Genomic DNA, 47,505 nt, shown 5'->3' with positions numbered 1-47,505 from the left:
TTAACGACATGTTATGCCCTACACACAAAATTCCTGACAGGCCCGGAGGCGGGGACGCTGAGCCAACAATTGTTTCCCCCTCTCCCACTGGTTTGCTCCCCTCTCCCACAAGTGGGAGAGGGGAGCAAGACCGGCGGCAGAGGGGAGCGACGCAGCGATCGGGATCGAAAGCTGATCGACTACCCCCGCCGCCGCGTCACGAAGCCCACGAACCCAATCCCCAGCAACACCATCGCACTCCACGGTGCGAATGCACCGCCACCACCTCCACCACCTCCACTGGTATCTCCGCTACCGGATGAGGTCGCCGTGCTTGCCGTAGCAGGCGGGTTCGGCGCCAGCACCAGCGCAGCGTCGGCGTCGAGCAAGCCGGCGCCGCATTTCCCGGAGTTCCCTGAAGCCGTGCAATACGTATTGGCGGGATGCGCGCGTGCCGAGGATTTCAGCACGGCGGTGACCTGGGCCGGGGTCAGGGCGGGATTGACGGCCAGCATCATCGCGGCGACGCCCGAGACCATCGGTGCGGCGAAGCTGGTGCCCGCCGAGGTGTAGGAGATCGCGTACGCACCCGGTGATGCCGCGCCGGCATTGGTCAGCGTGGTGATGTAGAGCGGCGTGGTGGAGGCGCAGGTGGTGGTGCCACCCGACGTGATGACCTTGGAGTTGCCGCAGCCGCCCCCCGGTGCGCTCAGTGCGACCTGCGGGCCCACGTTCGCATAGCTGGCGTTCTCGCCGTCGCTGGCGTGCGCGGTGACGGTGATGACACCGCTGCAGTCGCCCGGCGCCTCGACCGCGCCAGCTGAATTGCCTGCCGCCGCCACTACGACCACGCCGGCCGCGTTGAGATCGTTGACGGCCTGCTGTTCGATCGACGAGCAACTGCCGCCGCCAAGGCTGATGTTGACGATCTTGGCCGGTGTCGCGTTGGCCGGGACGCCGGGCACGGTCAGGCCGCCCGCCCAGCGCATGCCGTCGACGGTATCCGAGAGCAGGGCGCCGCAGCGCCCCGACACACGTACCGGCTGGATCCGGGCCGTCCAGTCCACCCCGGCAATGCCCAGGGCGTTATTGGTGGCCGCGCCCAGGACGCCGGCCACGCGTGTGCCGTGCCACGTGCTGTTGGCCGCGCCGCTGCCGTCCGAGCACGTGGTGCCGGTGGGCACGTAATCGCCCGGATCGGTCGGGTCGCTGTCGCGGCCGTCGCCGTCCACCGACACGGTCGTGCTGCTGATGAAGTCGTAGCCCGCCACGGTCCGGCCGGCCAGGTCGGGGTGGGGCAGGATGCCGGTATCCACCACGGCGATCACGATATTGCTGCTGCCGCGAGAGCGGTCCCAGGCGCGCGGCAGGTTGGCGGCGCCGGTCAGCACCGAGGGCGGGCCGAGGTAGCGCTGGTTGGTGGCGAATTCCGTATCGTTGGGGACGGTGTCGTGCAACTGCAGCCAGCGGTCGGGCACGGCATCGGCCACGCGCGGATCGTTGCGCAGGCGCCTGGCCACTGCCTCGGGCCCGTCGCCTCGCGTGTCCTTGACGGTCAGCAGTTGCAGCGTCCCGGCCATCGGCCGCTTGACCGAGAGGGCCAGCCCCGTATTGGATTCCACGCGCTTCATGCGGGTGGTGTCGGCCTGGGTGCCCACGGTCTGGCTGCCATCGCGCCAGCGCACGATGTAGTTGCCGGTAAATCGGGAAGCCGGTGGCGTGGGGCGAACCGTGGCGATGGAATCAGCCTGCGCGTGCACGGCGGAAGGGAGGCCCAGCATGGTGCCGAATGCCAGCAGCAGGGCCGGCAGCATGGACCTCGGAAGGAAATTGGACGGCTCGTACGGCATCAAGGCTCCTGGGGAGATCGCATGAAACGAACTGCTAAGGAATACCGGTACTGCACCTGCTCATTCTTTCCAGTGGCGGCGGACAGCCATCGTTGGCTACCCGTCGCTATCGGCAATCTGGCACCCCAACCTTAGGATGCAGATTAATTGGCCGGTATGTCGGATGGCATGTCTCGTCCGGTCGGACGTGCCCGGTGTGGCTTCAGCATGCGGTCCGGCGTGGCCGATTCGATACGGGGTGCTGCCTTCAGCGTCGCCACGGCCTGATCCATCGTCACATCGCCGGAGGTCGTGATGGCAGTGATCAGCCACACGCCACCCGACATGGGTCGCTTCACGACGTAACGTGCGGGACCTTCGATAGCCGCCAGCAGCTTGCCGGCATCTTCGGACAACATCACGTCAGGTGGCGTGAACTTGACGAGGATGTCGCCCAGCGCGCGGTCGTTGGTGAGGGCACCGCGCGGCGGTGCGAACGACTTCGACTCCGACGCGCAGCCCGAGATGGCGGTCATGGCCAGCGCGGCGAAGGCGGCCGTGGCCACCGTGCGCGAGAACTGGCGGGGAAACGATGGCAGCTTGCCATGGGTCATCGGTTTGAAACTCCTGTGTTCGGATTGCATGCCGCCGGACTCAGCCGGCCGCCCGGCGCGGCTTCTTGCCGCTGCCTTCGCGGGATGCGTTGGCGGCCTGGGCCGCAGCGCGCGCGCCCTGCGTCAACATTTCCTCTGCGTGCTGGAGGGTCGTCGCGGTCACGGTCGCACCGCCCAGCATGCGCGCGGTTTCCTGGATGCGGCCATCGGCGTCCAGCGCGCGGATCTTCGAGCGCGTGACCGCGCCTTCCTTGTCCTCGCGGCTTTCCTTGCTGACCAGCAGGTGGGCGCCGGCTTGCGCGGCCACCTGCGGCAGATGGGTCACGCAGAGCACCTGTCGAGCGCGGCCCAGTTCCTGCAGGCGCCGGCCCACGACTTCGGCCACGGCGCCGCCGATGCCGGTATCCACCTCGTCGAAAATCAGCGTTGGAGTGGGGGCCGCTTCGCTGGTGATCACCGAGATGGCCAGGCTGATCCGTGCGAGCTCGCCGCCCGACGCCACGCGTGCCAGCGGACGTGCGCTGACACCGGCATGGCCGGCGACGAGGAATTCCACCTGTTCCAGGCCGTGGCTCTGGCCTTCTTCCAGCGGATGCAGCGCCACGGCGAACGTGCCGCCCGCCATCGACAGGCCCTGCATCGCCTCGGTCACGGCCCTGGACAGCGCGTCGGCGGCCACCTTGCGCGCGGCGGACAGATGCTTGGCCAGCGTCAGGTAGGCAGCGCGTGCGGCAGCTTCGCGAGCCAGCACCTTGTTGATGTCCTGCGCGGCCTGCAGGTCGTCGAGCTGCTGCTTGCGCGCCAGCAGTTCGTCGGCCAACTGCTCGGGCGGTAGCCGGTACTTGCGCGCGGTGGTGTGCAGCGCCTGCATCCGTGCTTCCACGGCCTGCAGGCGTTCGGGATCGAGTTCGAGCCGGTCGACATACCGATTCAGCGAGTGCGCGGCTTCCTCCACCTGCACCAGCGCAGGTTCGAGTGCGGCCAGCACATCGCGCAGCGCGACATCGACATCCGCCAGTTGTTGCAACCGCTGGACCACGCCATTGAGCACCGAGGCTACGGCACCATCGGATTCGGAGAGCGCATCGAGCGCGGCGCGGCTGCCGTCGATCAGGCCGGCAGCGTGCGAAAGGCGGTTGTACTCGGACTGGATCTCGTCCCACTCGCCCGGCTGCGGCGCCAGCTTGTCGAGTTCGCCGACCTGCCATTCGAGCCGTTCGCGTTCCAGTTGCATCTCGCGCGACTGGTGCTCCACGGCCTCTCGCTGTTTCACGCAGACGCGCCAGGCGCGCCAGGATTCGGCCACGGCAGCGGCCTGCTCGCTCAGTCCGGCGTGGGCATCGAAGAGATGACGCTGGGCGTCCGGGCGCAGCAACTGCTGGTGGGCGTGCTGGCCGTGAATGTCCACGAGTTGATCGCCTACCTCGCGTAACTGGGCCAGCGTAGCGGCGGCGCCATTGATGAACGCCTTGCTGCGTCCGCTGGCATCGACCGTCCGGCGCAGCAACACAGAATCATCGTCGCCAGCCAGTTCGCGCTCGGCCAGCCAGGCGTCCAGCGCGGGATGCGTGCGGAAGGTGGCGCCGATACCCGCGCGGGTCGCGCCTTCCCGGACGATGCCAGCGTCGGCACGCTCGCCCAGCACCAGCGCCAGCGCATCGATCAGGATCGACTTGCCCGCGCCGGTCTCGCCCGTGAACACGGTGAAGCCGGTCGAGAAGTCGAGGTCGAGGGTGTCGACGATGACAAAATCGCGGATGGACAGGCTGCGCAGCATCTTGGGCGTCTATGAACTGGGTAGAGGATTCGGCGAGTTGGACGGGAGAGCCGGAGGCATCGGCTCAGAGCCGGTTGTCCTCGGTCGGGTATTCGTGCCAGTGCAGCTTCTTGCGCAGCGTGGCGTAGTAGTTGTACCCCACCGGGTGCAGCAGGCTCACGGTCTTGGCCGAGCGACGCACGACGATGCGGTCCCCAGGCAGCAGCGACGCCAGAGACTGCATGTCGAAGTTGACACTGACATCGCGCGCGCTGGCCACCTCGATGGTGACCTCGGCATCGTGCGGCAATACGATGGGGCGGTTGGACAGCGCGTGCGCGGCAATCGGCACCAGCACCATGCCGGACAGCGTGGGATGCAGGATCGGGCCGCCAGCGGCCAGCGCGTAGGCGGTGGAGCCGGTGGGCGTGGATACGATCAAGCCGTCCGAACGCTGGTTGTACATGAAGTTGCCATCGACCGAGACCGCCAGTTCCACCATCCCGGAGATACCCGAACGGTTCACCACCACGTCGTTGAACGCCAACGCGGAGAAAATCACCGTATCGTCGCGGATCACGCGCGATTCGAGCAGCATCCGCGACTCGGCCTCGTAGCGGCCGGACAGCATTTCAGGCAGGGCGGTGGTGACGTCCTCCAGAGGGATGTCGGTCATGAAGCCCAGCCGGCCGTGGTTCACGCCGATGACGGGCACATCGTGGCCGGCCAGCTGGCGCGCCAGGCCGAGCAACGTGCCGTCGCCACCAAGCACCACGGCGACGTCGGCCTCGCGGCCAATTTCCTCGGGCGTGAGCACGGGGTAGCCGGTCAGGCCGGTGGCCAGCGCGGTCTCGCGCTCGAACACCACATCCTGGCCATTGCGCAAAATACAGGACGCCAATTCCTCCAGGGGGCCTTCGATACCGGCGGTCGAATGCCGGCCCACCAGGGCGACGGTCTTGAACGGCGCGCGCGGGGCGCTGGTCTTTGAGGGGGCAGACATGGCGGGATTAGACCATACCGGCATGACCATTGTCAGCCTCGGGGCGTGGGCGCTCGCGACGCCGCCCGAACGGCGCAGTTTTGATTAGAATCGGGGCATCATGGACGAACGTTCTAAAACGCTTCTCAAGACCCTGATCGAGCGCTACATCGCCGAAGGGCAGCCGGTCGGTTCCCGCACCCTTTCGCGATACTCGGGGCTGGACCTGTCGCCGGCCACCATCCGCAATGTGATGTCGGACCTCGAGGAAATGGGTTTCATCGCCAGCCCGCACACGTCTGCGGGCCGCATTCCCACGCCGCGCGGCTATCGTCTGTTCGTCGATGCGATGCTGACCGCGCGCCCGCTGGACGGCGAAGTGGTGCTGCCCGCCGAACTGGCCGGCCTCAAGGACCAGATCCAGGGCCAGATGGCCAACCAGCAGCTTGGACCCCAGCGCATGATCACGGCGGCTGCGCACACCTTGTCGAACCTGTCGCAGTTCGCCGGCGTGGTGATGACGCCCCGGCGCGCACAATCGTTCCGGCAGGTCGAATTCATGCGGTTGTCGGATAAGCGCATCCTGCTGATCATCGTCAGCCCGGAAGGTGACGTCCAGAACCGGATCATCCAGACCGAGCTGTCCTATACCCCGGCCCAACTGATCGAGGCCGCCAATTTCTTCAACGCGCACTATGCGGGCATGAGCTTCGACTCGGTGCGCGATCACCTGCGCGTGGAGTTGCAGGCGTTGCGCCGTGACATGTCATCGCTGATGCAGGCCGCCGTGGAGGCGGGTAGCAGCGCGATGGCGGAGGATAACAACGAGCAGGTGTTCATCTCCGGCGAGCGCAAGCTGCTGGAGGTGGAGGACCTGTCGTCGAGCATGGACAAGCTGCGCCGGCTGTTCGATGTCTTCGAGCACAAGACCAGCCTGCTGCAATTGCTGGACGTCTCCAGCCACGCGCAGGGCGTGCAGATATTCATCGGCGGAGAAAGCCAGTTGGTGCCGATCGAGGACATGGCCGTGATCACTGCGCCGTACGAGGTGGACGGCCAGATCGTCGGCACGCTCGGCGTGATCGGCCCCACCCGCATGGCGTACGAACGTGTGATCCCCATCGTCGATATCACGGCGCGGCTGCTCTCCAGCGCGCTTAGCCAGAATCAGACTTGAGCCTTTCGCACGGCATCGCCCGGCGCTCCCGGAGTTGTAATCGGACACCCCATGACGTTTTCGCCTGAACCGGCATACCAGCACGGCCAGTCGCCGCGCACCGCAATCCTGCTGATCAACCTCGGCACCCCCGATGCGCCCACGCCCAAGGCGGTGGGGCGCTACCTGAAAGCCTTCCTGTCCGATCCCCGCGTGGTGGAAATCCCGCGGCTGGCGTGGCTGCCCATCCTGCACGGGGTGATCCTGCCGTTCCGTTCGCGCGCCTCGGCCATGAAATATGAGTCGATCTGGCTGCGCGAAGCCCATATGACCGGCTCCCCGTTGCTGGTCCACACCGAACGGCAGGCCCATGCGCTGCAACTGCTGATGCAGAAGCTGGGCCATGAGGTGACCGTGGCCTGCGCCATGCGCTACGGCAATCCGTCGATCGAATCGGTGATGGAGGCGCTGCGCCGGCAGGGCACGGAGCAGATCCTGCTGCTGCCGCTATATCCCCAGTATTCGGGCACCACCACGGCTACGGCGTTCGACGAAGTGTTCCGTGTCCTGGCGGGATGGCGCAATCAGCCCGAAATCCGGCTTGTGAAGCACTTTCACGATCATCCAGCCTATATTCGCGCGCTCAACGAGCAGGTGCGGGCCTACTGGCGCCAGCACGGCGTGCCCGATTTCGCGCAGGGTGACCGCCTGATCCTGTCCTTCCACGGCCTGCCCCGGCGACTGCTGGACCTCGGTGACCCCTATCACTGCGAATGCCTGAAGACCGGCCGCCTGCTGGGCGAGGCGCTGGGCTTGCAGCCGGGACAGTATCAGGTGACGTTCCAGTCGCGTTTCGGCAAGGCGGAGTGGCTGCAACCCTATACCGCGCCGACGCTGGCCGAACTAGGCAAAGTGGGTACGCAGCGGGTGGATGTGTTCTGCCCTGGGTTTCCGGCAGACTGCATCGAGACGCTGGAGGAGATCGCCATGGAGGGGCAGACCGAGTTCCGGGTAGCGGGCGGCAACGACTTCCATTTCATTCCATGCATGAATGATTCGGAGGTGTGGATTGCCGGTCTGGCGGATATTGCCCTGCAACATCTGCAGGGTTGGCCTCTGACGGCGTTGCATGCGCATGAACTCGAGGCGCGCCGTAGCCGGGCCCATGCGCGCGGCGCGGCGGGCTGAGCAGGAGGGAAGTCATGCAAGTGGATTTCGAAAGCAGTGCGCGGATGCGCATCGACAAATGGCTCTGGTGTGCGCGATTCTTCAAGACGCGCTCGCTGGCAGCCGAGGCGGTGGAGCGCGGCAAGGTCACGGTGAACGGCCAGCCCGTCAAGAATTCGCGCGAAATCAAGCCCGGCGATGCGGTCGTGCTGGAGGCGCACCAGCAGCGCTGGGAAGTGATGGTGAAGGGGATTCCGGCTTCGCGGGGCGCGGCACCGATTGCTCAGACCACCTACGAGGAAACGCCGGAAAGCCAGACCCGGCGCCAGAAAGAGGCCGAAACACGCCGGCTGCAGCCTGAGCCGGCCGCCCAGCTACAGGGCCGCCCAACCAAGCGCGACCGCCGTCGGATTGACGATTTTCGTCATTGAGCCAGCCCAGGTCGCCACGGTATTCCGGGAAAAATCAGCGCACGTAGTGGACGAGGTAGTGTTTGAACACGGCCTTGCCGCTGCCATACTCGGTGTCGCGAGGACCCACCGCTTCCGACAGGCAGATGAATACTGTCATCGCCGATAGCGCGGCGATCAGGCATACGGTCACGACTGGCAGCTTGTGCATGGTGAAGCGTCCCAAGGATGCATCGAATGGATCCACCTCCGGCTCCCGTTATTTTTGTCATTTTTACTGCATGAATCTTAGTCATTGCGATGCAGCAAGGCAATGAACACTCGATCTCATGAAACCGCTCTTTGTAACGGCGTATTTCGGCGTCTCTGAATGTCCACTCTTGAAAAACTGGAGTGGTGCCGCCAAGTGCGGCTAGACTTGCCTGTTGATCCCGAACCGGGCATCCGAACCCCCCTCGGCCTGTCGTTACCGCAGATGGGCCGCGTTTTTAGCTTTGATACGAATCGACATGGAAGAACAGAATCTGACGCCGAATCCGAACATGCAGCCGCCGGCCGACGAGGCCGCCCGCACGCAGGCGCCCGAAGCTGCCGCAGCCGGTGCCGATGATGTGGCACGCCTGGCCCAGCAGGTGGCCGACCTGGAGGCCAAGGCCAAGGAACACTACGACATGTTCCTGCGCGCCACGGCGGAAGGCGAGAACATCCGCCGCCGCTCCCAGGACGAAGTCTCGAAGGCACACAAGTACGCCATCGAGAGCTTTGCCGACAACCTCGTGCCCGTGATGGACAGCCTGCAGGCCGCGCTGGCCGACAACAGCGGCGATGTGGCCAAGCTGCGCGAAGGCGTGGAACTGACCGCCCGCCAACTGGCAGCGGCCTTCGAGCGCGGCAAGATCGTCGAGTTGAACCCGGTCGGTGAGCGCTTTGATCCGCATCGCCACCAGGCCATTTCGATGGTCCCGTCTGAGCAGGAACCGAACACCGTGGTCAGCGTGCTGCAACGTGGCTATACGATCTCGGATCGCGTGCTGCGCCCGGCGCTGGTGACCGTTTCGGCTCCGCGCTGAGTCCGAGTTTCCGCAGGATCATGTAGCAAACACACGCCCGGTGGCCGCAAGGTTGCCGGGCGTTGTCGTGTCTGGAGAATGTAGATGTCTGACGCACCGGCCCCCCATCTGGATCACCGCGCCTTCGAGGCGCTGGCCATGCAGGAAGTGGACCCGTCCACCATCGATGCGGAAATCGCCGCCAGCGGAGACGATCTCGTCTGCGTGTTCTTCTGGGGTGTGGATTGCTTTAACTGCGAAATGGCAAAGAAGGCGATCCTCGCCAATCCCGAGCCGATCCGCGCGCTGAACCTGCGCTGGCTGCACACCAACGTCTACGCGCACCCCGAACTGGGCCGCCGCTTCGGCCTGCACGGCATTCCAGTGTTCATGTTCTTCCACAAGGGCAAGAAACTGGGCCGCGCCACGGGCTGGCACGGTCATGGCCAGTTCGCGGCGGCGGTGGGCAATGCGCGGCTGAAGGCAGAAGGGAAACCGCTCGCCGGATAAACTCAGCGGGACAGTGCGTAGCCCAGGCGGAATTGCCAAGGGGTTTTCTGGTTGTAGTACAGCAGGCTCTCGCCATATCCATAGAAATAGCCTGCCATCAGGTAGCCGGCTGTACCCGGCAGCAGCCGCGACAGCGGATAGGTGAGCTGGGCGTCGACACTGCCGTAGCCCTTGCGCGTGCCCTTGCGCAGCGTGGTGGAGAGTTCCCACGAGTCTGGGCGGCCATAGGCGATGTTCAGGTCCATGTAGCCACGATAGTGGGCGATGTCCTCGTTGTCGCTCTTGCCCACATACCCGTACACCTTGGGCGTCACGCGCCAGTGCCAGTCGGTCTGGTCGCCGAAGTACATCGTCGGTTTGATGAACAGGGTGTTGACCGCGCGCGAGTCGTCGCCGTCGCGGCCATTGGATTCGTGCTCGAAGCCGGTGGCGATCGACAGGCGGCTGATCACGCTGTTCTTCACGCCGGTATCGGACAGGTAGTAATACAGGCTGGGCCGGTAGTTGGTGTCCTTGAACGGCTTGGATGCGGCGGCCAGGTCCCAAAGCGAGAACTGCGTGTATGCGAAGTACAGGTTGTCTAGTACCGACTTCGAATTCGGGTTCTCGCCTTCGAAAATCCGGTAGCGGAAGCTGATCTGGAACTTGGCGTTGGCACCGTCGTGCGCGCCGATCATCAGGTACATCGGCTCGTTGAACGCCAGACGCTGGGAGTCGCGAAGATCGGCCGGTACCGGACCGGTGGTAGCACCGTCGGCGGTGGATACCACAGGCGTGACGGGCGCTGTCGTTGGCGTGCCCTGGGCATTGGCCAGGTCCCGTTCCGCAGTGGTCGGCTCGGTATCGGGCGTGGCGGCCGGCTTGGCGACGACCAGAGGCGCGGTGGGAGTGGCCTCGCCCGGCAACGGCGCGCGGTTCAGCGTGATGGTGACGGGCGCGGCGTCGATGCCCGCCACGTCCAGCCTCACCATGCCGCGCATGCCTGCGGGCCAGTCGGCCGCGTAGCTGACTGTGCGGTTTTCACCGCGCCGCAGGTTCAGAATCTCCGGCCCCTTGCCCACACGCTTCAACTCCATCCGCACCGGGGCGGCCAGGTCGCCCACGGCAGTCACCTGTAGCGTATCGGGCACGGCATAGCGGCGCGTGTCGTCGTCGGCAGTGATGAGCAGCGTCAGTGTCAGGGGCTTCGTGCCATCGATGGCACGCGGCGGCTGCAGCAGTGCCACGGCGCTGTGGGCCGCCAGCGGCGAACAGAGCAGCAGGGCGCCGGCAATGGCCGATGCATAGCGCAGGGAGGGGAAAGCCGCGCGGCGCGAGCCGGCGCGGACAGCAGCGGAGCAGAGCATGGGCAGGGAGCGCCGCGCCGGCCACGCAAGGAATGCGCGCTTGCCGGTGATGCGGCGCAACAGGAACAAGATGCCGGCAAGCCTAGCACGTGCTGCCGAGCGCTCTTGTCAGGCGTTGTCTGGTATTGATGCCGCGCAGTGTCGATTACTGCACGGCGCCGTGTGTCAGACGCAGAATCAGCCCCGGGCGCGTCGCAGGATGTCGTCGACGTATGCCTGGCCGTCCGGAGGCATCCCATTGCGCTGGGCATTCCAGAGCATCTGGCCGAGGGCTTCCATGATCTGGTGCTGCGCCTCGTGCGGCGAGTCGAGCCTACGGCTCAACGCCTCGTAGGCGCCACGGATGCCCGGCGGCTGGTCGATCGACACCTGTTCGGAGATCGACAGGTGCATCGCCAGGTGCAGGAACGGATTGGTCTGGCCGCCTTCGGGCGTGTAATCGCGCGTCAGCGCGCCTTCGGTATCGGTCAGCAGCGCGTGGTAGTCGGGGTGCTGGTCGATCCAGTCGACGGCGATGGCCTCCAGGGGGGTGAGGACACTGCCCGCTACGCGCTTCTGCCAGGCATCGCAGAAGAAACGGCGGACTTCTTCTCTTGAGGGATTGAACATGATGGCCGCTATTGTAAGTCAGCGCCGGAATGTGCGTAGGGCATGCGCCGCGCGCCCCGCAGGGTCAGTAGAATGCAGCGTTCCGCGCTCTTTTTCCTCCACGATGACCGTTTCCGCCACCGGCCCTCTGGGCCAGGCCCGCGACAAGTTCGCCGGCGTGCTGCTGATTGCCCTGTCCGCCACCGCATTCGGTGCGATGGCGATCTTCGCGCGCTTTGCCTATGCAGCCGGTGCCGATGTCTACGGCCTGCTGGCGGTGCGATTCGTGGTGGCGGCGCTGGCGATGGCCGTGGTGATGCGCACGCGCGGCATTGCGCTGCCGCCGTGGCGCCGCGTGCTGGCGCTGGCGGCGATGGGCGGCATAGGCTATGTCGGCCAGTCCTATTGCTTCTTCACCGCGCTCAATCACGCGCAGGCCAGTCTCGTGGCGCTGCTGCTCTATCTCTATCCGCTGTTCGTCACGTTGCTGGCGGCGGTCTTCCTGAAAGAAAAGCTGACCACCACCTCGGTGATCGCGCTAGTGCTGTGCTCGGTGGGTGCCGGGCTGACGGTGGGCGGCGGGGAGGGCGCGCCATTGGGTATCGCACTGGGCGTGGCGGCGGCGGTAATTTACTCGATCTACATCGTGGTGGGCGCTCGCGTGACGGCCGGCGTCAATGCCATCGCCACGACCACGGTGATCTGTTCGGCGGCAGCGCTGGTCTATGTGACGATCGGCGTGATCCGCACGAGTGTAGGCGTGCCGCCGCAGTTTCCGTCCAGCGCAGGTGGATGGCTCGCCCTGCTGGCCATTGCGTTAGTTTCCACTGTGCTGGCCATCATGACGTTCTTCGCTGGACTGCAGAAACTGGGCGCGGCCAAGGCGTCGATGCTCTCCACGCTGGAGCCGGTAGTCACCGTGGTGCTTGCCGCAGCGCTGCTAGGCGAGCATATCGGCGTGACCCAGGCCGTGGGTGGGGCGCTGATCCTGCTGGGCGTGCTGTGGCTGACGCGTCGCGCCAGCGGCACGCCACAGGTGGACAGCGACGAGGGTTGAATGGAATTGAACGACTTCGACGAAGGCCTGCACGCACACCTGTAACGCCTTGGGTACAATCGCGCTTTCTTTCATCATAAAAACCGGAAAGCGCGCAATGAAACCCGTCGATCAGGCTGTGATTGCACAATTGTTCACTGAAGCACGCACCCACAACGTGTGGCAGGACAAGCACGTCGACGACGCCGTGCTCAAGCAGATCTACGAAGCCATGAAGTTCGGCCCCACCGCCGCCAATGGTTCGCCGGCCCGTATCGTGTTCGTGAAGTCGGCCGAGCAGAAGGCTCGCCTGGTGGAGTGCGTCTCGGCTGGCAACGTCGACAAGACGCGCTCGGCGCCCGTGACCGCGATCATCGCCTTCGACAACGCTTTCCACGACCAACTGCCGAAGCTGTTCCCGCATGCCGATGCCCGTGCCTGGTACGCCGGCAACGACGCCAAGATTGCGCGCGACGCGCTGATGAACAGCTCGCTGCAAGGCGGCTACTTCATCCTGGCCGCGCGTGCGCTGGGCCTGGATTGCGGCCCGATGGCCGGTTTCGATGCCGACAAGCTCAACGCGGCATTCTTCCCGGACGGCAAATGGTCGGTCAACTTCCTGATCAACCTGGGCTATGGCGAAGCCGACAAGCTGCATCCGCGCCTGCCGCGCCTGTCGTTCGACGAAGCCTGCAAGATCGTCTGAGCATTCGGCACCTGCCAGAAAGACAAAAACGGCCCTCGGGCCGTTTTTTCGTTGGTGACAGGCAACATGGCGATCAGGCTGACCATTCCTCCACGGGATGACAGGCCAGGTACTTCACCGGCTGGGCGATCCCCAGCCGTGCCCGGGCTGCGTCGATCGGCTCGTTCAGCAGCTTCTCGTAGTCCTCCCCCAGCAGCCAGCCTGCATTCCGGCCCAGCCGGTAGCCTTCCAGCACTGCGCGCGCAAACGCCAGGCTGCGCGTCAGGCGCCAGCTTTTCAGCGAGGCGGCCAGTGCGATAAATGCCCAGCCCTGTCCGCCCGTCTGCGCGTAGCTGAACGCGACCAGCGCCGCTTCGCCCAGGCTTTCATCGGCGCGGTAACCCGTCAGCACATGCCAGATATCGTGGATGTCGCGCGTGCGGCGCCCGAACCACATATAGGCATCCTCGACGATCGGTTCCTGATTCAGGTTCGAGACCTTCGCCAGTCCATCGGCGCTATAGCCAGTCTTCTCCAGAAAGGCGCGATACGCGGCGCCGACGGTGCCCGGTGCAAAGGCGGCGATATAGGCTGGGTCCGAGAGCTTCTCCGCCAGTTCGATCCGCTGGTACGCCATGCGACGGCCGTCGGGCGTGCTCAGCAGGCGGCTGTAATTGCGCGGCATCGATGGCCCGTTCAGCGCGCGCATGATGCGGAAGACCTGCTCGGTGTCGTTGCCGTCTGCCATCAGCTTGCGGATGGCCTGGAACGCGGTAGGCAGGTCACGCCTGTAGGGGTTGAAACCGGTGGAAGCAGCCATGGGCAGGTCCTCTCGTCAGGGTTTCAGACAGTGGCCGGTTCACGCAGACTGGCCGCTGCGGTACGCACGAAATCGACGCTGGTATCGACAGCGGTCACCGGGAGCATATGCCCGCCCGAGATCAATGTCAGCCGGGCAGCCGGGTGTTTGGCAACGAAGGCTTCGCCGTTCTCGCGGTAATCGAGGATGCGGTCCTCGCGGCCAAACAGGATGCTCACCGGTACGCGCAGGTCGCCATAGCGCGCCAGTAGCGGGGGCAGGCTGGGTGCCACGCCGAGCAGATCTTCCGACGCGCCCAGGAAATGGCCGGGCCGCAGCGCCAGCAAACCGCCGCCACGCGTTGGAAAATCCTCGGGCACGGCGTCCGGGCCGAAGACGATATCCATGACCTGTTCGCGATTGCGGATCGACATTGGAATCAACAGCGTCCAGGCGATCAGCTTGCGCGCGAAGGCGCTTTCCATCGCCATGGCCTTGAAGACCGGCGAGATGGCCTGCGGCGGATGGGTCAGCGGTGCAATCAGCGCCAGTCCGCCCACGCGCTCGGGGTGATAGGTGGCAAGTGCCAGTGAGATCGCACCGCCGAGCGAGTGACCGACGACCAGCGGACGCTCCAGCCCCAGCTTGTCGATCAGCGCGGCCAACGTATCGGCCTGCGCCTTGAGGTCGGCGGGCGCGCCGGCCGGGCGCGTGGACCAGCCCGCGCCGGGACGATCCACCGCAATCACGCGATGGTCCCGCGACAGCGGGGCGATCATGCCGTAGCCGAAATTCTCCAGTTGGCCCGACAACCCGTGTACCAGCAGGATCGGCGGGCCCTCGCCGCGCTCGACCACATGCAGCCGCGCGCCGGGCACATCGATAAAGCGGCCCGTGGGCGGGAACGCCGCCTCGATCTTGCGCGCGGTGCGCCAAGTGAACAGGAACAGCAGCGCTAGCAGGGCGGCGAGCAACACCGCCCCCACAATCACGATGACAAGCAGGATCTTCAAGATTGCGCCTCGGGGAGTGGATCGTGGTGGGGCAGCGGGGCGGCCTGCGCGGTATCGAAGCGCAGCACGCCATCGTCGATGCGGCCATGGCGGATCGTCAGCATATCCATCAGGTAGTTCTGATACACGCGCCACGGCTTGCGGTCGCCCTGCCGGGGCAGCACGGCGGCGGCACGCTGCACGTAGCCCGATGTGAAATCGAGGAACGGCGTCCGTTGCACATCGGGATCGACCTGCGGCATGGCGATGCGATGGCCGCGCCGGTCCATGAATTTCAGCAGCCGGCAGACGTACTCGGCAGTGAGGTCGGCCTTGAGCGTCCACGAAGCGTTGGTGTAGCCAAACGCCAGCACCATATTGGGCACGTTGCCGAGCATCATGCCCTTGTACGCCAGGCACTCCGATGGGCGGCGCGGCTGGCCGTCCACGGTCAGCGCAATGTCGCCGAGCATATTCAGCTTCAGGCCGGTGGCTACCACGACCACATCGGCCGGCAGTGTCTGGCCCGATTTCAGCACGATGCCGTCCGCATCGAATCGCTCGATATGGTCCGTGACGATCGACGCCCGCCCGTTGCGGATGGCCCGGAACAGGTCACCGTCGGGCACCAGACACACGCGCTGGTCCCAAGGGTTGTAGCGCGGCGTCAGGTGCGTATCGACATCGAAGCCGGGTGCGAGCTGGGCGGCGGCCATGCCGACCAGCCGCTCCTTGACCTTCGCAGGCCGCCTGCGAGCAAGCTGGAAGAAGAACATGCCGAGCAGCACGTTCTTCCAGCGCGTCAGGCCGTAAGCCACGCGCGCCGGCAGCAGCTTGCGCAGCCGGTTGGCGATGGCATCTTCGCCAGGGCGCGTCACGATGTAGGTGGGCGAGCGCTGCAGCATTGTTACCTGTGCCGCCGTCTCGGCCATGGCCGGCACCAGCGTGACCGCCGTGGCGCCACTGCCGATCACCACCACGCGCTTGCCGGCGTAATCGATCGACGGGTCCCAGAACTGCGGATGGACCAGCTTGCCACGGAAGTTTTCTTCGCCGGGGAAGTCGGGCCGGTGGCCTTCGGCGTAGCTGTAGTAGCCGGCGCAGACGTAGAGCAGCCGTGCCTTGAGCCGCTGGCGCGAACCGTCGGCGGTACGTTCGGCCTCCACGGTCCAGCATGCCTCGGCACTGTGCCAGGCGGCGCTCACGACCTTGTGGCCGAAACGGATCTTTCCGGTGATGTCGGCTTCGTCGGCGGTTTCGCGGATATAGGAGAGGATTGACGGGCCATCGGCAATCGCCTTGGCGCCACGCCACGGCTTGAAGCGGTAGCCGAGCGTGTACATGTCGGAATCGGAACGGATGCCCGGATAGCGGAACAGGTCCCATGTGCCGCCGATGGCGTCGCGGGCTTCGAGGATGGCGTAGCGTTTGCCGGGGCAGCGCTGCTGGAGCTGCCGCGCGGCGCCGATGCCGGACAGCCCGGCGCCGACAATCAGAACGTCGAGGATCTCGGCAATGTCGCCGGAAGTGTCAGAAGCGTCAGGAACTGCATCGTCTGCTGCATGGGCGGAGGGGGCGGTCATGACAGGTCCCGGACGGGTGCGATGACCGCATAGCGTAGCAGCGTTGCCAGATTCGGTGGGGCTGGCGGGCGGCGTTTGGAAGGTTCCGCCCAACCTCGCGCTTTCCCGGATTGCGGCCCAGTCCGAATGTCTAGACGTTTGGGGCTGGCGTTTTTGGCTTGAACTCGCAGAGCGGCTCGATCGCGCAGTGCCAGCATTCTGGCTTGCGCGCCTTGCAGACATAGCGGCCGTGCAGGATCAACCAGTGGTGGGCATCGTGCATGAACTCGGTCGGCGTGACCTTGAGCAGCTTCTGCTCCACGGCGTCGGGGTTCTTGCCCGGCGCCAGCCCGGTACGGTTGGCCACGCGGAAAATGTGCGTGTCCACGGCGATGGTGGGATGGCCGAACGCCACGTTCAGCACCACATTGGCGGTCTTGCGCCCCACGCCCGGCAGCGCTTCCAGCGCCTCGCGCACCGGTGGCACCTTGCCGCCGTGCTGTTCCACCAGGATGCGGCAGGTCTCCATCACATGCTTCGCCTTGGTCTTGTAGAGACCGATCGTCTTGATGTACTCGATCAGCCCGGCCTCGCCGAGATCCAGAATCTGCTGCGGAGTATGGGCCACTGGATAAAGCTTGCGCGTGGCCTTGTTCACGCCCACGTCCGTGGCTTGCGCGGACAGCAGCACGGCGATCAGCAACTCGAATGGCGAGCTGTATTCGAGTTCCGTCTCGGGTGTGGGATTGACTTCGCGCAGGGTTTCGAAGATGGCAAGGCGCTTGGCTGGGTTCATGCGCGGGACGGGTCGTTGTCGTTGTCGTGTGGGCCGGGCAAGGTATCCGATGCAGATGTCCCCAATCCAAGCCGCGCGCGGCGGGCCTCGGCGGCATCGATCTGGGCCTGCACGGCGGGCGATACGTTTTCGGTATTGCGCGGCTTCGCCGCAGCCGCGGCCGCAGCCTTCTCGCGCGCCCGGGCCATGGCGGCCTCGATGATGGCTTTCTTGCGTGCCTGCGCAGCCCGTTCGGCATCGGATTCTACCGGTTCGGCTTGCAAGGCTTCGAGCTTGGCCGCAGCCTTCGCGGCCAGGCGCGCATCGTTCTCCTCGCGCTCACGGACCAGCCGCACTCGCCGCGACTGATAGCGAGCCTGCGCGGCATCGGCCTGTTCCTGCGACCACGCATCCCATCCGGTATTCGCGCCGGTCACGGGGACCATCGCGATGCAGTCCACCGGGCAGGGCGCCACGCAGAGATCGCAGCCGGTACACCAGTCGGGCAGCACGGTATGCATCTGCTTGGCCGCGCCGACGATGGCGTCGACCGGGCATGCCTGGATGCAGAGCGTGCAGCCGATGCAGAGCGATTCATCGATTCGGGCCACAGCACGGGGCTGTTCGATGCCGCGTTCGGGGTCGAGCGGCTGCGGCGCCGTGCCCAGCAGCGCGGACAATCGTACGATGCCCGTGGCACCCCCGGGCGGGCAGCGGTTGCTGTCGGCCTGACCCGTGACCATGGCCTCGGCATAGGGGCGACAGCCATCGAACCCGCACTTGGTGCATTGGGTTTGCGGCAGCAGGGCTTCAAGACGGTCCGCCAGGCTGGCGGTGCCGGCTGCGGTGGGTTGGGAGTGGGTCACGACTGCGAAACTGCAAAAACGGATTCTGGGGGAGCGGCTGGCACATCGGCACGCGAGCGCATCGGCGCGTCTCTGCCGGACGCGTTGCGGCAAGGATTATCCCCGATTTCGCCACCATGCAGAAAAGGGGATCATGCGGCGTCACCCGTATGTGGGACAAGGGGAGGGGGTGACGGCTGTGCCATAATCCGCGCAATCGACAGACCGGAAATTCATGTCAAACGAGCCAAGAACCAAGCGGGATCCCGAGGGCACGCGTCGGCGTATCCTGGCGGCCGCCACCGAAGAGTTTGCCAAAGGCGGGCTGGCCGGTGCCCGCGTCGACCAGATCGCACGTCGGGCGGAAACCAACGAGCGGATGCTGTACTACTACTACGGCAGCAAGGAAGGTCTCTTCCTTACCGTGCTCGAAAAGCAGTACGCCGAATTCCGTGCGGCCGAGGAGCAGCTTCACATCACGGACGAAGACCCGGTGGCGGCGGTCCGCACGCTCGCCCGATTCGTCTGGGACTGGTACTACGCGCATCCCGAGTTCATCAGGCTGGTCAACAGCGAGAACCTGCACGAGGCGCGGCACCTGAAGAAATCTTCGCAACTTCACCAGTTGATCAACCCCGTGGTGGATGTGCTGGCCGACATCATCCGGCGAGGCCAGCAACAGGGCGTGTTCCGTGATGGCATCGACGTGCCGCAGTTCTACCTGACCATTTCGGCGCTCGGCTACTATGTGCTGTCGAACCGGTACACGATCAGCGCCGTGATTGGCCGCGACGTGGCCTCCGAAGAGGAACACGCCCGCTTTGCCGAGCTGCATACGGACATGCTGCTGTCCTACCTGACCAATCGCTGAAGGTTGCTGACATCCGCCGAAAGCAAAACGCCCGCAAGAAATTTGCGGGCGTTTTGCTTTGGCAGAAGACCTTCAGTGCTTCCGGATGAAGTCGCGCAGTTCCGGATAGATGTTCTCGCGCCAGCGGCGGCCCGAGAAAATCCCGTAGTGGCCGCACTTCGGCGCGGTGATATGTTGCTTGCGCGCTTTCGGGATACCTTCGCACAGGTCGTGTGCGGCAGCCGTCTGGCCAGCACCTGAAATATCGTCCAGCTCGCCCTCGATAGTCAGCAGGGCGGTGCGCTTGATGTCTTGCGGACGCACCGGCGCACCATCGATTTCCCACGTGCCGTTAGCCAGCCGGAATTCCTGGAACACCTCGCGGATCGTGTCGAGGTAGTAGTCGGCCGCCATGTCGAGCACGGCGTTGTACTCGTCGTAGAACTTCACGTGCGCGTCGGCATCGTCGGAATCGCCCTCGACCAGACTCAGGTAATAGTCATAGTGCGAGGAGAGATGGCGGTCCGGGTTCATCGCCACGAAGCCGGCATGCTGCAGGAAGCCGGGATAGACCTTGCGGCCATGACCCGGATAGTTGGCAGGCACCGTGTAGATGACGTTGTTCTCGAACCACTCGAACGATTTGTTCGTCGCCAGCGAGTTGACCGACGTCGGGCTCTTGCGGGCATCGATCGGGCCGCCCATCATCGTCATCGTGCGCGGCGTCTTCTCGCCGGCCGAAGCCATCAGCGAAATCGCCGCCAGCACCGGCACCGTCGGCTGGCACACCGAGACCACATGCAGGTTTTCCGCGCCGATATGGCGAATGAATTCCTGAATGTAGTAGATATAGTCCGAAAGGTGGAAGGCACCGTCTTCGGCCGGGACCATCCGGGCATCCACCCAGTCGGTCACATAGACCTTGTGATCCTGCAGCAACGTGCGCACCGTGTCGCGCAGCAGCGTGGCGTGGTGGCCGGACAGCGGCGCGGCCACCAGGACCACCGGCTCGTCCTTGAGCAGCTTGATGGTCTCGGGATCGTCGGCGTACCGCTTGAAGCGGATCAGCTTGCAAAACGGCTTTTCCAGCACCGTCTGTTCGACGATGGGAATGTCGCGCCCGTTGGAACGCACGGCCTTGATATCGAACGCCGGCTTCTCGTATTCCTTGCCGAGCCGGTATAGCAGCTCGTAGCCTGCCGCCAGCCGGGGCGCACCCGGCAGCAGCGAGAGGGGGCTGAGGGGATTGATAAACGTCTTGGCGGTCGCCTGCATCCACGCGGTAAGCGGGTTCAGCATCGAGCGCTGGAATTCATGCAATTGATAAAGCATGCCTGTCTAGCCTTTATTGTCGCGAGTGACTCGCACAACGATTATGCCCGCAATCGAACGATCGTGCTCTGCAGCATATCTCTCAAAGGTACGCCGCCAGCCGCGGAAGACAATAGGACATTGGCGCTATATCGGGATGACATCCGCCGACAAAACGGAAAAAGGCGACCGGAGTGGCTTCCAGGTCGCCTTTTTCGACTGGGTGTTGCATTTTGGTGCAACGCCCAGATGCAGCAAATCGCTTAGTAGACGGCGGCGATGGCTTTCACCACGGCGTCGATGTTGCGGCTGTTCAGTGCGGCCACGCAGATGCGGCCCGTGCCCACGGCGTAGATGCCGTGTTCGGTACGCAGGCGGTCCACCTGGGTCGAGGTCAGGCCCGAGTACGAGAACATGCCGCGCTGCGCCTTGACGAACGAGAAGTCGCCCGGCACGCCAGCGGCGGCCAGCTTGTACACCAGCGCATTGCGCATCAGCTTGATGCGGTCGCGCATCTCGCCCAGTTCCTGCTCCCACATGGCGCGCAGTTCCGGGCTGTTCAGGACGGTGGCGACTACGGTGCCACCGTGGGTCGGCGGGTTCGAGTAGTTCGTGCGAATGACACGCTTGATCTGCGACAGCACGCGCTGCGCTTCCTCCTTGCTGGTCGTCACGATCGAGATCGCGCCCACGCGCTCGCCGTAGAGCGAGAAGCTCTTCGAGAACGAGCTCGACACAAAGAAGGGCAGGCCCGACTCGGCGAACAGGCGCACAGCGGCGCCGTCCGGCTCGATGCCGTCGGCAAAGCCCTGGTAGGCCATGTCGAGGAACGGAATCAGGTTGCGTTCCTTGACCAGTTCCACCACCTGCTTCCACTGGGCTTCATTCAGATCCACGCCGGTGGGGTTGTGGCAGCACGCGTGCAGCACGACGATCGTGTTGGCCGGGTACGACTTCAGCGATTCCACCATGCCGGCGAAGTTCAGGCCGTGGCTCGGGGCATCGTAATAGGCATAGTTCACTACCGGGAAACCGGCGGCTTCGAACAGCGCGCGGTGGTTTTCCCAGCTCGGGTCGCTGATGGCGACCGAAGCATCCGGATACAGGCGCTTCAGGAAGTCGGCGCCAATCTTCAGGGCGCCCGTGCCGCCAAGTGCTTGTGCGGTCACAACGCGGCCTTCCGTGATCAGGGCCGATTCCTTGCCGAACAGCAGGGTCTGGACAGCCTGGTCATACGCGGCAATGCCTTCGATCGGCAGGTAGCCACGGGGCGTGGCGGTCGTCAGGCGTGCCTTTTCGGCCTCCTGCACAGCGCGCAGCAGCGGAATTTTCCCTTCGTCTGTGAAGTACACGCCAACGCCCAGATTCACCTTGGTGGGACGCGTATCGGCATTGAATGCTTCATTCAGGCCCAGGATCGGGTCGCGCGGGGCCATCTCGACGGCAGAAAACAAACTCATTTGGAATCTCGTGGTCAGCTGTGTAACAAAACGGAGGGCGTAGAATGCTTCGGACTGCGCTGGGCTGCGGCAGATCGGCAATGGGGTTGAACCGTTCCGCGCAACCCCAAGATTCTAGCGTATCCGCCCGTTTTCCTGAGGTATTTCCCTAATTTCATGACGAATCTCGCTGAAGCCGCCCCCGTTCTCGACGAAGACAAGTTCGTTACTTTTCCGGGGTCCCCGTTCCAGCTCTATCAGCCCTATCTACCGGCCGGCGACCAGCCCGAGGCGATCCGCCAACTGGTGGAAGGGGTAGAGGATGGGCTGTCGTTCCAGACACTGCTGGGGGTAACCGGCTCCGGCAAGACGTTCACGATGGCCAACGTTATCGCGCGGATGGGGCGGCCAGCCATCGTATTTGCGCCAAACAAGACGTTGGCAGCGCAACTGTATTCGGAATTCCGGGAGTTCTTTCCGCGCAACGCCGTCGAGTATTTCGTCAGCTACTACGACTACTACCAGCCTGAAGCCTACGTGCCGCAGCGCGACCTGTTCATCGAGAAGGACTCGTCCATCAACGAGCACATCGAGCAGATGCGGCTGTCGGCCACCAAGAGCCTGCTGGAACGGCGCGATACGATCATCGTGGCGACGGTGTCGGCCATCTACGGTATCGGCAATCCGAGCGAATACCATCAGATGATTCTGACGCTGCGCAACGGCGACAAGCTGAGCCAGCGCGACATCATTGCGCGGCTGATTGCGATGCAGTACACGCGGAATGACGCGGACTTCCAGCGTGGCACGTTCCGCGTGCGCGGCGACACGCTCGACATCTTCCCCGCCGAGCATGCCGAAATGGCCGTTCGCGTGGAACTGTTCGATGACGAAGTGGATTCGCTGCAGTTCTTCGATCCGCTGACAGGGCGCGTGCGTCAGAAGATTCCGCGCTTCACGGTCTATCCGTCGAGCCACTACGTCACGCCACGCGAGACCGTGCTGCGCGCGATCGAAAACATCAAGGTGGAGTTGCGCGAGCGACTGGATTTCTACTACAAGGAAAACCGCCTCGTCGAGGCCCAGCGGCTGGAACAGCGCACGCGCTTCGATCTGGAAATGCTGACCGAACTCGGCTTCTGCAAGGGCATCGAGAACTATTCGCGGCACCTGTCCGGCGCCCAGCCGGGCGAACCGCCGCCGACGCTGGTGGACTACCTGCCGCCGGACGCGCTGATGTTCCTCGACGAGTCGCACGTGCTGATCGGCCAGCTCAACGGCATGTACAACGGCGACCGCGCCCGCAAGACCACGCTGGTCGAGTATGGCTTCCGGCTGCCGTCCGCCATGGACAACCGGCCGCTCAAGTTCGACGAGTACGAGCGCAAGATGCGTCAGGCCGTCTTCGTGACCGCCACGCCCGCGAACTACGAGAAGGAACATGCCGGCCAGGTCGTGGAGCAGGTGGTGCGGCCCACGGGGCTGGTGGACCCGACGATCGAGGTCCGTCCGGCCACCACGCAGGTGGATGACCTGCTGGGCGAGATCCATGCGCGGGTCAAGGTCAACGAGCGCGTGCTGGTGACCACGCTGACCAAGCGCATGGCGGAGCAACTGACCGAGTTCTTGTCCGAGAACGGCGTCAAGGTCCGCTATCTCCATTCGGACATCGACACGGTCGAGCGCGTGGAGATCATCCGCGATCTGCGCCTGGGCACGTTCGATGTGCTGGTGGGGATCAACCTGCTGCGCGAAGGCCTGGACATTCCGGAAGTATCGCTCGTGGCGATCCTCGATGCTGACAAGGAAGGCTTCCTGCGTGCCGAGCGATCGCTGATCCAGACCATCGGCCGGGCAGCACGGAACGTCAACGGTACCGCCATCCTCTACGGCGACCGGATGACGGACTCGATGAAGGTGGCGATCAGCGAGACCGAGCGCCGCCGCGCCAAGCAGATGGCGCACAACGAGGCCCACGGCATCACGCCGCGCGGTGTGGTCAAGCGGATCAAGGACATTATCGACGGCGTGTATGACCCGGACGACGTCAAGGCCGAATTGTCCGCTGCCGCGGAGCGCGCGAAGTACGAGGACATGAGCGAGAAGCAGGTGGCCAAGGAAATCAAGCGCCTGGAGAAGCAGATGCTCGAACACGCCAGGAATCTTGAATTCGAGAAGGCTGCCCAGGTACGCGACAGCCTGGCCAAGCTGCGTGCGCAGGTGTTTGGTGGCGCCGCCGATGGCGACCATCTGTTGCCGCCGTCAAGCTGAGGCAATCCCCGATCCAGCAAGAGGCGCTCCCGGTGCCCATGTTGCGGCACGGCATCCTATAGTGATGAAGGACATCCGCGTCCGGAGCCCCGCAGTTGTCGTGCCGCATCACGAACCAGGAGCGCGCCATGGTCACGCAGTTCGAATACGGTGGATATGCTGTCGTGGCCCGCGCCATCCGACATGCGGCCGGCGGCTTTGCCGGTGTGGTGACGATTGCCGACGCATTTGGGGAGCCGGGCGGCCCCACGTTTGAAACCGAGACAGGCACGGCCGAAACGCCAGAGGCGGCACTCGCCCTGGCCGAGGCCGAAGCCATGCGCACCATCGACGCCGGTGAAGTGAACTGACCACGGGCGCAGGTTGGGCCAAGACACAGCTGGCCGGGAGACAGGAATGGCGTATAGCAGTGAATGGAAGAAGAAGGTGTTCGAGACGCACGAGATCCAGGTGCTCGTGAAACCTCGCAATCCGGTGGACTGGGACTTCACGGTACGGGTCTGCCGCAAGGGGACCAACATCCGCGCTGCCAGCACGCTTGTGGAGAATGCGCCGGCCTCGGCGCACTACAAGTCGCCGGAGGAAGCGGAAGCCGCGGGCTTCGCGCGTGGCAAGGTTCTAGCCGAACAGCTATAGATTCCCAGACTGTGACAGCAGCAAGTCGGGCTGTGCCGAAATTTGCCGCAGCCGGTAAAATCGCGCCCTGATTCGGCCAATCACGGCCAAAAGCGCGCTGCCAGGCGGTTTTCAGGGTCATCGTTATCGCTTTCGGAACAGTGCATTGCAGCACGGGGAACTTGACTGATTTAGTCGGGATATCGTAAACTCGACCGAAATCCTCAAGTATTCCCTCTCCCCGAGCATCATGAGACTGACCACCAAAGGCCGTTTCGCGGTAACCGCCATGATCGACCTGGCTATGCGCCAGGATCAGGGACCCGTCACATTGGCGGGTATCAGCCAACGCCAGAAGATCTCGCTGTCGTATCTCGAACAGCTCTTCGGCAAACTGCGCCGCCATGAGATCGTGGAAAGCGTGCGTGGCCCGGGGGGCGGATACAGTCTTGCCCGCAAGGCCGAAGACGTTACCGTTGCCGACATCATCATCGCCGTGGACGAACCGCTCGATGCCACCCAATGCGGCGGCAAAGGCAATTGCAATGGCGATGAAGGCACAGGCCGCTGCATGACCCATGAACTGTGGGCCACGCTGAACCAGAAGATGGTCGAGTACCTCGATTCCGTCTCCCTGAAGAATCTGGTTGACCAGCAGCGCGCCCGCCAACCGGCCGTGCTGCACGACCGGCGCGAAGACGCCGTGCAACAACCGGTCACCATATCCCGCAATAAAACCGAAAAACAGGAAAAGCCTGCGCGCGCCCGCGTGGTCAATTCGGTGTTCAGCCTCGCCCAGTCGTAAGCAAGGCTGTAGTATTTATACTAAACTATCGGTAGGCAGTACGCGATAAGCGATCCCTATAAGGCAGTCATAAGATGAGCACCACCCCACACTTCCCCATCTACATGGATTATTCGGCCACGACGCCTGTGGACCCGCGCGTCGCCGACAAGATGATTCCGTACTTGCGCGAGCAGTTCGGCAATCCGGCCTCGCGCAGCCACGCCTACGGGTGGGACGCCGAGCGTGCAGTGGAAGAAGCGCGCGAGCAGGTTGCGGCGCTGGTGGGTGCCGATCCGCGCGAGATCGTGTGGACGTCGGGTGCAACCGAATCGGACAATCTCGGTATCAAGGGCGCGGCCAATTTCTATTCGGGCAAGGGCAAGCACATCATCACCGTGAAGACCGAGCACAAGGCTGTGCTCGACACCACACGTGAACTGGAACGTCAGGGCTTCGAGGTGACTTACCTCGATGTCAAGGATGACGGTCTGATCGACATGGACGTGTTCAAGCAGGCACTGCGCCCGGACACGATCCTGGTGTCGGTAATGCTGGTGAACAACGAAATCGGCGTGATCCAGGACGTCGAGCAGATCGGCGAGATCTGCCGCGAGAAGGGCATCATTTTTCACTGCGACGCTGCGCAGGCTACGGGCAAGGTCGGTATCGACCTGAGCAAGCTGAAGTGCGACCTGATGTCGTTCTCGGCCCACAAGACCTATGGCCCGAAGGGCATCGGCGCGCTGTATGTCCGCCGCAAGCCGCGTATCCGCATCGAAGCGCAAATGCACGGCGGTGGTCACGAGCGCGGCATGCGTTCGGGCACGCTGGCTACGCACCAGATCGTCGGCATGGGCGAAGCATTCCGCCTGGCCCGCGAGGAAATGGCCACGGAGAACGAGCGTATCCGCATGCTGCGTGATCGCCTGTGGAACGGCCTGTCGTCGATGGAAGAGGTGTACCTGAACGGTTCGATGGAACACCGTGTGCCGCACAACCTGAACGTCAGCTTCAACTTCGTGGAAGGTGAGTCGCTGATCATGGCCATCAAGGATGTGGCCGTGTCGTCGGGCTCGGCTTGCACGTCGGCATCGCTGGAACCGTCGTACGTGCTGCGCGCGCTGGGTCGCAATGACGAACTGGCGCATAGCTCGATCCGCTTCACTGTTGGTCGTTTCACGACGGAAGCGGAAGTGGATTACACCGTCGAACTGCTCAAGAACAAGATCGGCAAGCTGCGCGACCTGTCGCCGCTGTGGGAAATGTTCAAGGACGGCGTCGACCTGAATTCGATCCAGTGGGCCGCGCACTGAGCGTAGCCGGCAGTCATAACAAGAACCCCATAAAGATTCGTCAGAGGTAGCCAAAATGTCTTACAGCAACAAGGTTCTCGACCACTATGAAAATCCGCGTAACGTTGGTTCGTTCGACAAGAACGACGACGCGGTGGGCACCGGCATGGTCGGCGCTCCGGCCTGCGGCGACGTGATGAAGCTGCAGATCAAGGTGAACGAATCGGGCGTGATCGAAGACGCCAAGTTCAAGACCTACGGTTGCGGTTCGGCCATCGCATCGTCGTCGCTGGTGACCGAATGGGTCAAGGGCAAGACCGTGGATCAGGCGCTGGAAATCAAGAATACGCAGATCGCAGAAGAACTGGCGCTGCCGCCGGTGAAGATCCACTGCTCGATTCTCGCGGAAGACGCCATCAAGGCGGCCGTCGAGGACTACAAGAAGAAGCACGGCGTCGCGCAAGCCGCGTAATTTTTCTGACAGCAAGGCAAAGATGATCACAATGACCGAAAAGGCGGCGAAGCACGTCGCCCGCTACCTCGAACGTCGTGGCAAGGGCGTGGGCCTGCGCGTCGGCGTGAAGACCACTGGCTGCTCGGGCCTGGCGTACAAGCTTGAGTATGTGGACGAGGTGCTGCCCGAGGACCAGGTCTTCGAGACGCGTGGCCTCAAGGTCATCGTGGATCCGAAGAGCCTGCCGTACATCGACGGCACCGAACTCGATTTCGCACGCGAGGGGTTGAACGAGGGTTTCCGATTCAACAATCCGAACGTCAAGGACGAGTGCGGTTGCGGCGAGTCGTTCCGGGTCTGACCCGACGCCGCGTCCGCATCGGCAAGATGCGCGGCGCGGCAATACGACAAGGGGGCGGCATGACCGCTCCTTTTTGTTGGCAGAACTGTTGGCGAAGTTTTTGAAAGACGCGCTTTGAAAGACGATTTCTTCTCGCTGTTCGGGCTGCCCGCCCGGTATGACGTGGATGAGGCGGCGCTGGAGGCTGCCTACCGGACAGTCCAGTCGCAGGCCCACCCGGACCGCTTCGCCAATGCCGGCGATGCCGAGCGGCGCGTGGCCATGCAGTGGGCTGCGCATGCTAACGAGGGCTACCGGACGCTGCGCCAGCCGCTGAAGCGCGCCATCTACCTGTTGCAATTGCGCGGTGTGGATATCCAGGCCGAAAGCAATACGGCGATGGCGCCTGCCTTCCTGATGCAACAGATGGAATGGCGTGAAGCATTGCAGGACGCGGTGGAAACGCGCGATGTCGGGCAACTGGACAGCCTGCTGCGCGAGCTGCGACAGGAAAAGCGCGATCGTCACGCGGCGCTCGGTGCATTGCTCGATGGCGCGGATAACGACGCCGCAAGCGCGGCTGCGCGCCAGCTGATGTTTATCGAAAAGATCGAACACGACGCCAGCGAGGCGATCGATCGGCTCGAAGATTAGAAGATTCTCATGGCACTGCTCCAGATTTCCGAACCCGGCATGTCCACGGCGCCTCACCAGCGCCGGCTTGCCGTGGGTATCGACCTCGGCACCACCAATTCGCTGGTGGCTGCCGTACGCAACAGCATTCCCGAAGTCCTGCCTGACGAAAGCGGCCGCGCGCTGCTGCCGTCCGTGGTGCGCTATCTGCCGAACGGCGCGGCGCATATCGGCTACAAGGCCCAGGACGAGGCAGTACGCGATCCCAAGAACACCGTGATTTCGGTCAAGCGCTTCATGGGCCGCGGCCTGCGGGACGTGACCAATATCGAGCACAGCCCGTACGATTTCGTCGATGCGCCGGGCATGGTGCAGATCAAGACCGTGGCGGGTGTAAAGAGCCCGGTGGAAGTCTCGGCAGAGATTCTGGCGACGTTGCGCCAGCGCGCCGAGGATTCACTGGGCGACGATATCGTGGGTGCCGTGATCACGGTGCCGGCGTACTTCGATGACGCGCAGCGCCAGGCAACGAAGGATGCGGCGCAACTGGCTGGTCTCGACGTGCTGCGCCTGCTTAACGAGCCGACGGCTGCGGCCATTGCCTACGGTCTCGACAACGCTGCCGAAGGCATTTACGCCGTGTACGACCTGGGCGGCGGCACTTTCGATATCTCGGTGCTCAAGCTCACCAAGGGTGTGTTCGAGGTGATGTCGACCGGCGGCGATTCCGCACTGGGCGGCGATGACTTCGACCAGCGCCTGATGTGCTGGATCGTCGAGCAGGCCGGCTTGCAGCCGCTGTCCGCCGAGGACATGCGCTTGCTGATGGTGCGAGCCCGTGCGGCCAAGGAAGCGCTGTCGTCGAGCGATACCACCGTGATCGACGCGGTACTGAACAGCGGCGAGATCGTGCATCTGCCGCTGGACGCCGACACCTTTATCGATATCACGAAGCATCTGGTGCAGAAGACGCTGGCGCCCGTGCGCAAGTCGCTGCGCGATGCCGGCGTGGGCCCCGAGGACGTGAAGGGCGTGGTGCTGGTGGGCGGCGCGACGCGCATGCCCGCCATCCGCAAGGCGGTGGGCGAGTATTTCGGCCAGCAGCCGCTGACGAATCTGGACCCGGATCGTGTGGTGGCGCTGGGCGCCGCGATGCAAGCCAACCTGCTTGCTGGCAACCACGCACCGGGCGACGACTGGCTGCTGCTCGACGTGATCCCGCTCTCGCTGGGCGTGGAAACGATGGGTGGCCTGGTCGAAAAGATCATCCCGCGTAACAGCACCATTCCAGTAGCGCGTGCGCAGGAGTTCACGACGTTCAAGGATGGCCAGACGGCCATGGCGATCCACGTGCTGCAGGGCGAGCGTGAACTGGCGAGCGATTGCCGCTCGCTGGCCCGCTTCGAGCTGCGCGGTATTCCGCCGATGGTGGCGGGTGCGGCGCGTATTCGCGTGACTTACCAGGTGGATGCCGACGGCCTGCTGTCGGTGTCGGCGCGCGAGACCAATTCGGGCGTGGAAGCGTCCGTGACCGTGAAGCCTTCGTACGGATTGGCCGATGACGACATCGCCCGGATGCTGCAGGAAAGCTTCCGCGAAGCCGAGCACGACATGAAGAGCCGTGCGCTTGCCGAAGAACGTGTCGAGGCCGATCGTCTGGTGGAAGCCACCGGACGTGCGCTCGAAGTCGATGGCGACCTGCTCTCGGATGCGGAGCGCGCGGACGTGGATGCGCTGATGGCGAGCGTGCGTGACATCGCCCGGGGCGAGGACCACCACGCGATCAAGGCGGCGGTGGAACGGCTGTCGCATGGTACCGATGAATTTGCCGCGCGCCGCATGGATCGTTCGATCAAGAGCGCGCTGGCTGGAAAGAAGGTGGAGGACCTCGGCTAAGCGCCGGGTCCGCACGGAAAGCACAGGAAAGAAATGCCACAGATCATCGTCTTGCCCCACGTGGAATTGTGTCCCGAGGGCGCTGTTTTCGAAGCCAGCACCGGCGTCAGCGTTTGCGATGCGCTGCTGACGAACGGTATCAACATCGAGCACGCGTGCGAGAAGTCATGCGCCTGCACCACGTGCCATGTGGTGGTGCGCGAGGGTTTCAACTCGCTGGAAGATGCCGAGGAAACCGAGGAAGATTTGCTCGACAAGGCGTGGGGGCTGGAGCCCAACTCGCGACTGTCGTGCCAGGCTATCGTCGCCGACGAAGACCTGACCGTCGAAATTCCGAAATACACGATCAACCACGCCAAGGAAGGCCACTAAGGCCCACGCGAGGAGTTTCCCCATGAAATGGACCGATACCTACGACGTTGCCGCAGCGCTGTTCGACAAGTTTCCCGATGTCGATCCGCAGACGGTGCGCTTCACGCAACTGCGCCAGTGGGTGCTTGAACTGGATGGGTTCGACGACCTGCCGGAACGCTCGGGCGAGAAGATCCTCGAAGCGATTCAGCAGGCTTGGATCGAGGAGGCAGCCTGAGGGTCTGAAGGTTGCCGGAAACAAAAAAGCACGGTTTTAAGCCGTGCTTTTTTGTTTTGGCGGACACGAACGGGAGCAGGTCAACCCCGCACCAACACTCCCTTCTCCATATGCACCCGTTCACCCACTTCCACCCCCGGCGGGTTCTGATAGGTGAACGTGCGGCGTGAGCCGTCGTCCATCTTCACGTTCACGCGGTATGTCTTGTCCGTGTTGAGTTTCTTCTCGGCGTAGTTCCCGCCTACGCCGCCAGCGGCGGCTCCGGCTACCGTGCCGAGGATACGGCCGTTGCCGTTGCCAATCTGGTTGCCAACGAGGCCACCCACAACCGCACCACCCAACGCACCGAGGCCGCTAGTCGGCTTTTCGGCCGCCACGACCTGTACGCCGGTCACGTGGCCGGCGGTGCTGCTGGGACGTGGGGTTGGCTTCGGCTCGACCTGGGCTTGCTGCGCCGTGTCGCGAGCTGGTGGGCGCGTCGTGGAGCCGGCCGGCTGGCTCGGAGCAGTCTGGCTGTATGGCGATGCCGCAGGCTCGGCGGGATTCGGGCTGGCCTTGCCAAACGGCAAGATACCCGTGACGGCGGCCACGGCAGTCAGGCTTGCAATGACTACGGCAATAGCAGCCGTCGCAATCAGCGGATGAAGACGCCGCGGAGACGGCAGGGTAGATTCCGGACCAGACATGGCGACACTCCAGTTCGCTGGCGAGGCAGCGGATACTGAAATTCTGTCCGAATTTGCAGCCGATTTCCGTTGGATTTTGTAAGGAGGTGTAGCGCGAAAATCGCTGAGGAATCAGGAGGTTACGGCGATGTCAGTGGGTGTCTGACAGGGTGGAGGTAACAATTGGAGGGCTAATTCACCGCCGACGTTGTGGCTCCCCTCTCCCACATCGTGGGAGAGGGGCTGGGGGAGAGGGCCAGACTCTCAAGATGCGATCTACGCAGTTTGAACCGCTTCGCCCTCTCCCCCGACCCCTCTCCCGCAAAGCGGGAGAGGGGAGCAATACAAGGCAAACCTGCGCGCGACTTAATCTTCCCGACGCAGATGCGGGAACAGAATCACGTCGCGGATGTTGGGGCTGTCCGTCAGCAGCATGACCAGGCGATCAATACCGATGCCGCAGCCGCCCGTCGGAGGCATGCCGTATTCGAGCGCGCGGATGTAGTCGGCGTCGAAGTACATGGCTTCCTCGTCGCCAGCGTCCTTCTGCTCGACCTGCTTGCGGAAGCGGTCGGCCTGGTCTTCCGGGTCGTTCAGTTCCGAGAAGCCGTTGGCGATCTCGCGGCCCGTGATGAACAGTTCAAAACGTTCGGTGATGCCCGGCTGTGTGTCGGAACCGCGTGCCAGCGGCGAAACTTCCACCGGGTAGTCGACGATGAAGGTCGGCTCCCACAGTTGCGATTCGGCGGTTTCCTCGAACAGCACCAGTTGCAGCGTGCCGATGCCCGCGTTCAGGAACTGCGGCGCATTGACGTTGATCTTGAACTTGTCCTTGAGCTCGGTGCGCAGGAAGACCACGTCGGCCAATTGCGCGTCCGTGTACTCGGGCGCGAACTTCTGGATGGCCTGGCAGATCGTCAGACGATGGAACGGCTTCGACAGGTCGAGCTCACGGCCCTGATAGGTCAGCTTGGCGCTGCCGCGTGCATCGATGGCAGCCTCGCGGATCAGGTTTTCGGTGAAGTCCATCAGCCAGCGGTAGTCCGTGTAGGCCGCGTAGAACTCCATCATCGTGAACTCGGGGTTGTGGCGCGGGCTCACCCCTTCGTTACGGAAATTGCGGTTGATCTCGAACACGCGCTCGAAGCCGCCAACGATCAGTCGCTTCAGATACAGCTCGGGGGCGATACGCATGAACATCTGCATATCCAGCGCGTTGTGGTGCGTGATGAAGGGCTTGGCCGCCGCGCCACCCGGAATCGGGTGCAGCATCGGCGTTTCCACTTCCATGAAGCCGGCGTCCGCCATATGGCGGCGCAGCGACGACATCGCCTTGGTGCGGGCACGGAAGGTCTCACGCGTTTCCGGCGATACGATCAGGTCCACATAACGCTGGCGATACTTCATTTCCTGGTCGGCCAGGCCATAGAAGTCGCCCGGCAGCGGACGCAGGCTCTTGGACAGGAGACGCAATTCCGTTACCGACACCGACAGCTCGCCAGTCTTGGTCTTCATCAGCGTGCCGCGTGCCGCCACGATATCGCCAAGGTCCCATTTCTTGAAGCTGGCGTAAGTCTCTTCGCCCACGGCATCGCGGCTGATGTAGAACTGGATCCGCTCGGTGGAGTCCTGGATCGTGGCAAAGCTCGCCTTGCCCATCACGCGCTTGAGCATCATGCGGCCGGCGATGGACACTTCCACCGCACTGGCTTCCAGCTCGGGTCCTTCGATCGGGTCGTACTGCGCGTGCAGCGGACCCGCCTGATGCGTCGGGCGGAAATCGTTCGGGAAGGCGATGCCCTGCTCACGCAGCGCCTGCAGTTTCTCGCGACGCTCAGCGATGATCTTGTTTTCGTCGACGGCCGGTGCGTCGGTGGGTGTGGCTGGCGTGCGGGTCGGTTCGGTCATGGTGTGAAATTCTGTTGCGCGAGGCAGAGCCCCGCGCGGCATTCGATTCAATAGTTGCGGATGTCGTCGAGTTCGGTCTTGCCGAAATCGGTACGGCCCAGATAGGCCACGATGCGCGCGGCCACATCCTCGGGCGATGCCAACTGGTCGTTGGCCTTGAGGTCCCGGAAGCGTTGCACCTGGGCGAAATCCGCTTCGCGGATCGTCTCCTGCATCCCCGTATCCACCACGCCCGGTGCCAGTGCCACGGCGCGCACCGCACGTTCGTCCGGCAGGCTCGCGTACTCGGTGTTGACCGAGCGGATGAACATGTCCAGGCCCGCCTTGCCGGCGCAGTACGCGCTCCAGCCCGGCACCGGATTGCGCGCAGCGCCCGACGAGATCGCCAGCACGCGGCGCGGGCAGTCGAACCGTGCGGTGTGTTCGATGAACGCCGCAGTCATCGTCATCGGCGTGACCAGGTTGGTCTGCAGATGCGGCACCAGGGTGTTGTCGCGCAACTGGGTGATCGGACCAATCGGTTCCACCACGCCCGCGTTCAGGATCAGCGTGACGCTGGCAGGCACGTCGTCCACCGCATCCAGCACACTGCCGAGCCAGCCTGCGGACGGACCCGGCTGCGACAGATCCTGCAGGTGCCAGGCCACCGGCACGCCGCTGGCCGATGCCGCTGCTTCAAGTTCGGTATTGCGATTGCGGGCGACTGCGATCACGCGGTTGCCCGGTTTGAGCAGCGTACGCACGATGGCGGCACCAAGGCCGCGCGAGGAACCGGTGACGATATAGAGATGGGCGGAGTGGGGCGTTCCGGTGGTCATGACTTGGACCTTGTTGTGTGAAACGGCTTTCGGTAAATGGCTCGGGTTGCTTCGGCCGCCTCGCGGCACACTCCGGGGAGGGTGCCGCGAGCGGTGGCGGTCTTGCTGTTGCCTGCCGACGCTTACAGGCCCTGCTTCAGGCTGGCCTCGATGAACGGATCGAGATCGCCGTCGAGCACCTTCTGCGTGTTGGACATTTCCACGTTGGTACGGAGGTCCTTGATGCGGCTCTGGTCCAGCACGTACGAGCGGATCTGGTGGCCCCAACCCACATCGGTCTTGCCGGCTTCGAGCTTGTCGGCCTCGGCCTGGCGCTTGCGCATCTCGTGCTCGTACAGGCGCGATTTCAGCATCGACATCGCCTCGGCACGGTTCCGGTGCTGCGAGCGGTCGTTCTGGCACTGCACGACAATGCCGGTCGGGATGTGCGTGATACGCACGGCCGAATCGGTCTTGTTGATGTGCTGGCCGCCGGCGCCCGACGCGCGGTACGTGTCCACGCGCAGGTCTGCCGGGTTGACCTCGACCTCGAACGAGTCATCCACCTCGGGGTAGACGAACACCGACGAGAACGACGTGTGGCGACCGCCCGACGAATCGAACGGCGACTTGCGAACCAGACGGTGCACGCCGGTCTCGGTACGCAGATAGCCGAATGCGTAGTCGCCTTCGATCTTGATCGTGGCGCTCTTGATGCCGGCCACGTCGCCTTCGGATTCTTCGAGCACCTCGGCCTTGAAACCCTTGCGCTCGCAGTACTTCAGGTACTGGCGCAGCAGCATCGATGCCCAGTCGCAGGCTTCGGTACCACCCGCCCCGGCCTGGATGTCGATGAACGCATTGGCCTGGTCCATCTCGCCCGAGAACATGCGGCGGAATTCCATGTCCGCGACGATGGCTTCGAAGCCCTGGACATCGGTCTCGATCGATTCGAGCGTGTCGTCGTCGCCTTCCTCGCGTGCCAGCTCGAACAGTTCGTCCGTGCCGCTCAGGTCGTCGGTCAGCTTGCCGAGCGTCTGCACGACAGCTTCGAGCGCTTTCTTTTCCTTGCCCAGGTCCTGGGCACGCTTGGGGTTGTTCCAGACCGCCGGATCTTCCAGCAGCCCGTTGACTTCATCTAGACGGTTTTCTTTGACATCGTAGTCAAAGATACCCCCGTAGATCTTCCGTCCGGGAACGGAGATCGGAGATGGCACCGGAAATGGCGTTAAGGCGTTCTGCTTCCATGAGATTCCTAGAATTCTGCGCTTGCGAAAACGTGGAATTATAGCGGATCGGCGGTGGCCTCCCGGGCCCGGCATGCCCATTTTCGGCCATGTTTCGGTGAACTGTTCGCGTACCGAACGGTCTGTGGTGGGGTAGCGACTGTCTTTCCGCCCGCCTTTGCCTTCACTTGGGCGACAATAGCGGCCACGTCCCGGTTGTTTCTCCCCGAGCATGACCACTTCCACAGCACTCTCCGCAGCACCCCGATCCCAGAATCCCGCCCGGCGTCTGTCCGCGCATCTCGCCGCCGTGTCCTTCGCGGTATGGCTGGCCGCCTGCAGTACCACGCCCAGCGAACCGGCCCCCGAAGGCTATTACCGTGTCGAGCGGGGCGACACGCTGTATTCGATTGCCCGTCGCAACAATCGCTCGGTTGCCGAGCTGGCGCGCTGGAGCAACATCCCGGACAAGAGTCAGATCGAGGTGGGCCAACTGATTCGGATCAAGCCGCCTGCGGGAGCGGGAATCTCCGCTGCCAAGGCGGGAGGTGCCCCGGCAGCGTCCAGCGCACCCGAGAAGCCTGCGGCCTCCGAGCCGCCGTCAAAGCCGCCAGCCACGTCGATCAGTCTCCAGTGGCCGGCCGATGGCCGTGTCACCGGCCGTTATGCGCCGCCGTCGGAGAAGGGATTGCGAATCGAGGTGCCGGCTGGCGGCAAGGTTCGCGCCGCCGCCTCCGGCTGGGCCATTCACGTCGGCACGCTGCGCGGCTACGGCCAGCTTGTGATCGTCAAGCACAACGACGACTGGCTGACCGTCTATGGCAACCTGGACAAGACGCTGGTCAAGGAGGGCTCACGTGTGGCAGCAGGCCAGGAACTGGGCAGCATGAACAACGCCAGCGAACTGCATTTCGAAGTGCGTGGCAGCGGCAAGCCGGTCAACCCGGCCAGCTACCTGCCGTCGCGATAGCGCCGAGACCTAGAAGTACAGCGCGGTCAGCAGCATCAGCGACTGGCGCACCGGCAGGCTGCCATAACTGGTGTCCCGCGCGCCGGCATTGCGCTGCCATTGCAGGGCAATATCCCATCCCGGCAGGCGGTAGCGCCACTCGATCCAGAACATATTGCTGCGATCGACCAGATCCAGGCGGGCCATGGCGTTCAGGTCGAGGCCGGGTGTCATGGCGTCACGCCAGCTTACGTAAAGAAACGCGCCCGAGCGCGTAGCCAGCTCCTGCGAATCGGCCAGGAACTGGCGGTATCCCATCTGTGCCGCAGGCGGCAGTCGCCAGAACTGCCGCCACTGCGTGGCATCCGGCGCGGCGCCGTCATATTGGTACTCGGCTGTCGCAGTGACCTTGCCGCCGATCGTCCAGGTTCCCCCTGTGGAGAGCCGTTGCCGGAAGGCGGTGTCGGGTGGCAGTCCCAACGCCTCGTTCAACTGTGACCGGTCTCGTCCGCCCGACCATTCCGCGTAGGCGGTCACCGCATCGCTGGCCAGCACGCTGAGGTTGACACCCACCTGAGGCGACTGTCCCTGTCCGCCCTGCAGCAACAACTGAGGCTGGATGCGGTCGGAAAGCCGAGCCGACGCGCCCAGCAGGTAGCGATGACGGCGGTTCGTGGCCCCGAGATCTGGGCTGAACGATGCCTGACTGGGGGTGCTGGCGAGCTTGGGCGAATAGAGCGCGAAGGCTGCGCCGCCATTCCAAAGCCATTGGCTGCGCGCGACGATGCTGCCCTGGCGGTTCTGGCGCAGACTGTCGGGCGCCACCGATGGCACGGCGCGCACCGCCCCATCGTTGAACCAGTCAGTCGGGTTGTAGCCCATCGCCACGCCCTGGCGGACGTTGATCCGGCCGAGTTCCAGGCTCGCATGCGACGTGGGTTGCCACGCGAGATAGCCTTCCTTCCAAGTGTTGATCACATGCTGGCCGCTGGCGTTGGCGCGCGAGAAATCATCGATCCTATCGCGGAACACCAGCCGCAGTGTGGGCGTGGCGCGGTAGTCCAGTGCCATGTCGAGCGCGCCGCGCGCCACCGCGTAGGCGGAAGTGTCGCGCTCGGACTCCATGCCGGCTGCTGCTTCGACCGTCAGCTTCCAGGGCTTTTCGTCATTGTGGCTATCGGCCGTGTCATCGGCGAGCATCAATGCCGCGAGATCATCGACGGGCATCAGGCCCGTGTCGGTCTCGGCGATGGCCTGCGATGATGCGGAGGCGGCCAGCCATGCACAGGCGTGCAGACAGGTGTGTAGAAAGCGGCGTCGCATCAGCGGTCGGAAGGCGCGGTGCCGGCCGCCTCCGGCTTGAATTGCGGCAGGTAGTCGCGCTGCAGCCATGCCGCCGGAATCGCGCGCTCCACGAAGTTGCTGTAGCGCATGACGGTGATCCAGCCCGGCTCCAGCGCGTCGATGATGACCTGCTCCGTGGGGCGAAGGCCGCCAAGCTGGTGCTGGTAGCGCCGGTAGTAGACGGTCTTTAGCAAGCGCCCGCTGTCTGCGTGGAACTGCGCCTTGATGGGATGGTTGTTGCCGGCGTCGAGCCATAGCCGAACGTGGTGGTACGTGGCCTCGCTGGTTCGGGCCCCAAGATGCAGCCGCACGCTCTTGCGCGTCTTGCGGTCGCCGTCCTGCACCGACTCGTTAGCCTCGAACCGCGCCGTGTAGTCGGCCGCGAAGTTGGCGGAGATGACGTCGCCGTTCGACGCCTGTCCCAACAGGCGCTGCTGCGGCGAAATGCGGATGCTGGCCTGGCTGGCGGGGTCATAGAACCACAGGTCCTTCCCGCTTTTCAGCGTGAGCTTGCCGACCTCCCGGGCCGGCGCCACGTAGCGGACGAGGCTCCGATACTGAGCGCGCGCCTCGTCGAGATGGGAATAGACGGTGACCGTGGCGCTGTCGCTTTGCTTGCCTTTGCGGTATTCCACCAGCGTGGTCGTCAGCGAGAACGAGGTGGAAGGATTACGCACCCGGTCGCTGGCTTCGAGCAGGCGCTGGGCGGACGAGGATGGCGACTTGGCCTTGCCGGACGCAGTGCCGCTGGCGGCGGCGTTCCCGCTTGCGGCCACCCAGGCCAGCGGCAGCAAGATGGCAACGGCGACGGGCAGCCAGCGCCGACGATGTGAAGCGGGACGGGGCAGGGATGGATGCATGGCAGGCGGGGCAGGCAGGGCAGTCGGGAAAGGGGCCGCTGTCGGACCCGACAGCGGCAAGGCATCGACTCGGTGATGGCGTTCAGACATGGCGCAGGGCATCCACGACATTCATCCGCGAGGCACGGCGTGACGGCAGCCAGGCCGAAGCCATCGACAGCACAACAATGCCGGCACTGCTGAGCACCACTAACTCCGGGGCATTCCAGAAGCGCGCGGTGACCGGAATCTCGATCGCCATGCCGGGCGGCGACCACGGGATACCGCTGCGCTCCAGCAGCAGGGCAATGCCCAGCGCCAGGATCGCGCCCAGCACCCAGCCCGTCATGCCGAGCAATCCGCCTTCGGCGACGAACATCCGCAACACGCCGGGGCGCTGGATGCCGATGGCGCGCAACGTGCCGATTTCCACGGTGCGCTCCATGATGGCCATGCTCATGGTGTTGCTGACCGTGAACAGCACAATGACGGCCATCAACGTGGCAACGAATACGAACAGCGCAACCACCATGTCGATGGTCTGGCGGTAGGGTGGATTGAGTTCGAAGACATCGCGGATTTCCAGTCCCGCGTCACGCAACGGCCCGGCCAGCAACTGCTCAAGCCGTTCGCGCGCCGCGTCGATCTGCGCGGTGTGCTGGAACTGCATGACGAGTGTGGTGACCTTCGGGTCGCCCTGGCCGAACACCAGTTTCTGGGCCTGCGCGAGGTGCATGCCGACGAAGCTGTCGTCTGCCGCCTGCATGCCTTGCTTGACCGCACGCGCCACACCCAGGCGGGCGATGTTCGGCGCGCTGCCGGTGCTGGCCGTCAGTACGTCAAGTTGCGCAGCGCTGCTGGCGGATGCCGACGCGCCAGGCGCCATGGCTGCGTCGTGGGTTGTGTCTTGTGCCGCGTCGCCGACAGACAGCGCGGCAAGTTCATCCGGCGTGTCCGCGGCGCTGTCGTCGCGTTCAACGGGCGGTGGCTCCGGACACCCGGCCACGCCGAGTGCATCGCACATCTGCAGGATGCGGGCGACGCCCATGCCGATCAGCGCTGCATCGGGAGCCGTGTTGTCGAGTCCGTTCGGCGACGCAGGAATGGGCACGTCATAGCTGTTCCATTCGAGCAGGCGCCCGAGGTCCTTCGCCACCACGCCCTGAACCGCTACGGGAATGGACGTTGCATGGCCGGCATTTGCACCAATACCGCCAAACTGCAGCATCGGCGTGGCCACGGTCAGCATCGGCGCTAGCACGGGGTCGTCGCGCAGCAGTTGCAGGATGTCGTCGCTACGGGAAATGCCATAGGCGGCCGGGTTGCCGCGTCCGAAATCGTTGTAGCCGGCTTTCACCAGTTGCAGGTGCCCGGTGTGCTGCACGTAGATGGTCTGCAGGCCGAAGGTGATGTCGCGTGCGTAGCCGCCCAGCAACAGGATGGCCATCGTACCGATGACCAACGCCAGCAACGTGATCAATGAGCGGCGGCCATTGCGGCGCAGGTTGCGTGCCGCCAGTACAAATGCATTCATGGCGCGACCCCGGCGGCTGCCACCGGTTCGGCGGCGTCGAGGCGGCCGTCCCGCAATCGGATCAGGTCGTCGGCGTGCGAGATCACCATCGGATCGTGCGAGGAAAAGACGAAGGTAGTGCGATGCGTGCGCTGGAGCGTGCGCATCAGTTTCAGAATGTCGAGGGCGGTATGGGTGTCGAGGCTGGCAGTGGGTTCGTCGGCCAGCACCAGTTCCGGGGCGTGGATCAGGGCACGGGCAATGGCCACGCGCTGGCATTGCCCGCCTGAGAGCTGGTTCGGACGGTGACGCCCCTTGGTGCCAAGGCCCACGGCTTCGAGCATGTCGCGCACGCGCCAGCGTCGCTCGGCGGCAGGGACGCCTCGCACGAGCAGCGGATACTCAATGTTTTCCGATGCCGTCAGCACCGGCAGCAGGTTGAAATTCTGAAAGATGAAGCCGATATGGCGGGCGCGGAAGTCTGTCAGGGCAGAGTCGGACCAGTCACCGACCGGCTTGCCGCCGATGCGGACCCGACCGGCGTCAGGCCGGTCGATGCATCCAATCAGATTCAGCAGCGTGCTCTTGCCGCTCCCGGATGGCCCTGCGAGTACGGTGAAGCGTTGCGCGCCAATACGGAGTGATACATCCGATAGGGCGGCCACGCGTTCGACGCCCAGGGCGTATTGCCGGCTGACATTGGAAAGGGTGACTGCATCCATTCAGTATCTCCGTAGAACTTACCGGGGACGGGTAAGTCAGGGACTGAAATGTATGGAGTGCGAACTTTCCGATAAATCGGAGAAAACTGAAACTTGAGCGCCGGCCGCCAGGAATGCGCAAACTATTGCGCGTGTTCAACGATAAGCTGTACGCGTGTTGCGCCGTTGAACGTGTTGTTGTCGAGCCGGTAGGCCACCAATGCGCTGGCGCCATCCAGCGCGTCGGCGTGGTTGAACCAGATGGCATCGAAGCGCTGGCTGCCGCGTCCGAGCTGGAGTTTGAGGTGCTTTCCCTTTAGTACGGTCTGGCGCAGCACATCGAATTCTCCCGAGAACGTGGGCGGCGGAAAGCCCTGGCCCCAGACATGGCCTTCGAGCATCGTCACGAATTCCGGGGAGAAGCAGCCGTCCTCGATATCGCCATCGGTTTCGATCACGCGCGCGAGTTGTTCCGCATTCAGCCATTCGCTTCCCACCTTTTCGAAGGCGTCGACGAAGGTTTGGAAGTCCTCGACACGCACGGTCAGACCCGCAGCCATGGCATGTCCGCCAAATTTCACCAATAGGCCAGGATGGCGCTTGGATACCAGGTCCAGTGCGTCGCGCAAATGGAATCCCGGGATCGAGCGTCCGGAACCCTTGATGTGTTCTTCGTCGCCGGGCGCGAAGGTGATGGTCGGGCGGTGGAATTTTTCCTTGAGCCGTGAGGCGACGATGCCGATTACACCCTGGTGCCACGTGTCGTGGAAGACGCTTACCGTGAAGCGCGAGGCCGGGTCCAGGCCGGCAATCGGTTGTTCCAGGATCTGCAGCGCCTCCTGTTGCATGCCGGCCTCGATATCGCGCCGCTCCCGGTTCATGCCGTCCAGTTCCTGGGCGATTTCCCAGGCGCGGTTCGCGTCGTCGGTCAGCAGGCATTCAATGCCGAGCGACATATCCGCCAGTCGCCCGGCCGCGTTCAGGCGCGGGCCCAGGCCAAATCCGAGGTCAAAGGTGTTGGCACGCGACGCCTCGCGTCCGGCTGCCCGGAACAGCGCGGCCACGCCGGGGTGCATGCGGCCAGCGCGCATGCGCTTCAGGCCCTGTGCTACCAGAATGCGGTTGTTGGTGTCCAGCTTGACCACGTCGGCCACCGTGCCCAGCGCGACGAGATCGAGCAGGGTTTGCAGCGGCGGCTGCGTTTCTTTCGTATAGATGCCACGTTGGCGCTGTTCCGCGCGCAACGCGAGCAACACGTAGAACATCACGCCCACGCCAGCCAGGTTCTTGCTTGGGAATTCGCAGCCCGGCTGGTTTGGATTGACGATCACGGCGGCCTCGGGCAACACCGCGCCGGGCAGGTGATGGTCGGTCACCACCACGTCGATGCCGCGCGCATTGGCGGCGGCCACGCCATCGACACTGGCAATGCCGTTGTCGACCGTGACGATCACGTCAGGTTGCTGCCGCGCAGCCAGTTCGACGATTTCGGGCGTCAGGCCATACCCGTACTCGAAGCGGTTCGGCACGATGAAATCGACGCGCGCCCCCAGCATCCGCAATCCGCGTACGCCCACGGTGCAGGCTGTAGCGCCGTCGCAGTCGTAGTCGGCCACGATCAGCAGCTTGCGGTTGGCGGCGATGGCATCGGCCAGGTATTTCGCCGCGTGGTCGATGCCTTTCATCTGCGAGGGCGGCACCAGTTCCGGCAGGTCGGTGGCCAGTTCGGACGGGTGCAGCACCCCCCGTGCGGCCAGGATGCGCGCCAGGGTAGGGTGGAGTCCCGCAGCGGACAGCGTACCGGCGTGTTCGGGAGAGTGGGAGCGGACGGCGATCCGGGTCATAGATATAGACGCTTGGAGACAGGTCAGGCCGCCATGGCCAGGTTGGAGAGCAGTGCGCGCCAGTCGCCTCGCGCGCCAAGGCCCCGCCAGAACTTGCGCAGGTCGGCGCGCGTGACGGTGAATTCGGCAAAATGGTTCTCGCCGCCGAGCACGAAGGTCGCAGACTGGATTTGCCCGGCCGTCAGCGCATCCAGCACAGGCTGGAACCACTCGGCGTCGAGTGCGTGCATCCGTTCGAGCCAGAGGCCCCAGTCGGCGGCGATATGCGCCTCGGTCGCACTGTCGAGCAGGGTCAGGACGCTGTCGGCCTGCCCATCGCTCGTCCCGAGGTCCGCAAAACGTGCCGGCTGCGGACCAACCTGACTGCCGCCCGCCAGGGCGAGTCCGATCAGATACGGATCGTCCGACAGCACCGTATCGGCCAGCTTGCGGACGGTCTGGACGCGGCCGCCGCCGTGCAGCCAGACCGAATTGACCGGCAGGCGGCCTTCGGCTTCCCGGGCCTCGTTGACGGGGTGGCCGTGCCACGTCATCTGGATCTCGTTCTGGAAGCGCCGCCAGTCGCGCGCGCGCGCGCCGGCCTGCATCCAGATGTCGATATTGCGGCCCGTCGCGCGCACTGGCGTGGTGGCCAGGAGTTCGCCGAACGTATTTTCCGGCACATACCACCGGGCCGGTTGGGGCGCGTCCAGACGGATGCCGGCTTCGTCCAGCAAGTCGGCCACTGCGGCGCGCAGCGCCTCGGCTTCCTCGGCACGGATCTCGATCTGGTCCGGATGCAGCAGTACCAGGTGATCGCGGGCGGCATGGATGTGGACTGGCTGCAGGCACGCCCATCCGGCGCCTTCCTCGGCTTCCGAAGGCAGCCCGGCCGCAGTCCGGTCAGCCAGCCGCATATAGGGTGCCGTGGCCACCTGCGCGGCGTCCAGGCCGGCGCGGGCGGCCAGCCAGCGTTCCTGGGGCAGCGATCGCAGGTAGGGATCGTCGTGGGTTTCGCGGGGTCCCGGCGTGGCGCGCGTCAGCAACTTTCCGAGCGCGGGCAACTCCAACTGGCGCAGCAGCGCGCCGGGGACGACATCGTCCGTGGCGTCGTCGCCAGCACCTGGCGGGACGGAAAAGGGCACAATCAGGGTCAGGTGCGTCGTCATCGTGGGCGAGATTGTAAACTCCCGGCTGGCAGGCGCCAGTTTTCCGTCACCCAAGGTAGACTGCCGCCGGACGCATTTCCAGAACTACAGGACTTCCCTTGAAATTTCCTTACGAGTGGCAGATCGGCTGGCGGTACACCCGCGCGAGCAAGCGCGCCAGCCGCAACACATTCATTTCGTTCATTTCGATGATTTCCATGCTCGGCATCGCGCTGGGCGTGGCAGCCCTGATTGTGGTGCTGTCGGTGATGAACGGCTTCCAGAAGGAAGTGCGCGACCGCATGCTGTCGGTCCTCGCACATATCGAAGTCATTGGCGCCGGGCCGCTCCAGGACTGGCAGAAGACCGCTGGCGAGGCCGAGCGCAACAAGGAAGTGATCGGGGCCGCGCCCTACGTGGCGGCGCAGGCCATGCTGACGCGCGACGATGCGGTGCGCGGCGTGCTGCTGCGCGGCGTGGACCCGGCCCAGGAGCCCAAGGTATCCGACATCGGCAGCCAGTTCCGCGCAGGCAGCATGAATGCACTGGTGCCAGGCGGCTTCGACATCGCCCTGGGCAGTGAGTTGGCCAACGCACTGGGTGTGCGCGTGGGCGACAAGGTCACGCTGGTGGCGCCGCAGGGCACCATCACACCGGCCGGCATCCTGCCCCGGCTCAAGCAGTTCACGGTGGCCGGCATCTTCTCGTCGGGCCACTATGAGTTCGACAGCGCGCTGGCGCTCATCAACATGCAGGACGCCGAGGTGCTGTTCCGCCAGAACGGCCCGTCCGGCGTGCGGCTCAAGCTCAAGGACATGCAACAGGCACCGCAGGTGGCGCAGGAGTTGGCGGGCACGATGTCCGGCGACCTCTATCTGCGCGACTGGTCGAAGCAGAACCGCAACTGGTTCGCCGCCGTGCAGACAGAGAAGCGCATGATGTTCATCATCCTGACGCTGATCATTGCGGTAGCCGCCTTCAACCTCGTCTCGACGCTGGTGATGACGGTGACCGACAAGCAGGCCGATATCGCCATCCTCCGAACGATGGGCGCCCAGCCGCGTTCCATCATGAAGATCTTCATCGTGCAGGGTGTGGCCATCGGCTTTATCGGCACCTTGCTCGGCGTGCTGGGCGGCACGCTGATCGCCACGAACATCGACGTGATCGTGCCGTTCATCGAACGCATCCTGCACGTGCAGTTCTTGCCCAAGGACATCTATTTCATCAGCGAACTGCCTTCGGACCCCCGCGTGAACGACATCACCACCATCGGTATCATTTCCTTCGTGCTGGCTACGCTGGCGACGATTTATCCGAGCTGGCGTGCTGCCCGCGTCAACCCGGCGGAGGCGCTGCGCTATGAATGATTCGACATTGCTCCAGGATGTCTCGACGGTGGTGCCCGCAACGCGTACCGGTGCCCCGGTGCTGGTGGCCGAGGGCCTGACCAAGCGGTTCCGGCAAGGCGGACTCGATGTGGAGGTACTGCGCGGCGTGGACCTGCGCGTGAATGCCGGTGAAAAGGTGGCGATCGTCGGCGCCTCGGGTTCGGGCAAGTCGACACTGCTCCATGTGCTGGGCGGACTCGATGATCCGGACTCGGGTCGCGTGGCACTGCTCGGCAAACCATTCACGGCGCTGCGCGAGAAAGAGCGCAACATCGTGCGCAACCGCTCGCTCGGCTTCGTCTACCAGTTCCATCATCTGTTGCCCGAGTTCACTGCGCTCGATAACGTGGGAATGCCGATGCGCATCCGTGGTCTGAACGAGGCCCAGTCTCGCGAGGCCGCGCAGGCGATGCTCGATCGCGTGGGACTCGGCGGTCGCTCGAAGCATCGTCCCGGCGAACTGTCTGGCGGCGAGCGCCAGCGCGTGGCCGTTGCGCGTGCGCTGGTAGGCCAGCCAGCGTGTGTGCTGGCCGACGAACCCACCGGCAACCTCGATGACCATACGGCAGGCGGTGTCTACGACCTGATGCTCGAACTCTCGCGCACGCTGGGTACGAGCTTCGTGATCGTCACGCACGACATGGACCTGGCCGGCCGTTGCGATCGGATCTTCCGGTTGCGCGACGGACATCTGCACGTCGAACGCTAATCTGTACTTCAAAAGCACCGCTCCATGTGGATCGACACCCATTGCCACCTCGACGCCCGCGAGTTCGATGCCGATCGCGGCGGCGTGACGGCAGCCGCGGTAGCGGCGGGTGTGACCGGCATCGTGCTGCCGGCCGTGGCGGTGTCCAATTTCGAGGCGGTGCGCGGGCTGGCCCATGCCGATCCGCACTGTGTCTATGCGCTCGGCATTCATCCGCTCTGCACGCCCGGCGCCGGCCAGGCCGATCTCGACGCGCTGCGCCAGCAGGTAGCGGCATCGATCGATGATCCGCGCCTCGTCGCCATCGGCGAGATCGGGCTGGATTTTTTCGTGCCCGGCCTCGATGCCGCGCACCAGACCTGGCTCTATACGGAGCAGCTCAAGATCGCGCGCGAGTTCGATCTGCCTGTGTTGCTGCACGTTCGCAAATCCCAGGATCAGGTCTATGCCCAGTTGCGGCGCGTGGGCGTGAAGCAGGGCATCGCACATGCGTTCAACGGTAGCAACGAGCAGGCGCGTCGCTACGCGGAGCACGGGATGAAGCTGGGCTTCGGCGGCAACGTCACCTTCTCGCGCGCCAAGCAGATACGGCGGCTGGCCACCGAACTGCCCATCGAGGCAATCGTGCTCGAAACCGACGCGCCCGATATCGCACCGGCATGGCTCTCGGACGACCAGTTCGGCGAGCAACACAAGGCGCGCAACACCCCCGGCGAGGTGGCTGGCGTGGCGCGCGTGATGGCGGAACTGCGCGGCCTTGGCGAGCCCGAACTCGCCGCCATCATGTGGCGCAATGCCGTGGCAGCACTGCCACGGCTGGCCGCCTTCGCGGACATCATGGCCCCGCGTTGAGCGCGGTCAATCCTTCCTCAGAGTTCACACTTCTGGCGCATCGCCACAACATTCGGACACGTTTTTCGTGATCGCCGCGCGGTACAACTACGTCCGTCTTCCACGCATACGAAGGAGACGGGATGCGCTCGATGCTGCTGGCCTTCGTGGTGGGCTGCTGGTTGCTGCAGCAACAGGGGAATTTGCCGGGCCTCGGGTGGCTGCTTGTGGCCGGTTCGATGGCCGTTGCAGCGTGCTGGGCGGTGGGGCGCTTGCGTGCGCCATGGCGGGGGCGGGTGCGATGGGTGGTCGGGATAGCGCTGGCTGTGCTGGCGGGATTCGGCTGGGCGGCGTGGCGGGCCGACGTACGTCTCGATCAATGGCTTGACCCCGTACTTGCAGGTCGTGACCTCCAAGTGGTGGGTTTCGTGGCAGGGCTGCCAGACGCGGCGCCTCACGGTACGCGGTTTTTGTTCCTGCCATCCGTATGGGAAGGACAGGGCGACGATTCAATTCCGGCGGAACGACTGATGCTGACGTGGCGCTCACCGCCCGAGGGTTTGGAGCCGGGGCAGCGTTATCGGTTGAACGTGCGACTACGCCGGCCGCGTGGATTGGCTAATCCTCATGGGTTCGATTACGGCTACTGGCTGCTGTCGCAGGGTGTCGACGCAACGGGGTACGTGCGCAGCGGTCAACTGGTGAGGATGGGGGAGGATGGGCGCCTGCCATTGACGGTACGCATTGCCAGTTGGCGCGCAGGGTTGCGCGATCATATCCGGCAGGCGATGCCAGCCGACGCGCGCTTCGGTGCGGTGCTGGTGGCGCTGGTGATCGGAGATCAGCGCGGTATTGGGCAGGAAGATTGGGATGTGTTCCGGCGCACGGGGATTTCCCATCTGGTGAGCATCTCGGGACTCCATATCACTATGCTGTCGGGGATGGTCGGGGCACTGGCGAGGTGGGGGTGGCGGTGGTCGTTTGGGGTGGGGTTCGTGCACGTCCGCCGCGACCGATACCGCGCGGCTTGCTCCCCTCTCCCGCACGCGGGAGAGGGGCTGGGTGTAGTGGTCCAATAAACCTGGACACCTCAAAAGGTAGACT

At 64.3% G+C, this 47,505-nt stretch carries 48 protein-coding genes; 24 read left to right on the top strand and 24 right to left on the bottom strand.

Features of this window, described 5'->3' with window-relative positions; all coding sequences use genetic code 11:
• Positions 1-179 precede the first annotated feature (179 nt).
• From mprA to ABDB81_RS26710, 4 genes are all read right to left on the bottom strand, one after another.
• The gene (gene mprA / locus ABDB81_RS26725) at positions 180-1,793 is read right to left on the bottom strand and encodes an MprA protease, GlyGly-CTERM protein-sorting domain-containing form (protein ID WP_346814040.1); all 1,614 of its coding nucleotides are present in this window, start codon (positions 1,791-1,793) and stop codon (positions 180-182) included.
• A 179-nt stretch (positions 1,794-1,972) separates the two neighbouring features.
• Positions 1,973-2,422 carry a hypothetical protein gene (locus tag ABDB81_RS26720; RefSeq protein WP_160471834.1) on the bottom strand — a complete coding sequence of 150 codons (450 nt, stop codon included), beginning with the start codon at positions 2,420-2,422 and terminating at the stop codon, positions 1,973-1,975.
• A gap of 40 nt (positions 2,423-2,462) precedes the next feature.
• On the bottom strand, positions 2,463-4,199 hold the full coding sequence (recN, locus tag ABDB81_RS26715; RefSeq protein WP_137926783.1) for a DNA repair protein RecN: 1,737 nt from the start codon (positions 4,197-4,199) through the stop codon (positions 2,463-2,465).
• Positions 4,200-4,263: 64 nt separating this feature from the next.
• On the bottom strand, positions 4,264-5,181 hold the full coding sequence (locus ABDB81_RS26710) for an NAD kinase (protein WP_137926784.1): 918 nt from the start codon (positions 5,179-5,181) through the stop codon (positions 4,264-4,266).
• A gap of 100 nt (positions 5,182-5,281) precedes the next feature.
• Here ABDB81_RS26710 and hrcA point away from each other — a divergent pair, with 100 nt between their 5' ends.
• From hrcA to ABDB81_RS26695, 3 genes are read left to right on the top strand one after another with little or no spacing between them, the layout of a single operon-like run.
• On the top strand, positions 5,282-6,337 hold the full coding sequence (hrcA, locus tag ABDB81_RS26705; RefSeq protein WP_137926785.1) for a heat-inducible transcriptional repressor HrcA: 1,056 nt from the start codon (positions 5,282-5,284) through the stop codon (positions 6,335-6,337).
• A gap of 51 nt (positions 6,338-6,388) precedes the next feature.
• Positions 6,389-7,504, top strand: coding sequence for a ferrochelatase (gene hemH / locus ABDB81_RS26700; protein WP_346814039.1), 1,116 nt, complete (start codon positions 6,389-6,391; stop codon positions 7,502-7,504).
• A 14-nt stretch (positions 7,505-7,518) separates the two neighbouring features.
• Complete coding sequence (locus tag ABDB81_RS26695) at positions 7,519-7,914, top strand: RNA-binding S4 domain-containing protein (protein WP_137926787.1); 396 nt, start codon at positions 7,519-7,521, stop codon at positions 7,912-7,914.
• A 34-nt stretch (positions 7,915-7,948) separates the two neighbouring features.
• On the opposite strand, the gene ABDB81_RS26690 is transcribed toward ABDB81_RS26695, so the two are convergent.
• The gene (locus ABDB81_RS26690; protein WP_137926788.1) at positions 7,949-8,140 is read right to left on the bottom strand and encodes a hypothetical protein; all 192 of its coding nucleotides are present in this window, start codon (positions 8,138-8,140) and stop codon (positions 7,949-7,951) included.
• Positions 8,141-8,402: 262 nt separating this feature from the next.
• Between ABDB81_RS26690 and grpE the strand changes: the two genes are divergently transcribed.
• Both grpE and ABDB81_RS26680 read left to right on the top strand, forming a co-directional pair.
• Positions 8,403-8,963: a nucleotide exchange factor GrpE gene (grpE, locus tag ABDB81_RS26685; RefSeq protein WP_137926789.1), complete on the top strand. Its 561-nt coding sequence runs from the start codon at positions 8,403-8,405 to the stop codon at positions 8,961-8,963.
• Positions 8,964-9,047: 84 nt separating this feature from the next.
• Positions 9,048-9,452 carry a thioredoxin family protein gene (locus tag ABDB81_RS26680; RefSeq protein WP_137926790.1) on the top strand — a complete coding sequence of 135 codons (405 nt, stop codon included), beginning with the start codon at positions 9,048-9,050 and terminating at the stop codon, positions 9,450-9,452.
• Positions 9,453-9,454: 2 nt separating this feature from the next.
• On the opposite strand, the gene ABDB81_RS26675 is transcribed toward ABDB81_RS26680, so the two are convergent.
• Both ABDB81_RS26675 and ABDB81_RS26670 read right to left on the bottom strand, forming a co-directional pair.
• On the bottom strand, positions 9,455-10,867 hold the full coding sequence (locus tag ABDB81_RS26675) for a phospholipase A (RefSeq protein WP_249359545.1): 1,413 nt from the start codon (positions 10,865-10,867) through the stop codon (positions 9,455-9,457).
• 108 nt (positions 10,868-10,975) lie between these two features.
• Positions 10,976-11,407 (bottom strand): DUF1841 family protein, encoded by a 432-nt coding sequence (locus tag ABDB81_RS26670; RefSeq protein ID WP_160471840.1) that lies wholly within the window; start codon positions 11,405-11,407, stop codon positions 10,976-10,978.
• 103 nt (positions 11,408-11,510) lie between these two features.
• Between ABDB81_RS26670 and ABDB81_RS26665 the strand changes: the two genes are divergently transcribed.
• Both ABDB81_RS26665 and ABDB81_RS26660 read left to right on the top strand, forming a co-directional pair.
• Complete coding sequence (locus ABDB81_RS26665; RefSeq protein WP_137926792.1) at positions 11,511-12,443, top strand: DMT family transporter; 933 nt, start codon at positions 11,511-11,513, stop codon at positions 12,441-12,443.
• A gap of 97 nt (positions 12,444-12,540) precedes the next feature.
• The gene (locus ABDB81_RS26660) at positions 12,541-13,128 is read left to right on the top strand and encodes a malonic semialdehyde reductase (protein WP_160471842.1); all 588 of its coding nucleotides are present in this window, start codon (positions 12,541-12,543) and stop codon (positions 13,126-13,128) included.
• Between the two features lie 73 nt (positions 13,129-13,201).
• On the opposite strand, the gene ABDB81_RS26655 is transcribed toward ABDB81_RS26660, so the two are convergent.
• The 5 genes from ABDB81_RS26655 to rsxB form a co-directional block, all read right to left on the bottom strand.
• Positions 13,202-13,927: a Coq4 family protein gene (locus tag ABDB81_RS26655; protein WP_346814038.1), complete on the bottom strand. Its 726-nt coding sequence runs from the start codon at positions 13,925-13,927 to the stop codon at positions 13,202-13,204.
• A gap of 23 nt (positions 13,928-13,950) precedes the next feature.
• Positions 13,951-14,910 carry an alpha/beta fold hydrolase gene (locus ABDB81_RS26650; RefSeq protein WP_346814041.1) on the bottom strand — a complete coding sequence of 320 codons (960 nt, stop codon included), beginning with the start codon at positions 14,908-14,910 and terminating at the stop codon, positions 13,951-13,953.
• A gap of 5 nt (positions 14,911-14,915) precedes the next feature.
• The gene (locus ABDB81_RS26645) at positions 14,916-16,481 is read right to left on the bottom strand and encodes an NAD(P)/FAD-dependent oxidoreductase (RefSeq protein WP_346814037.1); all 1,566 of its coding nucleotides are present in this window, start codon (positions 16,479-16,481) and stop codon (positions 14,916-14,918) included.
• Between the two features lie 130 nt (positions 16,482-16,611).
• A complete protein-coding gene (nth, locus tag ABDB81_RS26640; protein ID WP_137926796.1) occupies positions 16,612-17,256 on the bottom strand; it encodes an endonuclease III in 645 nt (214 codons plus the stop codon).
• Positions 17,253-18,101, bottom strand: a complete 849-nt coding sequence (gene rsxB, locus ABDB81_RS26635; protein ID WP_346814036.1) for an electron transport complex subunit RsxB — start codon at positions 18,099-18,101, stop codon at positions 17,253-17,255. The genes nth and rsxB overlap by 4 nt, the downstream gene beginning before the upstream one ends.
• Positions 18,102-18,315: 214 nt before the next feature.
• On the opposite strand from rsxB, the gene ABDB81_RS26630 reads away from it, so the two are divergent.
• Positions 18,316-18,951 carry a TetR family transcriptional regulator gene (locus tag ABDB81_RS26630; RefSeq protein ID WP_137926798.1) on the top strand — a complete coding sequence of 212 codons (636 nt, stop codon included), beginning with the start codon at positions 18,316-18,318 and terminating at the stop codon, positions 18,949-18,951.
• A gap of 72 nt (positions 18,952-19,023) precedes the next feature.
• On the opposite strand, the gene phaZ is transcribed toward ABDB81_RS26630, so the two are convergent.
• Together phaZ and ABDB81_RS26620 are read right to left on the bottom strand one after the other, a co-directional pair.
• Positions 19,024-20,262 (bottom strand): polyhydroxyalkanoate depolymerase, encoded by a 1,239-nt coding sequence (gene phaZ, locus ABDB81_RS26625; protein ID WP_137926799.1) that lies wholly within the window; start codon positions 20,260-20,262, stop codon positions 19,024-19,026.
• 242 nt (positions 20,263-20,504) lie between these two features.
• On the bottom strand, positions 20,505-21,701 hold the full coding sequence (locus ABDB81_RS26620; RefSeq protein WP_346814035.1) for an amino acid aminotransferase: 1,197 nt from the start codon (positions 21,699-21,701) through the stop codon (positions 20,505-20,507).
• Positions 21,702-21,857: 156 nt separating this feature from the next.
• Here ABDB81_RS26620 and uvrB point away from each other — a divergent pair, with 156 nt between their 5' ends.
• From uvrB to iscX, 11 genes are all read left to right on the top strand, one after another.
• Positions 21,858-23,951, top strand: coding sequence for an excinuclease ABC subunit UvrB (gene uvrB, locus ABDB81_RS26615; protein ID WP_137926801.1), 2,094 nt, complete (start codon positions 21,858-21,860; stop codon positions 23,949-23,951).
• Positions 23,952-24,079: 128 nt separating this feature from the next.
• Positions 24,080-24,301, top strand: coding sequence for a hypothetical protein (locus ABDB81_RS26610; protein ID WP_137926802.1), 222 nt, complete (start codon positions 24,080-24,082; stop codon positions 24,299-24,301).
• A gap of 46 nt (positions 24,302-24,347) precedes the next feature.
• Complete coding sequence (locus ABDB81_RS26605; protein WP_137926803.1) at positions 24,348-24,587, top strand: hypothetical protein; 240 nt, start codon at positions 24,348-24,350, stop codon at positions 24,585-24,587.
• 229 nt (positions 24,588-24,816) lie between these two features.
• Complete coding sequence (gene iscR, locus ABDB81_RS26600) at positions 24,817-25,371, top strand: Fe-S cluster assembly transcriptional regulator IscR (RefSeq protein ID WP_346814034.1); 555 nt, start codon at positions 24,817-24,819, stop codon at positions 25,369-25,371.
• 74 nt (positions 25,372-25,445) lie between these two features.
• A complete protein-coding gene (locus ABDB81_RS26595) occupies positions 25,446-26,666 on the top strand; it encodes an IscS subfamily cysteine desulfurase (protein ID WP_137926805.1) in 1,221 nt (406 codons plus the stop codon).
• A gap of 55 nt (positions 26,667-26,721) precedes the next feature.
• Positions 26,722-27,117 (top strand): Fe-S cluster assembly scaffold IscU, encoded by a 396-nt coding sequence (gene iscU / locus ABDB81_RS26590; protein WP_137926806.1) that lies wholly within the window; start codon positions 26,722-26,724, stop codon positions 27,115-27,117.
• A gap of 22 nt (positions 27,118-27,139) precedes the next feature.
• Complete coding sequence (gene iscA, locus ABDB81_RS26585; RefSeq protein ID WP_092292575.1) at positions 27,140-27,460, top strand: iron-sulfur cluster assembly protein IscA; 321 nt, start codon at positions 27,140-27,142, stop codon at positions 27,458-27,460.
• 114 nt (positions 27,461-27,574) lie between these two features.
• Positions 27,575-28,093 carry a Fe-S protein assembly co-chaperone HscB gene (gene hscB / locus ABDB81_RS26580; protein ID WP_137926807.1) on the top strand — a complete coding sequence of 173 codons (519 nt, stop codon included), beginning with the start codon at positions 27,575-27,577 and terminating at the stop codon, positions 28,091-28,093.
• Between the two features lie 9 nt (positions 28,094-28,102).
• Positions 28,103-29,968, top strand: a complete 1,866-nt coding sequence (gene hscA, locus ABDB81_RS26575; protein ID WP_137926808.1) for a Fe-S protein assembly chaperone HscA — start codon at positions 28,103-28,105, stop codon at positions 29,966-29,968.
• A 33-nt stretch (positions 29,969-30,001) separates the two neighbouring features.
• Positions 30,002-30,340, top strand: a complete 339-nt coding sequence (gene fdx / locus ABDB81_RS26570) for an ISC system 2Fe-2S type ferredoxin (RefSeq protein ID WP_137926809.1) — start codon at positions 30,002-30,004, stop codon at positions 30,338-30,340.
• A 22-nt stretch (positions 30,341-30,362) separates the two neighbouring features.
• Positions 30,363-30,557 (top strand): Fe-S cluster assembly protein IscX, encoded by a 195-nt coding sequence (gene iscX / locus ABDB81_RS26565; protein WP_137926810.1) that lies wholly within the window; start codon positions 30,363-30,365, stop codon positions 30,555-30,557.
• A gap of 80 nt (positions 30,558-30,637) precedes the next feature.
• On the opposite strand, the gene ABDB81_RS26560 is transcribed toward iscX, so the two are convergent.
• The 4 genes from ABDB81_RS26560 to prfB form a co-directional block, all read right to left on the bottom strand.
• Complete coding sequence (locus ABDB81_RS26560; protein WP_137926811.1) at positions 30,638-31,243, bottom strand: glycine zipper 2TM domain-containing protein; 606 nt, start codon at positions 31,241-31,243, stop codon at positions 30,638-30,640.
• A 345-nt stretch (positions 31,244-31,588) separates the two neighbouring features.
• Positions 31,589-33,130: a lysine--tRNA ligase gene (gene lysS, locus ABDB81_RS26555; RefSeq protein ID WP_346814033.1), complete on the bottom strand. Its 1,542-nt coding sequence runs from the start codon at positions 33,128-33,130 to the stop codon at positions 31,589-31,591.
• Positions 33,131-33,177: 47 nt separating this feature from the next.
• Positions 33,178-33,948, bottom strand: coding sequence for an SDR family oxidoreductase (locus ABDB81_RS26550; protein WP_137926813.1), 771 nt, complete (start codon positions 33,946-33,948; stop codon positions 33,178-33,180).
• Between the two features lie 122 nt (positions 33,949-34,070).
• A protein-coding gene (prfB, locus tag ABDB81_RS26545; RefSeq protein WP_137926814.1) for a peptide chain release factor 2 occupies positions 34,071-35,175 on the bottom strand; the annotation gives its coding sequence in 2 pieces (ribosomal slippage) (positions 34,071-35,093 and positions 35,095-35,175; 1,104 coding nt in all).
• A gap of 210 nt (positions 35,176-35,385) precedes the next feature.
• On the opposite strand from prfB, the gene ABDB81_RS26540 reads away from it, so the two are divergent.
• Positions 35,386-36,123, top strand: a complete 738-nt coding sequence (locus tag ABDB81_RS26540; protein ID WP_346814032.1) for a peptidoglycan DD-metalloendopeptidase family protein — start codon at positions 35,386-35,388, stop codon at positions 36,121-36,123.
• A 9-nt stretch (positions 36,124-36,132) separates the two neighbouring features.
• Here the strand turns inward: ABDB81_RS26540 and ABDB81_RS26535 are convergent, their stop codons facing one another.
• The 6 genes from ABDB81_RS26535 to ABDB81_RS26510 form a co-directional block, all read right to left on the bottom strand.
• Positions 36,133-37,425 (bottom strand): hypothetical protein, encoded by a 1,293-nt coding sequence (locus ABDB81_RS26535; RefSeq protein ID WP_346814031.1) that lies wholly within the window; start codon positions 37,423-37,425, stop codon positions 36,133-36,135.
• Complete coding sequence (locus ABDB81_RS26530; RefSeq protein ID WP_346814030.1) at positions 37,425-38,396, bottom strand: outer membrane lipoprotein-sorting protein; 972 nt, start codon at positions 38,394-38,396, stop codon at positions 37,425-37,427. The genes ABDB81_RS26535 and ABDB81_RS26530 overlap by 1 nt, the downstream gene beginning before the upstream one ends.
• Entirely contained in the window at positions 38,389-39,819 is a 1,431-nt protein-coding gene (locus tag ABDB81_RS26525; protein WP_346814029.1) for an FtsX-like permease family protein, read from the bottom strand. The genes ABDB81_RS26530 and ABDB81_RS26525 overlap by 8 nt, the downstream gene beginning before the upstream one ends.
• Positions 39,816-40,520, bottom strand: a complete 705-nt coding sequence (locus ABDB81_RS26520; protein ID WP_137926818.1) for an ABC transporter ATP-binding protein — start codon at positions 40,518-40,520, stop codon at positions 39,816-39,818. The genes ABDB81_RS26525 and ABDB81_RS26520 overlap by 4 nt, the downstream gene beginning before the upstream one ends.
• Positions 40,521-40,642: 122 nt before the next feature.
• Entirely contained in the window at positions 40,643-42,343 is a 1,701-nt protein-coding gene (gene recJ / locus ABDB81_RS26515) for a single-stranded-DNA-specific exonuclease RecJ (RefSeq protein ID WP_346814028.1), read from the bottom strand.
• Positions 42,344-42,366: 23 nt separating this feature from the next.
• Positions 42,367-43,491, bottom strand: coding sequence for a hypothetical protein (locus ABDB81_RS26510; RefSeq protein WP_346814027.1), 1,125 nt, complete (start codon positions 43,489-43,491; stop codon positions 42,367-42,369).
• A gap of 98 nt (positions 43,492-43,589) precedes the next feature.
• Between ABDB81_RS26510 and ABDB81_RS26505 the strand changes: the two genes are divergently transcribed.
• From ABDB81_RS26505 to ABDB81_RS26490, 4 genes are all read left to right on the top strand, one after another.
• Entirely contained in the window at positions 43,590-44,840 is a 1,251-nt protein-coding gene (locus ABDB81_RS26505; protein ID WP_137926821.1) for a lipoprotein-releasing ABC transporter permease subunit, read from the top strand.
• The gene (gene lolD, locus ABDB81_RS26500) at positions 44,833-45,570 is read left to right on the top strand and encodes a lipoprotein-releasing ABC transporter ATP-binding protein LolD (RefSeq protein ID WP_137926822.1); all 738 of its coding nucleotides are present in this window, start codon (positions 44,833-44,835) and stop codon (positions 45,568-45,570) included. Before ABDB81_RS26505 ends, lolD begins: the two co-directional genes overlap by 8 nt.
• A 24-nt stretch (positions 45,571-45,594) precedes the next feature.
• The gene (locus ABDB81_RS26495) at positions 45,595-46,422 is read left to right on the top strand and encodes a TatD family hydrolase (RefSeq protein ID WP_346814026.1); all 828 of its coding nucleotides are present in this window, start codon (positions 45,595-45,597) and stop codon (positions 46,420-46,422) included.
• A gap of 122 nt (positions 46,423-46,544) precedes the next feature.
• On the top strand, positions 46,545-47,480 hold the full coding sequence (locus tag ABDB81_RS26490) for a ComEC/Rec2 family competence protein (RefSeq protein WP_346814025.1): 936 nt from the start codon (positions 46,545-46,547) through the stop codon (positions 47,478-47,480).
• Positions 47,481-47,505 lie beyond the last annotated feature (25 nt).

The organism is Cupriavidus sp. DL-D2, assembly GCF_039710735.1.
In the GTDB taxonomy this organism is placed as follows: domain Bacteria; phylum Pseudomonadota; class Gammaproteobacteria; order Burkholderiales; family Burkholderiaceae; genus Cupriavidus.
The sequence above is the reverse complement of the archived record's forward strand: the minus strand, read 5'-3'. Positions and strand labels throughout refer to the sequence as shown.

Excerpts from the sequence above, each read along its gene's own strand:
- mprA (WP_346814040.1), bottom strand. The coding sequence starts at position 1,793 with ATGCTGCCGGCCCTGCTGCTGGCATTCGGCACCATGCTGGGCCTCCCT.
- ABDB81_RS26720 (WP_160471834.1), bottom strand. The coding sequence starts at position 2,422 with ATGACCCATGGCAAGCTGCCATCGTTTCCCCGCCAGTTCTCGCGCACG.
- recN (WP_137926783.1), bottom strand. The coding sequence starts at position 4,199 with ATGCTGCGCAGCCTGTCCATCCGCGATTTTGTCATCGTCGACACCCTC.
- ABDB81_RS26710 (WP_137926784.1), bottom strand. The coding sequence starts at position 5,181 with ATGTCTGCCCCCTCAAAGACCAGCGCCCCGCGCGCGCCGTTCAAGACC.
- hrcA (WP_137926785.1), top strand. The coding sequence starts at position 5,282 with ATGGACGAACGTTCTAAAACGCTTCTCAAGACCCTGATCGAGCGCTAC.
- hemH (WP_346814039.1), top strand. The coding sequence starts at position 6,389 with ATGACGTTTTCGCCTGAACCGGCATACCAGCACGGCCAGTCGCCGCGC.
- ABDB81_RS26695 (WP_137926787.1), top strand. The coding sequence starts at position 7,519 with ATGCAAGTGGATTTCGAAAGCAGTGCGCGGATGCGCATCGACAAATGG.
- grpE (WP_137926789.1), top strand. The coding sequence starts at position 8,403 with ATGGAAGAACAGAATCTGACGCCGAATCCGAACATGCAGCCGCCGGCC.
- ABDB81_RS26680 (WP_137926790.1), top strand. The coding sequence starts at position 9,048 with ATGTCTGACGCACCGGCCCCCCATCTGGATCACCGCGCCTTCGAGGCG.
- ABDB81_RS26670 (WP_160471840.1), bottom strand. The coding sequence starts at position 11,407 with ATGTTCAATCCCTCAAGAGAAGAAGTCCGCCGTTTCTTCTGCGATGCC.
- ABDB81_RS26665 (WP_137926792.1), top strand. The coding sequence starts at position 11,511 with ATGACCGTTTCCGCCACCGGCCCTCTGGGCCAGGCCCGCGACAAGTTC.
- ABDB81_RS26660 (WP_160471842.1), top strand. The coding sequence starts at position 12,541 with ATGAAACCCGTCGATCAGGCTGTGATTGCACAATTGTTCACTGAAGCA.
- ABDB81_RS26655 (WP_346814038.1), bottom strand. The coding sequence starts at position 13,927 with ATGGCTGCTTCCACCGGTTTCAACCCCTACAGGCGTGACCTGCCTACC.
- ABDB81_RS26645 (WP_346814037.1), bottom strand. The coding sequence starts at position 16,481 with ATGACCGCCCCCTCCGCCCATGCAGCAGACGATGCAGTTCCTGACGCT.
- nth (WP_137926796.1), bottom strand. The coding sequence starts at position 17,256 with ATGAACCCAGCCAAGCGCCTTGCCATCTTCGAAACCCTGCGCGAAGTC.
- ABDB81_RS26630 (WP_137926798.1), top strand. The coding sequence starts at position 18,316 with ATGTCAAACGAGCCAAGAACCAAGCGGGATCCCGAGGGCACGCGTCGG.
- phaZ (WP_137926799.1), bottom strand. The coding sequence starts at position 20,262 with ATGCTTTATCAATTGCATGAATTCCAGCGCTCGATGCTGAACCCGCTT.
- ABDB81_RS26620 (WP_346814035.1), bottom strand. The coding sequence starts at position 21,701 with ATGAGTTTGTTTTCTGCCGTCGAGATGGCCCCGCGCGACCCGATCCTG.
- uvrB (WP_137926801.1), top strand. The coding sequence starts at position 21,858 with ATGACGAATCTCGCTGAAGCCGCCCCCGTTCTCGACGAAGACAAGTTC.
- ABDB81_RS26610 (WP_137926802.1), top strand. The coding sequence starts at position 24,080 with ATGGTCACGCAGTTCGAATACGGTGGATATGCTGTCGTGGCCCGCGCC.
- ABDB81_RS26605 (WP_137926803.1), top strand. The coding sequence starts at position 24,348 with ATGGCGTATAGCAGTGAATGGAAGAAGAAGGTGTTCGAGACGCACGAG.
- iscR (WP_346814034.1), top strand. The coding sequence starts at position 24,817 with ATGAGACTGACCACCAAAGGCCGTTTCGCGGTAACCGCCATGATCGAC.
- ABDB81_RS26595 (WP_137926805.1), top strand. The coding sequence starts at position 25,446 with ATGAGCACCACCCCACACTTCCCCATCTACATGGATTATTCGGCCACG.
- iscU (WP_137926806.1), top strand. The coding sequence starts at position 26,722 with ATGTCTTACAGCAACAAGGTTCTCGACCACTATGAAAATCCGCGTAAC.
- iscA (WP_092292575.1), top strand. The coding sequence starts at position 27,140 with ATGATCACAATGACCGAAAAGGCGGCGAAGCACGTCGCCCGCTACCTC.
- hscA (WP_137926808.1), top strand. The coding sequence starts at position 28,103 with ATGGCACTGCTCCAGATTTCCGAACCCGGCATGTCCACGGCGCCTCAC.
- fdx (WP_137926809.1), top strand. The coding sequence starts at position 30,002 with ATGCCACAGATCATCGTCTTGCCCCACGTGGAATTGTGTCCCGAGGGC.
- iscX (WP_137926810.1), top strand. The coding sequence starts at position 30,363 with ATGAAATGGACCGATACCTACGACGTTGCCGCAGCGCTGTTCGACAAG.
- ABDB81_RS26560 (WP_137926811.1), bottom strand. The coding sequence starts at position 31,243 with ATGTCTGGTCCGGAATCTACCCTGCCGTCTCCGCGGCGTCTTCATCCG.
- lysS (WP_346814033.1), bottom strand. The coding sequence starts at position 33,130 with ATGACCGAACCGACCCGCACGCCAGCCACACCCACCGACGCACCGGCC.
- ABDB81_RS26550 (WP_137926813.1), bottom strand. The coding sequence starts at position 33,948 with ATGACCACCGGAACGCCCCACTCCGCCCATCTCTATATCGTCACCGGT.
- ABDB81_RS26540 (WP_346814032.1), top strand. The coding sequence starts at position 35,386 with ATGACCACTTCCACAGCACTCTCCGCAGCACCCCGATCCCAGAATCCC.
- ABDB81_RS26535 (WP_346814031.1), bottom strand. The coding sequence starts at position 37,425 with ATGCGACGCCGCTTTCTACACACCTGTCTGCACGCCTGTGCATGGCTG.
- ABDB81_RS26530 (WP_346814030.1), bottom strand. The coding sequence starts at position 38,396 with ATGTCTGAACGCCATCACCGAGTCGATGCCTTGCCGCTGTCGGGTCCG.
- ABDB81_RS26525 (WP_346814029.1), bottom strand. The coding sequence starts at position 39,819 with ATGAATGCATTTGTACTGGCGGCACGCAACCTGCGCCGCAATGGCCGC.
- ABDB81_RS26520 (WP_137926818.1), bottom strand. The coding sequence starts at position 40,520 with ATGGATGCAGTCACCCTTTCCAATGTCAGCCGGCAATACGCCCTGGGC.
- recJ (WP_346814028.1), bottom strand. The coding sequence starts at position 42,343 with ATGACCCGGATCGCCGTCCGCTCCCACTCTCCCGAACACGCCGGTACG.
- ABDB81_RS26510 (WP_346814027.1), bottom strand. The coding sequence starts at position 43,491 with ATGACGACGCACCTGACCCTGATTGTGCCCTTTTCCGTCCCGCCAGGT.
- lolD (WP_137926822.1), top strand. The coding sequence starts at position 44,833 with ATGAATGATTCGACATTGCTCCAGGATGTCTCGACGGTGGTGCCCGCA.
- ABDB81_RS26495 (WP_346814026.1), top strand. The coding sequence starts at position 45,595 with ATGTGGATCGACACCCATTGCCACCTCGACGCCCGCGAGTTCGATGCC.
- ABDB81_RS26490 (WP_346814025.1), top strand. The coding sequence starts at position 46,545 with ATGCGCTCGATGCTGCTGGCCTTCGTGGTGGGCTGCTGGTTGCTGCAG.